This is a genomic window from Klenkia soli, from assembly GCF_900103975.1.
Classification (GTDB): Bacteria; Actinomycetota; Actinomycetes; order Mycobacteriales; family Geodermatophilaceae; genus Klenkia; species Klenkia soli.
This window is the reverse complement of record NZ_FNIR01000001.1, coordinates 332,727-389,019: the sequence shown is the minus strand read 5'-3', so window position 1 is coordinate 389,019 and position 56,293 is coordinate 332,727. Positions and strand designations below refer to the sequence as shown.

Here is a 56,293-nt window from a genome sequence, read left to right as displayed (position 1 = left end):
GGTGCGGCCGGCCGCGCTGTGGGCGGGCGCCACGGTCGTCCCGCACGCCGCCCTCGGGCTGCTGGCCGGGAAGGTCGCGGCCGACCTGGTGTTCTACGCCGTCGCCGCGTCGTCCTACCGGCTCACCGACCGGGCCGGCTGGCGCACCGGGGGTCTCGGCCGGGTGCGGGTGCTCCCGCGGCTGGGGTTCTGGGTGCGCCGCTACCTGCCCAGCGAGCTGGCGTCGGCCACGGCGCTGCTGGGCGTGGGCCTGCTGGTCCTGCACCACACGGGATCGCTGGTCGCGACCGCGCTGGCCGGCAACCTGGCCTCGGCGGTCGCGTTCTACAGCGTCTCGCTGGCCCGCATCGCCGCCGAGCAGCGCCGGGCCGGCGTCCGCCGGGGACTCCTGCGGCGCAGCCTGGGCCTGGGGCTGGTGGAGTACCTCCCCGCCGAGGTCGTGGACTCCGCGCTGGTCCGGCCGGCGCTGCTCTACTGGGGTGCGGCCCTGCTGCCGCACCCCGCCCTCGGCCTGCTGGCCGGCAAGGTGGCCGCCGACGTCGTGTTCTACCTGGTCGCCTCGTGCGGTTACCGGCTCACCGACCGGTTCGGCTGGCGCACGCCGCGCCCCGTCGTCCCCGTCGTCCCCGTCGTCCCCGTCGGACCGTCGTTCCGGCAGCAGCGTGTCGCCGAGCTCGCGGGCCGGCACGGGGCGGACGGTCTGCAGGTGCTGGCCCAGCGGTACGGCACCCCGTTGCTCCTGCTCGACCCGGCGGTCGCGGTCGGCCGGTACCGCGAGCTGGCCGAGGCGCTGCCCGGGGTGCGCCTGCACTACGCCGTGAAGGCCCTGGACCACCCCGCGGTCCTCGCCGCGCTGCACGACGCGGGTGCCTGCTTCGACGTGGCCAGCCCGGTCGAGGCGCTGGCCGTGGCCGCCCTCGGCGTGGCGCCCGACCGGTTGCTGTACAGCAACCCGGTCGCCGGCGAGGCGGAACGGGTGGTGCTGGCCGAGCTCGGCATCCGCACCGTCGTCGTCGACAACGAGGTGGAACTGCTCAAGACGACGGTCCTGCCCGCCGACACCCGCGTGCTGGTCCGGCTCGCCTACTCCAACGCCGCCGCCGGCGTCGACCTGTCCAGCAAGTTCGGGGCCGACCGGACGACGGCCGAGCGGCTGGTGGCACAGGCGGTGGAGCTCGGCAGACCGGTCGCCGGCTTCAGCTTCCACGTGGGCAGCCAGCTCGACGCGGTCGAGCCCTTCCGCGCGGCGATCACCGCCACCCTCGAGCTCGCGGCGCGGCTCGAGGCGCGGCACGGACGGCCGTTCGACGTGCTCGACATCGGCGGTGGGTTCCCGTCCGCCCAGCGGTCACCGGTGCTCGGCATCGCCGAGCTTGCGGCCGGGATCCGGCCGCTGCTGGCACCGCTGGCCGGCCGGATGACGGTCCTGGCCGAGCCCGGGCGGGTGGTCGCGGCCGAGGCGATGACCGCGGTGGGCCGGGTGGTCGGGGTGGCCGACCGACCCGACGGCCGGTGGGTGCACCTGGACGACGGCCTCTACGGCAGCTACTCGAACGTGCTCACCGAGCAGGCCGCACCGCTGGTGCTGGCGGCTGCGGAGCTGACCGGGGCCGAGCCCGCCGGGCCGGTCACCCTCGCCGGCCCGACCTGCGACAGCGTCGACGTCGTCGTCCGCGGGTACCCGATGCCGCCCCTGGCCCCCGGTGACCTGGTGGTCACCCCGGCGATGGGTGCCTACACGGCGGTGACGGCCACGAGCTTCAACGGCCGGTCTCCGGCGCGGGTGGTCGTGGTGGGCTCGAAGGTGCTGGTCGACCGGAGGACGATCGTGCTCCCCGCGCCGCACCCCGTTGCGGCCCGGCACCGGGCATCAGCATGATGCGCGCCATGACCGCGCCGCCCGCCGTACGGCCCGCGCCGGACGACGACGTCTGGGGCCGGGCCGGCGAGCTGTTCGCCGAGTGGCTGGACGGGCGCCCGGCGGCGGTGGAGGACCTGGTGCGGTTGCTCACGCCGGTCCTCTGGCAGGTCGCCCGGGGGTGCCGGCTCCCCGCCGACGACGCGGCCGACGTCGTCCAGCACGCCTGGGTCGCCCTGGTCCGCAGCGCGGTGTCGATCGCCGAGCCGCGGGCTGTGGGCGCCTGGTTGGTGACCACCGTGCGCCGCGAGGCGCTCCGCCGGGTCGCGACTGGTGGCCGCACGGTGGGTGCGGGGGACGACGTCCTGGACCGGCTGGCGGACCCGGCCCCGCCGCCCGAGGACGTCGTCGTGGCCGGCGCCGAGGCGCACCGGCTGTGGCAGGCCGTGCGCACGCTCGGTGCCCGCTGCCAGGAGCTCCTGCGGGTGGTCGCCTTCGACCGGCGGCCGGACTACGCGGCGCTGTCGGAGCGGCTGGGCATGCCCGTGGGCAGCATCGGCCCGACCCGCGGCCGGTGCCTGGCCCGGCTGCGGGCCGCCCTGGGCGAGGTGCCGGCGTGACCGACGACGAGCTCCTGGACTCCCTCGCCCGGATGTGGACCGAGGTCGACCCCGTACCCCCGGGGCTGGTCGACGACGTCCTGGCCGGGCTGGCCGCGGCGACCGGCGACGACGACGTCGAGCTGTTCGAGCTGCTCGGCGCTGTCGACACCCCGGCGGACCTGCGCGCGGGGGAGCCGGTCCCGGCGCTGCGGTTCAGCCGTTACGGGCTGGAGATGCTGGTCCGGGTCACCGCGGACGGCGACCGGCGGCGGCTGGACGGCTGGCTGGCACCCGGGGGGCCGGGCACGGCCGTGCTGCGCGGTGCCGGGGCCGAGCTGTCGGCACCGATCGGGCCCACCGGGCGGTTCGAGTTCCCGGACGCGCTCGCGGGGCCCGCCGTCCTCGAGGTCCGGCTGCCCGCCGACGCCGGCCGGTCGCGGCGCGTCGTGACGCCGTCCTTCGTCGTCTGAGGAACTGGAGCACCGATGATCCGTGAACCCGCCGGGCAGGCCGGCTGGCAGGCCCGGCTCAACACCCCGCTGGCCCGGGCCGCGGTCCTGCCGACCGGGCAGCTGGGCGACACCCCGTACTACCCGACGGGGTACCGGCCCGACCGGCTGCTGGTGTCCGGTCTCGCCCGGGGCGTGACCCGTGTGCTGAGGGACGCCGCCGAGCTGGCCGGCGGTCTGCTGGAGGACGACCCGGACCACGAACCGGTCGAGCTGGCCGAGAGCGCGGGTGATCGCCGGGCACGGGCGGGCCGGTTGGGCACCGCCCGCGGTGCGCTGGGGCTGCGGCGCCACCGGCTCCGCTCGGTCGACCCCACGGCCCCGCCCCCGGACGCCGCGGACGTGCTGCGGCGGGCGCGGGTGCTGGCCCGCGGCCCGCTGCCCGGGGTGGGCCTGGACCACGTCGTGCTGCTCAGCCCGATCGGCACCAACCCCTTCCACGGGTCCAACCCCTTCCACGGGTCCAACCCCTACGGGGTCGGCAGCCAGGCGCCGATCGAGTCCTACGCGGTGCCCGGCACCGGGGGCCTGCAGCCGGTGGCGTGGGCCGGTCCCGCGCCGGTGCGTGCGCCGGACGGCGACTTCACCGGCCGGCGACGTCCGGTGGTGGCACTGCTGGACAGCGGCTGCGGCAGGCACCCCTGGCTGGAGCGGGCGCTGCAGCGTGACGTCACCTGCGACGGCGCGCCGATCGGCCTGGTCGCCCCGGAGTTCGAGCCGCAGGCGCACCCGGACCTGATCGGACCCCTGGACGGCGGCACCGACCCGATCAGCGGGCACGGCACCTTCATCGCCGGCCTGGTCCACCAGGCCTGCCCGGACGCCGACCTGCTGGTCTGGCCGGCGGTCGCCCCCGACGGGTCGATCGACGAGAGCGACCTGGTCACCGCCCTGACCCGGATCGCGCAGCTGGTCACCTGGCACGCGGCCGGCGACCCCCGCGGCCGGCCGCTCGACGTGCTGAACCTCTCCATGGGCTACTACCACGAGACGCCGTCCGACGGCCTGTTCGACCCGACGATGTACGAGCTGCTGGCCGCGATGGGCCGCTGCGGCACGCAGGTGGTGTGCTCGGCCGGCAACGACGCGACCGACCGGCCGATGTTCCCGGCGGCGTTCGCCCCGTGGTCGACGGGGTCGGCGGCGATCGCCGACCCCGACCCCTCCGCGGAACCGCTGCTGGCCGTCGGCGCGCTCAACCCCGACCTCGGCACCGTGGCCCTGTTCAGCAACGACGGGCCGTGGGTCGGCGCCTGGGCCCCCGGGGCCGCGGTGGTGAGCACCGTGCCGCCAACCCAGGGCGGCCTGCAGCCGGCCGCCGCTGCCCGCTTCGCCGGGCGCCGCCGGGCCTCCATCGACCCCGACGGGTTCGGGGGCGGGTTCGCGGTGTGGAGCGGCACCTCGTTCGCGGCCCCGCTGGTGGCCGGCGCGCTGGCCGCCGAGCTCCTCCCGGATCTGCCGGCCCCGGACAGCCGGGAGCCGGTCGAGGTCGCCTGCGCCAGGGTGCGGGCCGCCCGCGAGCGGATCACGAGCACCACCACCGCGGCGGTCACCGAGCTGCCCGCCGGACCCGCATGACCGCTGGGCCCGCGACCGCGGCGCAGCTGTACGACCGCGCCGTCGGCCACACGAACGCCGGGCGGCTGGCGGCTGCCCGGCGGACCCTCCGGCAGGCGGCCCGACGCGGTCCCGGACCGGACCTGGCTGCGCGCATCGACGGCACGCTGGCCTACCTGGAGGCGGAGACCGGCGACCCCGCCGCCGCGCTGGCCCGCATCCGGGCCGCGGTGCGGCGGCCGGGGGTGGGGGAGCGCACCCGGGCCGTGCTGGTCGGGCAGGCCGGCCTGGTCGCCATGCGGCGGGGCGACACCGAGGACGCGCTGCGCGACCTCGGCCGGGCGGTCCGGCAGCTGCGCGGCGAGCCGGCGCTGCTGGGCCAGGTCGCCCTCAACCGGGGCAACGTCCACCTGCAACGCGGCGACCTGACCCGCGCCGGGCACGACTTCGCGGTCGCGCGCGACGCCTTCCGCGCCTGCGGGGCTGCCCTGGACGAGGCCAAGGCCCAGCACAACCTGGGCTACACCGACCTGCTGGCCGGCGACCTGGTGCCGGCCATCACCCGCATGGACGCCGCGCGCGAGGTGCTGTCCGGGGCGTCGCCGCTGCACGCGGCCACCTGCGACACCGACCGGGCCGCCGCGCTCCTCGCCGCGGGCATGCCCGCGGAGGCGGAGCCGCTGCTGGTCCAGGCCGCGGCCGCCTACGGCCGGGCGCGGGTGCGGCAGCCGCAGGCCGAGGCCGAGCTGCTGCTGGCCCGCACCCTGCTGCACCACGACCCCGCGCGGGCGGGGCAGGTCGCCCGACGGGCGGCCCGCCGGTTCCGGACCCGCGGCGCCGACCGCTGGGCACGGCAGGCGGACGGCGTCGCGCTGTCCGCCGCGGCCGCCCACCGGCCGACCCCCGGGCTGGGGGACCGCCTGGACCGGGCCGCGCGCGAGCCGGGGACCGGTGCGGACCGCACCCGGCTGCGGATGGACGCCGCCGCCGTCCGCATCGCGGTGGGGGACCACGCCGGCGCGTCCGCGGTGCTGCGCCGCGGTGTCCCGCCGTCGGCCCCGATCCCGCTGCGCCTGCTGGCCCGGACGGTGCGGGCGGACCTGGCGGCCGCCCGCGGCCGGCCCGACGAGGTGCTGCGCACCGCCGCGGCCGGCCTCGACGAGCTCACCGCGGCCCAGGCCCGGGTGGGCAGCCTGGACCTGCAGTCCAGCCTGCTGCTGCACGCCCGGCCGCTGCTGGACCGTGGGCTGCGCGCGGCGCTGGCCGGAGGGCGGCCCGACGTCCTGCTGGCCTGGACCGAACGCGCCCGCGACGTGGTCACCCGGGTGCCGGCGCTGGGGCCGCCGTCGGACCCGGTGGTGGCCGAGCAACTGGCGGAGGTGCGGCGGCTGCGGGTGTTCGGCGCGGGGCCGGTCGACGCACAGCGCGAGCGAGCGCTCCTGGAGTCCCTGCGGGGCCGGCTCTGGCACGAGCCGGGCCGCGGGCTGGTCCGGCCGCCGGTCGACCTCGCCGCGGTGCACGCGGCGGCGGCGGACCGCGGCGTGGTGGTGGTCGCGTGGTGCTGGACACCCGAGGAGGTCGCCGCCGTCGTGGTCGGCGCCGGGGACCCGGGGCGGGTGGTCCCGCTGGGGCCCGCGGCCGTGGTGTCCGCGCTGCTCGGCGGCCTCGGCCCGGACCTGGAGGTGGCCGCCGGAGCACCCCCCGGGGCGCTGGGCCGGGCGGTCACGGCCGGGCTCCGGGAGCGGCTCGCCGCCCTGGCGGATCGCCTGGTGGCTCCGCTGGACCTGCCCGCGGGGGCGCCGGCCGTGCTGTCGGTACCGGCGGTGTTCCGCGCGGTGCCCTGGGGGATGCTGCCCGGTCTGGTCGGGCGCGCGTGCACCGTGCCCACGTCGCTGGCCGCCTGGGTGCGGGCCGGTCCGTGGCCCGGTCGCCCGACCGCGGCCGCGTTCGCCGCCGGGCCGGGCGTGCCGCGGGCGGTGGCCGAGGTGGAGCAGGCGGCGGCTGCCTGGTCCGGGGCCACGGTGCGGGTGGGCGCGGCGGCGTCGGTCGGGCAGGTCGCGGCGGACGCCGCCACGACCGACGTGCTCCACGTGTCGGCGCACGGCACGCACCACGCCGAGCACCCGCTGTTCTCACGGCTGGAGCTCGCCGACGGGCCGTGGTTCGGCCACGACGCGCAGCGGTTGGCCCGGGTGCCGCAGCTGGTGGTCCTCTCCGCGTGCGAGGGCGGGCGGACGGCGGTGCGGTGGGGCGAGGAGACCGCCGGCCTCTCCCGGGCCTGGCTGCACGCCGGTGCGCACTGCGTCATCGCCTCGGCCGCCAGCCTGCGCGACGACGTCGCGTGGGCCGTGCTGCCGGAGGTGCACCGCCGGCTCGCCGCGGGTGACCCCCCGGCCACGGCGCTGGCCGCCGCCACCGGCGACCGGCCGACCACCCTGGTCTGCGCCGGCGTGGGCTGAGCCGGTCGGGGGTGCTGCCTAGGCCGCGCTGTCCTCGTTGGCGTTGGCCGGGAACTTGCCGGTCAGCGCGGTGTAGGCCTTGGCGGCGCCCTGGGCGGCCAGCAGCCGGCCCACGGCGACGAGCACGCCGGACACCGCGGCCCAGGCGATCGCGTCGCCCCAGCTGACGCCCGGCACGTCGGGGTTCTTCGGCGGCGGGGTGCCGCGGACGGCAACCCACGCCTGGTCGGCGACCTTCTTCACCACGATGCCGGTCGGGATCGCCAGGACCGGGCCCAGCATCTTGTACAGCGCCGGGGTCTTGACCTTCTGCTTCTTCGCCACCGGGGGATCATGCCGCGCGCGGCTGTGCTCTGCTGGGTGGGTGGCACGAGACGCCGACGGCTACCCCGTCACCCGCACCCCGGCCGGTGTCGCCCGCGGTGCCCGCACGGCGGTCGACCTCGCCGCCGTCGACGAGCGGGTGTCCGGCTGCCGTGCCTGCCCCCGGCTGGTGGCCTGGCGCGAGGAGGTCGCCGTGGTGAAGCGGGCCGCCTTCCGCGACCAGGTCTACTGGGGCCGACCCGTGCACGGCATGGGCCCCGCCGACGCCCGGATCGGCGTCGTCGGGCTCGCGCCGGCCGCGCACGGCGGCAACCGCACCGGGCGGATCTTCACCGGCGACCGGTCGGGCGACTGGATCTTCGCCGCGCTCTGGCGGGCCGGGCTGGCCAACCAGCCCACCTCGGTGAGCATCGACGACGGTCTCGAGCTGACCGACTGCCGGATCGTGGCCGCGGTGCGCTGCGCCCCGCCGGACAACGCGCCCACCCCGGCCGAGCGCGACACCTGCTCGCCGTGGTTGGCCCGGGAGCTCGAGCTGCTGCCCCGGCTGCGGGTGCTCGTGGTGCTGGGCGGGTTCGGCTGGTCCGCGCTGCTGCCCGTGCTGGCGCGGGCCGGTGTGGAGATCCCGCGGCCCAAGCCCAGGTTCGGGCACGGCGCCGAGGTCACCCTGGCCGGCCCCGGCGGCCCGCTGACCGTGCTGGGCAGCTACCACGTCAGCCAGCAGAACACCTTCACCGGGCGGCTCACCGAGCCCATGCTGGACGCCGTCCTCACCCGGGCGGTCGAGCTCGCGGGAGGATGACGCGCACACCGCCCTCGTAGCCCAACCGGGAGAGGCAGGCCCCTTAAAAGGGTCCCAGTGTGGGTTCGAACCCCACCGAGGGCACGCAGGCCCCCCGAGGTGGTCACGGTGTGATCACGGTGTGATCACGTCCAGCGGGCGCCCAGGAACCCCTGGGCGGGCAGGTGCGTTGTGCAGACCGAGTGGGTAGTCCGTCCGGCCCACGCACCCGACCGAGTCACCTCGAGGAGATGACGATGCCCAGCAGCAACCCGGCCTTCAGCCGGGGCTTCCCCGGCGCCCCCAACGGCCCGGGTGCCCAGAACGGCGGCGCCGGCTACGGCCAGCCCACGGCCCAGCAGCCGTGGGGCGCCCCCGCGCAGCAGCAGAGCCCGTACGCCGCGAACCCGTACGCCGCCACGGGCGCGCAGTACATGACGATGGACGACGTCGTCCAGAAGACCGGGCTGTCCTTCCTGGTCACCGTGCTCGCGGCCGCGGCCGTCTGGGCGCTGCCGGGCAACAGCGGCGCGGTGTTCGCGATCCCGGCGGTCCTGATCGCGTTCGTGCTGGGCCTGGTGATCTCGTTCAAGCAGATCGCCAACCCGGCCGCCACGCTCGGCTACGCCGTCCTCATGGGTGGTGCGCTGGGTGCCATCAGCGAGCTCTACGCCACGCAGTTCGGCGGCAACATCGTCATGCAGGCCCTGATCGGCACCTTCGGTGTCTTCTTCGGCATGCTCGTGGTCTACAAGACCGGCGCCATCCGGGTGACCCCCAAGCTCACCCGCTGGATCGTCGGCGCCATGTTCGGTGTGCTGGCCCTGGTCATCGTGAACCTGGTGGCCGGCTTCTTCACCCCCGGCGGCCTCGGCCTGCGCGACGGCGGTCCGCTGGCCATCGGGTTCAGCCTGCTCGTCATCGGTGTCGCGGCGTTCTCGCTGCTGCTGGACTTCGACATGGCCGACGAGGCCATCCGTCGCGGCGTGGCCCCCAAGGTCGCCTGGTACATCGCCTTCGGCCTGCTGGTCACGGTCATCTGGCTGTACCTGGAGATCCTGCGTCTGCTGAGCTACTTCCGCGAGTAGTCGCACCCGCACACTCACCGAGGCCCGGCCCCCCCGCGAGGGGGGACCGGGCCTCGGTCCGTCCCGGGGTCAGCTCAGGCGCTCGAGCACCATCGCCATGCCCATGCCGCCGCCCACGCACATGGTCTCCAGGCCGAACGTGCCGTCGGTCGAGCGCAGGCCGTTGAGCAGGGTGCCGGTGATCCGGGCGCCGGTCATGCCGAAGGGGTGCCCGACGGCGATGGCCCCGCCGTGCACGTTCAGCTTGTCGATGTCGATGCCCAGGTCGCGGTAGCTCGGGATGACCTGCGCGGCGAAGGCCTCGTTGATCTCCACGAGGTCCATGTCGTCGATGGTCATGCCCGCCCGGGCCAACGCCTGCTTCGAGGCCTCGACCGGGCCGTAGCCCATGATCTCCGGCGACAGGCCGGTGACGCCGGTCGAGACGATGCGGGCCAGCGGGGTGATGCCCAGCTGTGCGGCCTTGGTGTCGCTCATGACCACCAGCGCCGCGGCGCCGTCGTTGAGCGGGCAGGCGTTGCCCGCCGTCACCCGGCCGTCGGGGCGGAAGACCGGCTTGAGCTGCGAGATGCCCTCGAGGGTGGTGCCGGCTCGCGGGCCGTCGTCCGTGCTGACCACGGTGCCGTCGGGGGTGGTGACGGGGGTGATCTCGCGGTTCCAGAAGCCGTCGGCGATGGCCTTCTCGGCCAGGTTCTGCGACCGGACGGCGAACTCGTCCATCTCGGCCCGCGAGACGTCCTTCAGCAGCGCCAGGTTCTCGGCCGTCTGGCCCATGGCGATGTAGACGTCGGGGATGCCACCCTGCTCGCGCGGGTCGGTCCAGGTGTCGGCCCCGGTCTCGGCGACCTCGGCGATCTGGGCCTTGCGGTCGGCGAACACCGGGTTCTCGGTGTCGGGCAGACCGTCGGAGTTGCCCTTCGCGAACCGCGACACCATCTCGACGCCGGCGCTGATGAACACGTCGCCCTCGCCCGCCCGGATCGCGTGCATCGCCATGCGGGTGGTCTGCAGCGACGAGGAGCAGTAGCGGGTGATCGTCGTCCCGGGCAGGTGGTCCATGCCCAGCAGGACCGAGACCACCCGGCCCATGTTGAAGCCCTGCTCGCCGCCGGGCAGGCCGCAGCCCAGCATCAGGTCGGAGATGTCGCGGGGGTCGAGCGAGGGCACCTGGTCGAGCGCGGCGCGGACGATCGTGGCGGTCAGGTCGTCGGGCCGCAGGTCCTTCAGCGAGCCCTTGAAGGCCCGGCCGATCGGGGAACGGGCAACGGCGACGATGACGGCTTCGGGCACGGAGGACCTCCACGGTGAGGCGCACCCGCGGTCGCGGGCGCGGACGTGCCCCCGACGTTACCGGTCGGTAGCCCCGGCGGGCTCGGTCGCGGGGGTGGCCTCGGGCAGCTGCTGGGGACGTCGACGCCGCAGCAGCGCCCACGGACCGCGCGGGCCGGCGTCCGACCCGTCGACCGAGGCCGGTTGCACCTCGGTACCGGGCCGGCCGGCGGCGCTGGCCGCGGCCCGCGCGATGGGCCGCACGGTGTCCCGGCGCAGCCCGCGGGCTCCGCGGTCGGCGGCGGCGGGCCAGACGTCGAGGGCGTCGGCCACGGACGGGAGCAGGCACGCGGCCGCGGCGGCGTAGCCGGCGGCCGAGGGGTGGAACTCGTCGCTGGAGAACATCGTGCGGTCGCTGGCGAAGGCCGGGCCCAGCAGCGAGCCCAACGACACGGTGCGGCCGCCCTCGGCCACCACGGCCATGGTCTGCGCGGCGGCCAGCTGACGGCTCCACCGGCGGCCCAGGGTGCGCAGCGGCTGCGCGACGGGGCGGATGGTGCCCAGGTCGGGGCAGGTGCCGACCACGACCTCGCACCCGGTCTCGCGCAGCGAGCGGACCGCGGCGGCCAGGTCGCGGACGGCGAGCGCGGGCTTCGAACGGCTCGTGACGTCGTTGGCGCCGATCATGATCATCGCGACGTCGGGTCGGTGCGGCAGCACCCGCTCGACCTGGCCCGGGAGGGCGGCGGAGCGGGCACCGGACACGGCCACCTTGACCAGCCGCACCGGCCGCTCGGCCAGCTCGGCCAGCGCCGAGGCCACCAGGACACCGGGGGTCTGCTCGGCGCGGTCGACGCCCAGGCCCACGGCGCTGGAGTCACCGAGCACCGCGAGCACGATCTGCTTGCCGCGGTAGTGGCCGTAGCGACCCTCGCCCGTGGGCGGGTCGGCCTTCGCGGTGCGGGACTCGACCCGCCGCCTGGCCAGCCTGGCCTCCTGGCGCAGGAGGGTGGCCAGCCCGGCGCCGACGAGGCCGAGCCCGCCGCCCCCGTAGGCCGCCGCCGTGGCGAGCCGTCGAGCTCTGCTCGCCCGTGTCATGCGGTCACCGTCCCCGGCTCGTCGTCTGGCCTGCCCGGCGAGGCTATCGCCCCTAGGGTGACCGCGTGCCCGAGCACCCGTCGCCGCAGCCGTCCGAGCCCGAGCAGGCCCGCCGGGCCCGCATCGTCGAGGTCCTGGTGGATGCCTTCTCCGATCTCATGACCGCCGATGCCGACGCCTTCCGCGTGAAGTTCCGCAAGATGGCGGCCGACCCGTTCGCGTTCTACCGGGGGTCGGCCTGCCTGTTCTACGCCGACCTGGTGGACGTCCCGGACCCGTGGAGCGACGAGCGGACGTCCCGCACGTGGATCCACGGTGACCTGCACGCCGCCAACTTCGGCACCTACATGGACGGCTCGGGGCGGATCGTCTTCGACGTCAACGACTACGACGAGTCCTACCTGGGGCACCTGTCGTGGGACCTGCGGCGGTTCTGCGCGAGCTTCGCGCTGCTGGCCTGGCGCAAGGCGTTGTCCGACGACGTGATCGCCGCCGTGCTCCGGGTCTACCTGGAGTCCTACCTGGACCAGGTCGCGGTCTTCGCCGGCACCGACGCCGACCGCGAGTTCGCCCTCGACCGGCACAGCACGACCGGGGCGGTCCGCGACCTGGTGCTGGCCACCGCCGAGCAGACCCGGGTCTCGCTGCTCGAGGGGTTGACGGTCGTCGAGGACCACCAGCGCCGGTTCTCCGACATCCCGCGGCACCGCCGGCTCGACGAGGCCGAGCACGCCGAGGTGCTGGCGGCCGTGGAGGCCTACCGGGCGACGCTGCCGGCCGGCTCCCGCCGCCGCGAGGTCGCCTACGACGTGAAGGACGTCGTCGGCACCGGCGGGTTCGGCATCGGCAGCGCCGGCCTGCCCGCCTACACCGTGCTGCTCGAGGGCTACGACCAGGCGCTGGAGAACGACGTCGTCCTGTCGATGAAGCAGGCCGGCACCGCGGCGCCGTCGCGGATCGTCACCGACCCCGAGGTGCGGGCGATGTTCGCGCACGAGGGCGAGCGCACGGTGTCCGCGCAGCGGGCGATGCAGGCGCACGCCTCGCCCTTCCTCGGGCACACCGTGGTCCGCGGTGTCGGCTTCCTGGTCTCGGAGCTGTCGCCCTACGAGAACGACCTGGACTGGGAGGACCTCACCGAGCCCGACGAGATCGTCGAGGTGGTCGCGCAGCTCGGTCGGGCCACGGCGAAGATCCACTGCATCGGCGATGCCGACGCCGAGCACGAGGCGGTCGACGTGCAGGTCGAGGACGCCGTCCTGGCCCTGGTGGGTGACCGGCGGGAGGAGCTGGTCGCCGACCTGACCGCGTTCGCGCACACCTACGCGGCACGGGTGCGCACCGACCACCGGTTGTTCGTCGACGCGTTCCGCGCGGGGGAGATCCCCGGCATCAGCTCCTCGGGGGAGCACCCGGTCACCTGATCGGCAGGTCCAGCACCATGCCCAGGTGGGCACCCACGGGAGGCAGGTCGTAGGGCTGCGTGACGACGGTGAACCCGATCCGCTCGTAGAACCCGACGGCGGCCTCGCGGGCGTCGCACCACACGAGGTCGGCGCCGGCCCGGGAGATCTGCACCAGACCCTCGGCGACCAACGCCCGGCCGGCGCCCAGCCCGCGCACCTCGGGGTCGGTGGCCATGCCGCGCAGCTGCCAGGCGTACTCGGTGTCGCGCCACTGGCACACCTGCGGGTGGAACCGGACGACGCCGACCACCTGGCCCTCGTCGGTGAGGGCGGCCAGGTGGACGGTCGACGGGGCGTCGTCGCCGGTGATCTGGACCGGGCGGCCCTGGCGCAGGACGCGCGACCGCAGCTCGTAGGTGTCCCGCGCCGCGACCCGCTCGATCCTCACCGTGCTCACCGGGCCAGTCTCCCTCAGCGCGCCCGGCGCCCCCTCCGGGTGCGAAGATAATCGGCGACGACGTACTCGCCGAGGCGGTCGCCGTCGGGGAGGAAGACCCGGCCGCCGGCGCGCTGGGTGATGTCCTGCACGAAGTGCACCAGCGCCGGCTCCGGGTCGAGGGCGAACACGTTCATCGTCGCCCCGGACCGGGCCACCCGCTCGACCTCGGCCACCGTCTTGGCGATGGTCTCGGGCATCGGGGGCCAGCAGAAGTACGGCGAGCCGTCGTCCTCCAGGTGCGCGGTCGGCTCGCCGTCGGTGACCACCAGGACGACGGGCTCGGCGTCGTGGTGCCGGGCCAGGAACCTGCGGGCCAGCATCAGCCCGTGCTGCAGGTTCGTGCCCTGCAGGGTGTCCACGCTCAGCTCGGCCAGCGTCTCGGGCCGGAGCACCTGCGCGGTGGACGCGAACCCGATGATCTCGATCGCGTCCTGCGGGAAGCGCGTGGTCACCAACGAGTGCAGCGCCATCGCCGTCGACTTGGCCGCGCCCCACGTGCCGCGGAGGGCCATCGAGTACGACAGGTCGACCAGCAGCGCCACCGCCGCGCCGGTGCGGCGCTCGGTCTCGACCACCTCGAAGTCCTCGACGGCGATGCGCACCCGCCGCTCGCCCGGTGCGCTCGGCTCGCCCGCGGTGCGCAGCACGGCGTTGCGCACGGTGCGGACGACGTCCAGCGGCTGCTCGTCGCCGAACCGCCACTCGCGGCTGGCGCCGGTCAGCTCGCCGGTGGCACCGGCGTCGGCGACGTCGTGGTCGCCCCGGCCGGCGCTGTCGAGCTGGGCGAACACCCGGCGCAGCGCCGTGGCGCCCAGCCGGCGGACCGCCTTGGGCGAGAGCTCGAGCTTGCCCTCGGTGCGGTTCAGGTGGCCCTGGCGCTCGAGCTCGCGCTCGAGCTGACGGAGAGCGGCGAGGTCGTCGATGCCGGAGCGGCCCAGCGCGCGCTCGACCAGCTCCTCGTCGATGTCGGCGAGGCTGGCCCCGGCGTACCCCTGGGAGAGCTGGCTGGACAGCGCCTCGAGGTCGGCCAGCTCGGCCACCGCCGTCGTCGCGTCGCCCAGGCCGAGACCCTCGGCGCCGTCGGGCACCTGGCCCGGCCGACCCCACGGCAGGTCGGGGCGGGCCTGGCGCAGCGCGTCGTTGAGGTGCGCCATCTCGCTGGCCAGCCCCATGTCCTGCATGGCCTGGCCCATCAGCTCGCCCAGCTCCGCCCGCTGCTCGGGCGAGAGCCCGGCCATCATGCGTTCCTGCGCCGCGGCACGGCGGGCGAGGGAGTCGACGAGCTCGTCGACCGTCTGCGGGTCGTCGGGGAAGAACTGGCCGTGCTCGTCCATGAAGTCGGCGAACTGCTGGTCGGTGTCCTCGCCGCGGTTGTGCGCGTCGAGCAGCGCGGACAGGTCGGCGACCATGTCCTTGACCGCCTGGTTGCCGTCCTGGCCGTCGGCGTTCATCTGCTGCAGGGCCTGCTTCATGTGCTGGAACTGGCTGTCCAGCACCTCCTTCTGCAGCAGGTCCTGGATCTGCCGGTAGGCCTCGGCGGCCTCGGGGGAGCGCCACTGCCTGTCCTTGAGGGCCCGCACCGCGCCGGCGGTGTCCTGCGGCAGGGCGTCGAGCTCGGCCTCGGCGAGCCGGGCGGCGTCGTCGGGGTCCGGGAACAGCTCGCGGCGCTCGGCCTCCAGGGCCTTGTCCAGCAGCTCCCGCACCTCCTGCAGCGTGCCGTCCATCGCGCCGGCCTTGCGGGCCTCGCGCAGCCGGTCGCGCACCGACCGGCGCAGCTCGTCGAGGCCGCGTCGGCCGTCGAGACCGCGGCGCAGCAGGTCGCGCAGCGCCTCGCGGACGCTGCTGCCGGCCAGCACCTGGTCGCCGATCTCGTCGACGGCGTCGCCGAGGTCGTAGGGCGGGGCCAGCGGGTCGGCCCCGCCGCGCCACCGCCCGTACCGGTACCCGCGGTTGCCCCTGGGCACGGTCAGCTCCCGTACACGGTGCGGCCGCCGTCGGTGTCCTTGGCCAACCGCCGGGTCAGCCACAGCCCCTCGAGGGCGAACTCGACGGCGGCGGCCGCCTGCTCCGGGGACTCCTCGCCCTCGGGCACGCCCAGGCGGCCCAGCAGCTGCGCCAGGTTGGGCACGGTGCCGACCTGGCCCATCAGCGCAGGCGCGCTCACCAGATCACCGGACTCGACCACCTCGCCCGAGGTGAAGTGCTCCTGGAGCCCGGTCAGGTCCAGCCCGCCGCAGCGGGCCCGGAAGGTCTGCGCGGTGGCCTGGCGCAGCAGGTGCTCGAGGATCTCCAGCTCGCGCTCGCCGTCGTCGTCGGAGCCCGAGTCGGCGAACTCGACCTTGCCGCGGCTGGCCGGTACGACGGCCGGCAGGTCGACCACCCGCGCGACGGGACGGGTCTCGCCGGCCACCGCCGCCCGTCGTACGGCCGAGGCGGCGACGGTCTCGAGCCCGGCGATGGCGAACCGGGCGCTGACGCCGGACCGCTGGTCGACCTGGCTGGACTCGCGGACCAGGCGGGTGAACCGGGCCATGATCTCGACCAGGTGCTCGGGCACCAGCGGCTTGTCCAGCGCGCTCTCGCCCAGGCCCCATGAGGTGTGCGCCTCCTGGTGCAGCAACCGGATCTCGTCGGCGAGCTCGATCGGGTAGTGGGTGCGCACCTCGGCGCCGAACCGGTCCTTCAGCGGCGTGATGATGCGCCCGCGGTTGGTGTAGTCCTCGGGGTTGGCGCTGGCGACCAGCAGGAGGTCCAACGGCAGTCGTACCCGGTAGCCGCGGATCTGGATGTCGCGCTCCTCGAGCACGTTGAGCAGCGCGACCTGGATGCGCTCGGCCAGGTCGGGCAGCTCGTTGATGCTGAAGATGCCGCGGTTGGTGCGCGGCACCAGGCCGTAGTGCACCGTCTCGGGGTCGCCCAGGGTGCGGCCCTCGGCGACCTTGATCGGGTCGACGTCGCCGATCAGGTCGCCGACGCTGGTGTCGGGGGTGGCCAGCTTCTCGCCGAACCGGTCGCTGCGGTGCAGCCAGCCCACCGGGGTGGCGTCGCCGTGCTCGGCGATCTGCCGGTGCGCCCAGACGCTGACCGGGGCCAGCGGGTGCTCGTTGAGCTCGCTGCCGAGCAGCACCGGGGTCCACTCGTCGAGCAGGCCGACCAGGGTGCGGATCAGCCGGGTCTTGCCCTGCCCTCGTTCGCCGAGGAGGACGAGGTCGTGGCCGGCGATGAGGGCGCGCTCGACCTCGGGCAGGACGGTGTCGTCGAAGCCGACGATGCCGGGCAGGGTGGGCTCGCCGGCGGCCAGCCGGGCGAGCAGGTTGGTGCGTAGTTCGGCCTTGACGCCGACGTGGGTGGCGCCGCTGCCGCGCAGCTCGCCGAGGGTCGTGGGTGCGGGGGTCTCCGTCACCCCACTCACGGTACGACGGGGGTGCGACATCCGGGGTGCGTGCAGGTGGCGGCCCTGCCAGGGTGTGGTGGCATGACGCGGAGCATCGCGAGCGAACTGCTGCTGCTGGCCCTCGACGACGAGAAGGGCAAGCCCCTCGTCGACGGCTCGACCCTCAACGCCGCGCTGGCCGGCACCGCCGTCGTCGAGCTGGTCGCGGCGGGTGCCCTGGACCTGCAGCTCGACGACGGGGGCGAGGTCGAGCCGGGGAGGCTGCGCCGCACCGGGGTCGCCCGCCCGGCCGACGAGCTGCTGGGCGAGGTCGTGGACACCTGCCACGGGAAGAAGCCGGAGGGCGCCGTCGGTGCGCTCACCACGATGACGTTCCGCGACCGCGGGGCGAAGCTGCGCGAGCAGCTGCTGGCCGAGCTGGTGGCCGACGGCGTGCTCACCCACGAGCGCGGCAAGGTCCTCGGCCTGTTCCCGACCGATCGCTGGCCCGAGGTCGACCCGACGGTCGAGCAGGAGATCCGCAGCCGGGTCCGGGCCGTGCTCGTCGACGGCGCGCAGCCCGACCGGCGGACGGCGACGCTGGTGTCGATGCTGTCGGTGACCAAGCTGGCGCCGAAGCTCTTCCCGGACGTCGACCGCGCCCAGCTGCAGGCCCGGGCCGACGCGGTGCGGGCCGGCGACTGGGCCGGGGGAGCCGTCGCGAAGGCCCTCGACGAGCTGATTGCCGTGATGATGGTGGCGGTGTTCGTCCCGACGATCGTCAGCACGAGCTCCTGACCCCGGGTGCCAGGATCGGGGGCGTGAGCGAACCCGTCGTCCCCCTGGTCACCGGTGCCGACGTCGAGGCCGCGGCCCGGCTGCTCGACGGCGTCGTCCGGCGCACGCCGCTCGAGCACTCCCGGGCCCTCGCCGAGCGGGTGGGCGGGCCGGTGTGGCTCAAGTGCGAGAACCTGCAGCGCACCGGGTCGTTCAAGATCCGCGGCGCCTACACCCGCATCGCGCGGCTGACCGACGCCGAGCGCGCGTCGGGGGTGGTCGCGGCCAGCGCGGGCAACCACGCCCAGGGCGTCGCGCTCGCCGCGCGCGAGCTGGGCGCCGCCGCGACGGTGTTCATGCCCGAGACCGCCCCGCTGCCCAAGCTGGCCGCCACCCGCGGCTACGGCGCCACCGTCCACCAGCTCGGGGACTCCCTCACCGCGCCGCTGGTGGTCGCCCGCGAGTTCGCGGACGAGACCGGGTCGGTGTTCATCCACCCCTTCGACCACCCCGACGTGATCGCCGGGCAGGGCACCGTCGGGCTGGAGATCGTCGAGCAGTGCCCGGAGGTGGCCACCGTCGTGGTGTGCACCGGCGGGGGCGGCCTCGTCGCCGGCGTCGCGGCGGCGGTCAAGGCCGCCAAGCCCGGCGTGCGGGTCGTGGCGGTGCAGGCCGCGGCGGCCGCGGCCTTCCCCGCGTCGCTGGCCGCCGGGGTACCGGTGCCGCTGGCGTCGATGGCCACGATGGCCGACGGCATCGCCGTCGCGGCACCGGGTGACCTGACCCTGGCCCACGTCGCCGGGCTGGTCGACGAGGTGCGCACCGTCACCGAGGACCAGCTGTCCCGGGCGCTGCTGTTCTGCCTGGAGCGGGCCAAGCTCGTCGTCGAGCCCGCCGGGGTCGCCGCGGTCGCCGCCGTGCTGGCCGACCCGACGGCGTTCGCGGCGCCGGTGGTGGCCGTGGTGTCCGGCGGCAACATCGACCCGGTGCTCATGCTCAAGGTCGTGCAGCACGGCATGGCCGCCGCCGGCCGCTACCTGTCCCTGCGGGTCCGGGTGCCCGACCGGCCGGGCTCGCTGGCCGGGCTGCTGCGGGAGCTGGCCGCCGTCTCGGCCAACGTGCTGTCGGTCGAGCACGAGCGCACCACCGCGCAGCTCGACCTGGGCGAGGTCGAGATCGCCGTGGTGCTGGAGACCCGCGGGCCCGACCACGCCCGCGAGGTCCAGGCCGCGCTGGTCCGGGTGGGGTACGCGGTCAGCGAGGGCTGAACCGATGAGTCCGGGCGCCCGCACCGGTCCCCACCCCGAGCGCGCCGACCAGGGGTGCCGGGACGAGCGGGAGCAGACGTGCAGCGGTTCTGTCGGTGGGTCGACCTACGGTGCACCCCATGAGCGACGCCGTGGTGGTCGAGGGGCTGGTCAAGCGGTTCGGTGAGTTCACCGCGCTCGACGGGGTGGACCTGACGGTCGCCGAGGGCACCGTGCTGGGCCTGCTCGGGCCCAACGGGGCCGGCAAGACCACGGTCGTGCGCATCCTGTCCACCCTGCTGCGCCCCGACGGCGGTCGGGCGGAGGTCACGGGCCTGGACGTCGTCGCCCAGGCCGCGCAGGTGCGCGGCGTGATCGGGCTGACCGGGCAGTACGCGGCGGTCGACGAGTACCTGACCGGCGAGGAGAACCTCGAGATGGTCGGCCGGCTCTACCGGTTGAGCGGCAAGGAGGCCCGCAGCCGGGCCGGCCAGCTGCTCGAGCGGTTCGACCTGACCGACGCCGCCCGCCGGCCGGCGAAGACCTACTCGGGCGGCATGCGCCGCCGGCTGGACATCGCCGCGTCGCTGATCGCCCGACCACGGGTGCTCTTCCTCGACGAGCCGACCACGGGCCTCGACCCGCGCAGCCGGCTGGGCATGTGGGAGTTCATCGCCGACCTCGTCAGCGACGGCACCACCATCCTGCTGACCACCCAGTACCTGGAGGAGGCCGACCGGCTGGCCGACCGCATGGTGGTCATCGACCGGGGCAAGGTCATCGCCCGCGGCACCGCCGACCAGCTCAAGGCGCAGGTCGGCGGTGAGCGGCTCGAGCTCACCGTCGGTTCGGTCGAGGGGCTCACCCGGGCGGCCGAGCTGCTGCGCCCGCTGGCCCTGGACGACCCGCGACGCGACGAGCAGACCCGTCGGCTGACCCTCCCGGTCACCGGCGGCGCGGCCACCCTGGCCGAGGCGCTCCGGCTGCTCGAGGGCAGCGGGGTCGAGCTGCTCGACGTCGGCCTCCGGCGGCCCGACCTGGACGACGTCTTCCTGACCCTCACCGGCCATGCCGCAGACGGGGCCGCCGACGAGGCCGCCGAGAACGCCGAGACCACCCCCGCGGAGGCCACCCGATGAGCGCCCTGTCGCACACGCTGTCCGACAGCCTGGTCATCACCCGGCGCAACCTGATCAAGGTCAAGCGGGTGCCCGACCTGATCGTCTTCGCGACGCTGTCGCCGATCATGTTCGTGCTGCTGTTCCGCTACGTCTTCGGCGGGGCGATCACGCTGCCCGACGGCATCACCTACGCCGAGTTCCTGCTCCCGGGGATCTTCGCCCAGACCGTGGTGTTCGGCTCCACCACCACCGGCGCCAGCATCGCCGACGACCTGCAGAAAGGGCTGGTCGACCGGTTCCGGTCGCTGCCCATGTCCAGGTCGGCGGTGCTCATCGGCCGCACGGTCGCCGACCTCGGGCTCAACGCCATCTCCATCGTGGTCATGGCGCTCACCGGCCTGCTGGTCGGGTGGCGGATCAACAGCTCGGTGCCCGAGGCGATCGGCGGGTTCCTCATCCTGCTGGTGTTCGCCTTCGCCGTCAGCTGGATGATGGCGCTGGTCGGGCTGCTGGTGCGCACGCCCGAGGTGGTCAACAACGCCAGCTTCATCGTGATCTTCCCGCTGACGTTCGTGGCCAACACCTTCGTGCCGCTGGAGAGCTTCCCGTCGGTGCTGCGCACCTTCGCCGAGTGGAACCCGGTCTCCACGGTGGTGCAGGCCGCCCGCGACCTGTTCGGCAACCAGCCCGACAGCGTGCCGGTGGCCGACGCGTGGTCGCTGCAGAACCCGGTCCTCTACACGCTGATCTGGGCGGCGGTCATCCTCGCCGTCTTCGTGCCGCTGGCGGTCCGGGCCTACCTGCGCACCTCCACCCGCTGAGCACACCCGTCGAGCCCGGCGACGGCCGCGGGCGGAGACTGACGACGATGTCCACGCCCGCGGCCGCGTCCGCCACCCCGAGTGCCCTGCCCGTCGACAACCCGCTGGCCGCGCCCTCGCCGCTGCCCTTCGGGTTGCCCCCGTTCGCCGACCTGACCCTCGAGCACTGCCGCGAGGCGCTGCTCGCCGGGATGGCCGCGCAGCGCGCCGAGGTCACCGCGATCACCGGGTCCGCCGACCCGGCGACGTTCGAGAACACGATCGTCGCGCTGGAGCGGTCGGGGGAGCTGCTGCACCGCGCGCAGGCGGTCTTCTACGCGCTGGCCTCGTCGAACTCCTCGGACCGGCTGCGCGAGATCGAGCGCGAGGTGGCACCGCTGTCGGCGGCGCACTCCGATGCCCTGCGACTGGACCCGGAGCTGTTCGCCCGAATCGACGCCGTGCACACCTCGGTGCACACCTCGACGCACACCGCGGTGCAGGCCGGGGGGCAGCAGGAGCCGCACGGCCTCGACGCCGAGGCCGTCCGGCTGGTCGAGCGGTACCACCTGGACTTCGTGCTCTCGGGCGCCCAGCTCGACGAGGCAGGACGCGACGAGCTGCGCGAGCTGAACCAGCAGCTGTCGGCGCTGTCCACCACGTTCGGGCAGAACCTCGTGGTGGCCACCGAGGCAGCCGCCGTCCTCGTCACCGACCCGGCCCAGCTGGCGGGGCTCAGCGAGGCCGAGGTCGAGGCCGCGGGCACGGCGGCCACCGAGCGCGGTCGCGAGGGCTACCTGCTCACCCTGGTGCTGCCCTCGGGCCAGCCGGCGATGGCCAAGCTCCGCGACCGCGAACTGCGCCGCCGGCTGCACGAGGCGTCGGTGGGCCGTGCCTCGGGTGGCGAGCACGACAACGGCCCGGTGGCCGCCCGGATCGCCCACCTGCGGGCGGTGCGGGCCCGGCTGCTGGGCTTCGACACCCACGCCGACCTGGTGGCGGCCGACCAGACGGCGAAGACCTCCGCCGCGGTCGACGAGCTGCTGGGCACCCTGGTCCCGCCGTCGGTGACCAACGCCCGCGCCGAGGGCGAGGTGCTGGCCGAGCTGGCCGCCGCCGACGGCGTCGAGCTGGCCGCCTGGGACTGGGCGTTCTACAGCGAGCAGGTCCGCCGCGACCGGTACGCCGTCGACACCGCTGCGCTGCGGCCGTGGTTCGAGCTGGACCGGGTGCTGGTCGACGGCGTCTTCCACGCCGCCCGGCTGCTCTACGGCTACACCTTCACCCCGCGCCCCGACCTCCCCGGCTACCACCCCGACGTCCGCGTCTGGGAGGTCGCCGACGCCGCCGGTGAGCCGGTCGGGCTCTACCTCGGCGACTTCTACGCCCGCGACGGCAAGCGGGGCGGGGCGTGGATGAGCTCGTTCGTCTCGCAGTCGCGCCTGCTCGGCACCCGCCCCGTGGTCTTCAACGTCCTCAACGTCACCCGGGCTGCCGGTGACCAGCCGACGCTGCTGACCCTCGACGAGGTCACCACGCTGTTCCACGAGTTCGGCCACACCCTGCACGGGCTGTCCTCGGCGGTGACCTACCCGCGGTTCTCCGGAACCAGCGTGCCGCGCGACTTCGTCGAGTTCCCCAGCCAGGTCAACGAGATGTGGGCGCTGTGGCCCGAGGTCCTGGACCACTACGCCCGGCACACGCAGACCGACGAGCCGCTGGGGCGCGAGGTCGTCGCCGCCATCGAGGCCGCGTCGCTGTGGGGCGAGGGCCACGGCACGCTGGAGTACCTCGCCGCCACCCTGCTGGACCAGGCCTGGCACCGGATCACCCCCGACACCGTCGTCGACGACCCGCAGGCCTTCGAGGCCGCCGCGCTCGAGGCGGCCGGGGTGGCCTCCGACCTGGTGCCGCCCCGGTACCGCACGACGTACTTCCAGCACGTCTTCGCCGGGGGCTACGCGGCCGGCTACTACTCCTACATCTGGTCCGAGGTGCTCGACGCCGACACCGTCGAGTGGTTCAGGGCCAACGGCGGCCTCACCCGTGCCAACGGCGACCGGTTCCGCGACGAACTGCTGGCCCGCGGCGGGTCGGTGGACCCCATGGATGCCTTCCGCGCGGTCGTCGGCCACGACCCCGACCCGGCACCCCTGCTCGCCCGCCGCGGCCTGGGGTGATCCACCTGGGCTGATCCACCTGAGCTGGTCCTGGTCCACGACACGCGGCGGATGAGGACCAGCTCAGTCGGGTGGACCCAGCCGGGCGGCCAGCACGGGCAGGCCCGGCCCGGCGAGCCCGGACAACGCGTCGGCCCGCCCGCAGGCAGCCAGCAGGAGCGCCTCGCCCGGCCCGGTGACCTCGGGCCCGCGGCCCCATGACCAGTCCACGTCGGTGGCGGCCAGCCGCAGTCCGCGGGTCCGCCACCCACCACGGGTCGGCGGGGCCACCATCGCGAACGGCAGGACGGCGGCCAGCCGGTCCACCGGCACCCGCCGCGGCAGGTCGAGCGGCCGACGGATGTCCTGCTGGTGCACCACCGTGTCGGTGAGCGCCACCCGGCTGCCGAACAGGGCGGTCACCCCGCGCGGCCGCAGCGACCGGGCCAGCACCTCCAGGACGCCGTCCGGGCCGCCGACGGCGTACTCGCGCACCCCGACCGCGTTCATGGCGTCCGGCCACGCCCTCCCGCCCAGAGCGCGGCGGCCGAGCTGGACGGCGGAGAGCTCGTCGAAGCTGACCACGTGCGCGACGACGTCCAGCACGGTCCAGCCGCGGCACAGCGACGGGGCGGACCACTGCTCGCTGCTCAGCGACCGGCCCAGCTCCAGCAGGTCGGTGCGCTCGGCGACGGCCAACTCCACGACGTCCACCCCGGCATCCTCACAACCAGGGCAGCGAGAGCACCAGGTCGAGGTCGTCGGGGGAGTCGCCGTCGCGGACCAGGCGGTTGGGCTGGCGGTGGCCGCACGCCGTGCAGCGGTGCACCACCTGCCAGCCCTTGCCCGACTTCTCCACCAGCCTGATCGGCTGCATCGCCTGCCGGCACGTGCTGGCCCGGTCGCCGGGCTTCTCGTCGACGTGCAGGGACCACAGGCAGTACGGGCAGTGGTTGCGGTAGTGGCCGTCGGTGTTCGCCGGCACGGTGCGGGCGCAGTGCACGCAGGCGAAGGTCGTGTTCTCCCGCGCGCGCGAACGAGCCCGGGGACCGTGGTCCCCGGGCTCGCCGGTGTCGTGCTCGGTCAGGGCTGCCTCAGGGGACGAAGGGCTCGACCGCGAGCACCTTGACGGTGATGTCCTTGCCGTTGGGCGCCTGGTAGGTCACCGAGCTGCCCGGCTTCGCGCCCAGGATCGAGGCACCGAGCGCGGACTCGGGGGAGTACACCGAGAGCTCGGTGGTGCCGGCGATCTCGCGCGAGCCCAGCAGGAACTTCTCGGTGTCGTCCTCGTCGCCGTCGAAGGCGATGGTGATGACCGTGCCCAGCGCGGCGTCGGTGGCGGTCGTCGGCGGCTCGCCGACGCGGGCCTTGCGCAGCAGGTCGACCAGCTGGCGGATCCGGCCCTCCTGCTTGCCCTGCTCGTCCTTGGCCGCGTGGTAGCCGCCGTTCTCCTTGAGGTCGCCCTCCTCGCGGCGCGCGTTGATCTCCGCGGCCATGGCGGTGCGGCCGGCGACCAGTTCGTCGTGCTCGGCCTTCAGCCGGTCGTAGGCCTCCTGGGTCAGCCAGACGCCCTGGTCCTGCTCGTCGATGGTGGCCATGGTGGCTGCTCCTACAACTCAAGAGCCGCCCCCCGGACGGGGAGCGGCTGCGGACGAACGACCAAGCTAACACCCCGGTGTGCTGCAGCGCACCCGCAGTGACGGGATGCGAGACCGCCGGGACCGGTCCGGGGCGAGCGCCGTCCACGGCGCGGGGGTGGGACCATGGAGCGCGTGACCCAACCGGACCAGCTGCGACTGCTCGCGGTGCACGCCCATCCCGACGACGAGTCCAGCAAGGGCGCGGCCACGATGGCCAAGTACGTCGCCGAGGGCGTCGACGTCCTGGTGGCCACCTGCACCGGGGGCGAGCGCGGTTCCGTGCTCAACCCGGCGATGGACCGCCCCGAGGTCTGGGAGCGGCTGCCGCAGGTCCGCTCGGAGGAGATGGCCGCGGCCCGCGAGATCCTCGGCGTCGGCCAGGAGTGGCTGGGCTTCGTCGACTCGGGCCTGCCCGAGGGTGACCCGCTGCCCCCGCTCCCCGAGGGCTGCTTCGCCCTGGTGCCGCTCGAGGAGGCCGCGGCCCCGCTGGTCGCGCTGATCCGCCGGTTCCGCCCGCAGGTGATGACCACCTACGACGAGCGCGGCGGCTACCCCCACCCCGACCACATCAAGACCCACGAGATCTCGGTGCACGCGTTCGAGGCGGCCGGCGACCCCGACAGCTACCCCGAGCTGGGTGAGCCGTGGCAGGTCAGCAAGCTGTACTACAACATGAGCTTCACGCTGCCCCGCACGAAGGCGATCCACGAGGCCATGCTGGGCGCGGGCCTCGAGTCCCCCTACGCCGAGATGCTGGAGCGGTGGGATCCGGCCAAGGACATCTCGCACCGGGTCACCACCCGGGTGCCGTGCGGTGAGTACTTCGGCATCCGCGACCGCGCGCTGATCGCGCACGCCACCCAGATCGACCCCACGGGCCGGTGGTTCTCCACCCCGATGGACATGCAGCAGCGGGTCTGGCCGACCGAGGACTTCGAGCTGGCCCGGTCGCTGGTCGACAGCCCGACCCCCGAGGACGACCTCTTCGCGGGCATCCGCAGCCGGGCCGACGAAGAGGTGGGTGCCCGATGACCGTCGGCACGGCCGTGCTGGCCGCCAGCGAGCAGCTCCCCGAGGACGTCGGCAAGTCCGGTCCGCTCGGCCTGCTGCTCACCGTCGTCCTGCTGGTCGCCGTCCTCCTCCTCGGCCGGTCCATGGGCAAGCACCTGAAGCGGCTCCCGGCCAGCTTCGACCCCGCCGACGCACCCATCGACGTCCCGGACGACGCCTCCGAGCTGTTCGAGCCCCGTCCGGGCGAGGAGCTGCTCGACGTCCTGCGCCGGCAGCCGCTGGCGATCGAGGGCCCGCGCGACCCCGACGAAGGGTCCACCGCCGCTCCCTGAGGCGCAGCTGTGAGCTGTGCCGCATGATCGCGGCGTGGCCGACCAGCGACGCGAGGACGACGAGCAGCACCCGCCCGGTTTCGGCCGCCTGGGCACGAAGGTGCTCGAGCTGGCCGAGAACGTCGTGTACGCCGGCATCGCGCTCTTCCTCGTGGTCACGGCGCTGGTCCTGCTGGTGCTCGCCGGGAAGACCACCTGGGCCCTCGTCACGGACCTCTCCGAGACCCCGGTGCTGGAGCTGCTCGACGTCCTGCTGCTGGTCTTCATCGTGGTCGAGCTGCTGTTCGCCGTCCGGACGACGGTCGAGAAGCGCGAGCTGATCGCCGAGCCGTTCCTGCTGGTCGGCATCATCGCCTCCATCAAGGAGATCGTCGTGCTCAGCGTCGAGGCGGCCGGCACGGTCGGCACCGCGGGGTTCGCCGACCGGATCGTCGAGATCGGCGTCCTCGGCGTCCTGGTGCTGCTGCTGGGCATCACCTCGCTGCTGCTGCGGCGCAAGGAGCGCGAGCCCGACGAGGGCGAGAACGCCCCGGCCGACCCGGAGACCCGCGACCGCTCCTGACCCGTCCGGGTCCGGCGGCCATCCGTCGTGCGGCGACGCTTGCATTACTTGATTACACGCTTACAGTGATGCACAGCAGGACCCGATCCGCGGGCCCTCCGATCCGAGGAGAGCGCCATGCGTCCCCCCTTCCCCCCTCAGGGCCCCCACCGGCACGGCCGCGACCGCGGCGAGCACGGCGGCGGCCCCTTCCCCGGCGGCCCGTTCGCGGCCGCCTTCGCCGGCGCCGGCCGCGGCTTCCCCGGTCGCGGCGGTGGCCGCGGCCGTGGCCCCGGCGGCCCCGGTGGTCGCGGTCGCGGGGCCGATGCCCCGCCGCCGGTCGACCGCGCCGAGGTCGCCGGCTGGTTCACCGGCCGGCTGCCCGACGACTGGACGACGGTCGCGCCCGAGCTGATCGTCGACCGGGACGAGATCACCGTGGTGGTCACCGTCCCCGAACCCCCCACCGAGGCCGACGAGACGCCGGCCGCGGCCGAGGCGGCCCGCTCGGGCCGCATCGCCCGGTTCCGCGAGGACACCCGGGCCCGCCGCGTCGAGATCGCCGAGGCGGCCCAGGAGCGCTTCGGGCGCACGGTGTCCTGGGGAGCCCGCTGCGGCGAGGTGACCGAGCTGTTCACCACGGTCTCCGCGCCGGTGATGACCCGGCTGCGGCAGTCCGAGCGGCTGGTGCTCGACACCCTCGTCGACGCCGGCGTGGCCCGCTCCCGCTCCGACGCCCTGGTCTGGTCGGTGCGGCTGGTCGGCCAGCACGCCGACGAGTGGCTGACCCAGCTGCGCGAGGCCATGCAGTCGGTCGAGGAGGTCCGCGCCCAGGGCCCGAAGCTGGGCTGACCGGGCACGCCACCCCCTCGGTCGCCCCGCCGGGGAGACTGAGGGGGTGAGCACCCCCGAGAGCACCGACGTCCTGGTCGTGGGCGCCGGTCCCGCCGGTTCCGCGGCGGCCGCCTGGGCCGCCCGGGCCGGCCGCGACGTCGTCCTCGCCGACGCCGCGGTCTTCCCCCGCGACAAGACCTGCGGCGACGGCCTGACCCCCCGGGCGGTGGCCGAGCTGGACCACCTCGGCCTGGGGGAGTGGGTGCGCTCGCACGGCACCAACCGGGGCCTGCGGGCCGCCGGGTTCGGCCAGGAGCTGCTGCTGCCGTGGCCGGGTGGCTCGCTGCCCGACCACGGCAGCGCCGTGCCGCGCACCGAGCTCGACGCCCGCATCCGCCAGGTCGCGCTGGACGACGGCGCCGTCCCGGCGGAGGGTGCCCGGGCCGTCGACGTGCAGCGCGACGGCGACCGGGTGTCGGCCGTCGTGTTCGAGGACGGCCGCACCGTCGCCTGCCGCAAGCTCGTGGTCGCCGACGGCGTGCGCTCGCCGCTGGGCCGCGTGCTGGGCCGTGAGTGGCACCGCGAGACCGCCTACGGCGTGGCCGCCCGCGGCTACGTGACCAGCGGCCGCAGCGACGACCCGTGGATCTCCAGCCACCTCGAGCTGCGCGGCACGCAGGGCGAGCTGCTGTCCGGATACGGCTGGGTCTTCCCGCTCTCGGACGGCGAGGTCAACATCGGTGTCGGCACCCTGGCCACGGCCAAGCGCCCCGCCGGCGTGCAGCTCAAGCCGCTGCTGGACTTCTACGCCGACAGCCGGCGCGACGAGTGGCAGCTGACCGGCGACGTGCGGGCCAAGGCGTCGGCGCTGCTGCCGATGGGCGGGGCGGTGTCGGGCGTGGCCGGCCGCAACTGGGCGCTGGTCGGCGACGCCGCCGGCTGCGTCAACCCGCTCAACGGCGAGGGCATCGACTACGGCATGGAGACCGGCCGCACGCTGGCCGGCCTGCTCGACGAGGACGACTGGTCGCTGGCCTGGCCGGCCACCCTCCGCCGGCACTACGGCGAGGCGTTCTCCATCGCCCGCCGGCTGGCGGGCCTGCTCACCCTGCCGCGGCTGCTGCCCGCGGCCGGCCCGGTGGGCATGCGGTCGCGCGCGCTGATGACCGTGGCGCTGCGGGTGATGGGCAACCTGGTCACCGACGAGGACCGCGACCTGACCGCCCGCGCCTGGCGCACCGCCGGCCGGCTGTCGGTCCGGCTCGACGACCGGCCGCCCTTCCCCGCCGCGGACCTGCGCGCCGGCTGAGCCGGCGCGCAGGTCGGGGCGCTCAGCCGGCCCGCACGTCGTAGCGGTCGGCCATCATCACCTTGTCCCACGCGGCGACGAAGTCCCGCACGAACCGGGCCTCCCCGCCCCGGCTGGCGTACACCTCGGCCACCGCGCGCAGCTGCGCGTTGGCGCCGAACACCAGGTCGTGCCGGGTGGCCGCGTGCACCTGCTCGCCGCTGTCGCGGTCGTCGAGGGCGAACCGCGTGCCGGCCTCGTCGAGCTTCCGCCACTGCAGGTCGGGGCTGAGCACGGTGGTGAAGAAGTCCGTGCTCAGCACGCCCACCCGGTCGGTGAGCGTGGGCGACCCGTCGTGGTTGCCGCCCAGCGCCCGCAGGCCGCCGGTCAGCGCCACCCACTCGGGCGCGGTGAGCCCGAGGAGGTCGGCCTTGTCCAGGAACAGCTGCTCGGGCGACACCGGGGTCACCTCGGTGAGGTCGGGCTGGGTGTAGTTGCGGAACCCGTCGGCCAGCGGGGCCAGCCACTCGAAGGTCGGGACGTCGGTCTGCTCCTGCGTGGCGTCCACCCGCCCGGGCGTGAACGGCACCTGGACCTCGTGGCCGGCCGCACGGGCGGCGTCCTCGACGGCGACGCACCCGGCCAGCACGATCGTGTCGGCCAGGCTCGCCCCGGCCTGCTCGGCCACGGCCCGCAGCGCGGCCACCACGGGCACGGTGCGCCGGTTGACCACCCAGTCCTTCTGCGGGGCCAGGGCCAGCCGGGCCCCGTTGGCCCCGCCGCGCTTGTCGCTGTCGCGGTAGGTGACCGCGGAGGAGAAGGCGGTGTAGGCCAGGTCGGAGGTGCTCAGGCCGGTGTCGCGGATGGCCTGCGCGAGCCGGGTGACGGCGTCGGCGCCGAGGGGTGCGGCGGTCGGCGCGGGCAGCGGGTCCTGCCAGGGCAGGTCGTCGGCCGGCACCTCGGGGCCCAGGTAGCGGGCCTTGGGGCCCATGTCGCGGTGGGTGAGCTTGTACCAGGCCTTGGAGAAGGCCAGCGTGAACGCGTCGAAGTCGGCCAGGAACCGCTGGCAGATCTCCCGGTACACCGGGTCGACCTTGAGCGCGATGTCGCTGGTCATCATCATCAGCGGGTGCTCGACCCCGGGCAGGTGCGCGTCGGGGGTCCTCGGGGCGCCGGGGTCGACCGGGGTCCACTGCAGGGCGCCGGCGGGGCTGCGGGTCTGCTCCCACTCGTGGCCGAACAGGTTCTCCAGGTAGGTGTTGTCCCAGGTCGTGGGGGTCTGCGTCCACGAGCCCTCGATGCCGTTGGTCATGGTGTCCGCGCCGTTGCCCGCGCCCTGCGGGTTGTGCCAGCCCAGGCCCATGGCCTCCATCGGGGCGTTCTCCGGCGGGGCGCCGATGCGGTCGGCAGCGACCTGACCGTGGCTCTTGCCGAAGGCGTGCCCACCGGCGATGAGGGCGACGGTCTCCTCGTCGTCCATGGCCATGCGGCCGAAGGTGATGCGGATGTCGACGGCGGAGGCCGCCGGGTCACCGTTGGCCTCCGGGCCCTCGGGGTTGACGTAGATCAGCGCCTGGTGGGAGGCGGCCAGCGGCTGCTGCAGCTCGTAGTCGGCGTCCCCGGGCTTGCCGGTCCACCGCTGGTCGCGGTTCACCATGTCGTCGTAGGAGCTGGGCGCGGTCATGTCGATGTGCTCGGGGCCCCAGTACGTGGCGTCGTCGGCCTCCCAGGCGTCGCGCCGTCCTCCGGCGAAGCCGTAGGTCGGGAAGCCCATGATCTCCAGCGCGCAGTTGCCGGTGAGCACCATCAGGTCGGCCCACGAGATCGCGGCGCCGTACCGCTGCTTGATCGGCCAGAGCAGTCGGCGGGACTTGTCGGTGTTGCCGTTGTCCCACCAGCTGCTGATCGGGGCGAAGCGCTGCATGGCCTGGCCGGCGCCGCCGCGGCCGTCGGCGATGCGGTAGGTGCCGGCCGAGTGCCAGGCCATGCGGATCATCTGCGGGCCGTAGTTGCCGTAGTCGGAGGGCCACCACGGCACCGAGGTGGTGAGGAACTGCTTGATCTCGGCCTTGAGCGCAGGCAGGTCGATCGTCGCGAACGCCGCGGCGTAGTCCTCGTCCGACAGCGGGTTCGCGGCGGCGCCGTCGCGGTGCAGCTGCTCGACCCGCAGCCGCTGGGGGTACCAGTCCGACAGCGTGGGGGCGGAGGTCTGGGCGCCGCCGAGGGTGTTCCCGCCGAACGGGCACTTCCCCTCGAGGACGTCGTCGTACTCGGCGTACTGGGTCATGGTGGGTGCCCTCTCCTCGAGCGTCCGTTGCGTGGGGTCGTGCGAGGACCCCTCCGGCATCGTCAGGGTTGACCGGCCGGTCCGCGACGGGACGGTCGCGTCTCGACACGCCGCTACCGGCGTGTGCGGGCTAGTGCGCGATGCGCGGTACCGTGCGGTCCACCAACGAGGTCGGAGGACGCATGGACACCACGCAGCTGCTCAAGGGGGTGCTGGACCTCGCCGTGCTCGCGGTGCTGCAGGCCGAGGACGGCTACGGCTACGACGTCGTCCGCCGGTTGCGCGCCGGCGGGCTGGAGGACGTCGGCGACGCCTCGGTCTACGGCACCCTGCGCCGGCTCTACGCCGCCGGGCACCTGACCTCCTACGTGGTGCCCTCGGTCGAGGGGCCGCACCGCAAGTACTACGGCCTGAACGCCTCGGGCCGGGCGCAGCTGGAGACGTCGGCCAAGACGTGGTCGGGGTTCGCGGACACGATGGCGGCGCTGGTCGCCGGGGAGCAGGTGGCGGCATGAGCACGCCGACGAGCACGCCGACGAGCACCGACCCCGAGGTGGCGGCCTACGCGCGGCAGGTCCGCGAGGCCCTCGCCGACGTCCCGGCGGCCCGGCTGGAGGAGCTGCTGGAGGACCTCGAGGAGCACCTCGTCGAGGTCGCCTCGGAGACCCCCGGTCCGCTGGCCGAGCGCCTGGGGTCCCCGGCCGACTACGCCGCCGAGCTGCGCCGCGCCGCAGGCCTGCCCGACGTCGTGGCGGCCGCCGAGGACACCGGGCGGCCCAGCACCCTGTCGCGGTGGGTCGCCCAGGTGCGGGCCAGCGAGCCCTACGGCCACGTCGTGGCCTTCCTGCCCGAGCTGCGGCCGGCGTGGTGGGTGGCCCGCGCGTGGGCCGCCGTCGCGACGGTGGACTACCTGTTCCGCGGCGAGGTCACCATGCCGTTGCCCTCGCTCGGGCTCGGGGTGCTCGGGTGGGCGCTGACCGTGGCCGCCGTCGTCTGGTCCGTCCGGCTCGGGCTGCGTGCGCGGGCCGCCGGTCGGCCGCTCACGCACCCCGCCGCGTTCGCGAACCTGGCGCTCGCGGTCTGCGCGCTGGTCGCGGTCATCGGCGTGGCCGACCGGACCAGCTACGGCAGCTACCCGGAGACGGTCTCCTACGACTCCGGGCCGACCACGCTGACCCACGAGGACGGGACGCCGATCACGAACATCGTCCCGTACGGCCCCGACGGCGAACCGCTCACCGGCGTCCTGCTCTACGACCAGGACGGCCGCCCGATCGACAACCTGTCCACCTACACGGCCGGCGGCGGTTCCGTGGAACCGCAGCGGGGGATCCCGGCGCAGCCGGACAACGCCTACCCGCAGTCGCAGGTGGTGACCAGCTACGACGAGTACGGCAGCCCGGTCGAGGAGGAGTTCCCCGCACCCACCACGGCGTCGACGACCGCCGCACCGACGACGGCCGGGGCCACCCCGACGCCGTAGGGCGCTACACGAAGGGGGAGTTGTAGATCGCGAAGTAGACGGCGATGTAGTGGCAGGCGGCGGCCACGATCGTCATCGCGTGGAACACCTCGTGGTAGCCGAAGACGCCGGGCCACGGGTTGGGCTTCTTGATCGCGTAGGTGACCGCACCGACCGTGTACAGCAGCCCGCCCGCGGCCAGCAGCACCATGGCGGTGACCCCGGCGAGGGTGAGGATGTCGTTGAGCACGAAGACCGCGACCCAGCCCAGCGCGATGTAGATGGGCACGCCCAGCCAGCGGGGCGCGGTCGGCCACACGAGCTTGAGCGACATGCCGGCCAGCGCCCCGGTCCAGACGATGCCGAAGATCCACCAGTTGGTCGGGTAGGGCACCGCCAGCGCCGCGAACGGGGTGTAGGTGCCGGCGATGAACAGGAAGATCATCGAGTGGTCGAGCCGCTTCATGAGCTTCCACCCGCGCGGTGACCAGCGGCGGCGGTGGTAGGCGGCGCTGATGCCGAACAGGCCGAGGATGGTCAGGCAGTAGATCGACACCGGCAGCCCGGCCCGCACCCCGCCGTGCACCCAGGCGAGGGGGATCAGCACCCCGCCGGCGATGATCGACCCGAACGCGGCGAACAGGTGCAACCACCCGCGCAGCCGGGGCCGGGTGTCGGGGTGGTCGAAGTCGCTGTCGCCGTAGTCGCTGTCCAGCCACTCGCCCTCGACGCGGACGGCCTCGACCTGCTCGCCCTCGTCCAGGACGGTGGTGACCGCCTGCCCGGCGGGTGCCTCGAGCTCGGTGCCGTCGGAGGTCCGGACGGTCTCCGTCGGTCGGCTGGGCACGCTCATGCGCCGAGGCTACGGCCGCACCGGGGTCCGCGACAGGGACCCCGGCTGTGAGGCTGCTGGGGGTGCTGTGAGGTCGGTCGCCGTCCGACCTCCCTGTGCGCCGCCCGTGGTCCTAGGGTGACCATCCGTGGGGGCCCGCGAGCAGGTGCGTGAGGCGCTGACGGCGGTGTACGAGCGCCGGCTGGTGCGCCGTCTCGACCGGAGCGCGGCCCCGCGGCACGTGGGCGTCATCGTCGACGGCAACCGGCGGTGGGCGCGGGCCACCGGGTTGGACGACGTCAACGACGGCCACCGCCGCGGCGCGGACAAGATCGTCGACTTCCTCGGCTGGTGCGACGAGACCGGCGTCGAGCTGGTCACGCTGTTCCTGCTGTCCACCGACAACCTCGCGCGCCCCGAGCCCGAGCTGACCCCGCTGCTGCGGATCATCGAGGGCGTGGCCTGCGACCTGTCCGGGCCCGACCGGCGCTGGCAGCTCAACGCGGTCGGCGCGCTGGGCCTGCTGCCGGCCGAGACCGCCGCGGTCCTCAAGCAGGCCGAGGAGGACACCCGGGGCCGGTCGGGTGCCTTCGTGAACCTCGCGGTCGGCTACGGCGGGCGGCGCGAGATCGCCGACGCCGTCCGGTCGCTGCTGGCCGAGCACGTCGAGCGCGGGACGACGCTCCCCGAGCTGGTCGAGACCCTCGACGTCGAGCACATCGCCGGCCACCTCTACACCCGCGGTCAGCCCGACCCCGACCTGGTGATCCGGACCAGCGGCGAGCAGCGGTTGAGCGGCTTCCTGCTCTGGCAGACCGCGCACTCCGAGTTCTACTTCACCGACGTCTACTGGCCCGAGTTCCGGCGGGTGGACTTCCTCCGGGCGCTGCGCGACTACGCGGCCCGGCAGCGCCGCTTCGGCGGCTGAGACACCGGCTGGGAGACTGCAGGGCATGGTCAGCGGCGCGGTCGACATCCCCCTGGAGTACGTCCGGCTGGGGCTGCGGTTCGACCGGCTCGAGGAGGGCTTCGTCGACGCCTACACCGGTGACCGGCGGCTGCGGGCCGCCGTGGCCGACGAGCCGGCGCCGACCCCGCTGGGGCTGCGCGACCAGGCCCGCGGGCTGCTGCACGAGCTGGACTCGACCGACCTGGCGGCCGACCGGGTCGCGCACCTGCGCGGCCAGCTCACCGCGCTGGAGTGCACCGCCCGCACGATGGCCGGGGAGCCCGTCGGCTACCGCGAGGAGGTGCGCGCGTACTTCCAGGTCGACGTCGAGCTCGGCGACCCGGCCGGGTACGCCGCCGCGCACGCGGAGCTCGAGGAGCTGCTGCCCGGGTCCGGCACGCTGGCCGAGCGGTACGCGGTCCACCGGCGCCGCGAGGAGTGCCCGCCGGCGTCCCTGGAGTCGGCCGTGCACGCGCTGTCCAGCGCGCTGCGCGACCGGGTGCGCACCTCGTACGGCCTGCCCGAGGCCGAGACGGTCGCCTACGAGGTGGTCACCGACAAGCCCTGGTCGGGCTTCAACTACTACGAGGGCGCCTTCCGCTCGAGGGTGGCGATCAACGCCGACCTGCCGCACCGGATGAGCCAGCTGCCGCACCTGGTCGCCCACGAGTCCTACCCCGGGCACCACACCGAGCACTGCCGCAAGGAGCTGGGCCTGGTGCGGCGCGAGGACCACGTCGAGCACACGGTGTTCCTGGTCAACACCCCCGAGTGCCTGATGGCCGAGGGGTTGGCCGACCTCGGGCTCGAGGCCGCGGTCGGCGCCGGCTGGGGTCCGTGGGCGGCGGAGGTGCTGGCCGACCTGGGGCTGCGGTTCGACGGCGAGCTGGCCGAGCGGGTCGCCGCCGCCGCGGCCCCGCTGAACCGGGTGCGCCAGGACGCCGCGATCATGCTGCACGACCAGGGTGCCGGCAGCGACGCGGTGACCGCCCACCTGCAGCGCTGGTCGTTGGTCAGCCACGACCGCGCCGTGCAGCAGCTGCGCTTCCTCACCCACCCGCTGTGGCGGGCCTACATCACCACCTACGTCGAGGGCTACGACCTGCTGGCCCGCTGGCTGGGTGCCCGGCCCGCCGACCAGCCGGTCGCCGACCGCTTCCTCCGGTTGCTCGACGAGCCGCTCACCCCGGGCCGCATCACCGCCGAGCTGGCCGGGTGAGGCGCACCGCACGCGAGCGGCGCCTGCTGGGGCTGTGGACCGCGGCCTGCCTGCTGGTGTTCCTGGTCATCGGTCTGCTGTGGGTCGGGGACATCGGGCGGCAGTGGCCGGTGCTCGCCGTCCCGGTGCTGTGGGCGGCCGTGGCGCTGCGCCCCCGCAGGGCGGAAACCCCTCGACCGCGGTGAGCCGCGGGGAGGAGACTCCCGGCGTGATCCACGCCCGCGGGTTGTCCCGCACGTTCGCCAAGAAGCGCGGCAGGCAGAGCAGCGAGGTGAAGGCCGTCGCCGGGGTCGACCTGGACGTCGAGGCCGGCGAGATCGTCGGCTTCCTGGGGCCCAACGGCGCCGGCAAGACCACCACGATGCGCATGCTCACCACGCTGCTGGCCCCCACGGCAGGCACGGCCACGGTCGCCGGCTGCGACCTGCTCACCGACCCGGTCGGCGTCCGGCGCCGCATCGGCTACGTCTCGCAGGCCGGCTCGACCGCGCCGGAGAACCGGGCGGGGGAGGAACTGGTCAGCCACGCCCGGCTCTACGGCGTCAGCACCGCCGACGCCACGGCCCGCGGCAAGCAGCTGTTCGCCGAGCTGGACCTCGACGGGCTGTGGGAGCGCCAGCCCAAGGCGATGTCCGGTGGCCAGCGCCGCCGGCTGGACATCGCGATGGGTCTCGTGCACGTGCCGGGCCTGGTCTTCCTCGACGAACCCACCACGGGCCTGGACCCGCAGGCGCGGGCCAACCTCTGGGAGCACATCGAGGCGCTGCGCCGGGACCGGGGGACGACGGTCTTCCTCACCACGCACTACCTGGACGAGGCCGACGCGCTCTGCGACCGGGTGCTGGTCATCGACAAGGGCTCGATCGTCGCCTCGGGCACACCGGACGAGCTGAAGAGCTCCGTCGGCGGCGACCTGCTCACCGTCACCTCCACGCGGGCGGCCGAGGTCGCCGGGCGCATGGCCGGGCTCCCCGGCGCCGAGACGGCGCGGGTGGACGGCGACCGGGTCACCTGCCGGGTGCCCGCCGGCGGCGCCGCGCTGGTCGCCCTGCTGCGCGACCTGGACGCCGCCGGCATCGAGGTCACCGGCGTCGAGAGCCGCCGCCCCAGCCTGGACGACGTCTTCCTCACCGTCACCGGCCGCTCGCTGCGCGACGGCGAGCACCCGGCCGTCCCCGAGCCCGCCGCGGAGGCGACCCGATGAGCACCATGGTCCGCGACACCGGCACGGTCTTCGTCCGGGCGCTGCGCACCTCGTTGCGCAACCCGGCGTGGCTGGTCATCAGCCTCATGCAGCCGGTGCTCTACATCGTGCTCTTCGGCCCGCTGCTCGAGCCGATCGCCGGCCAGCTCGGCGGCGCCAACGCCTACCAGGTCTTCGTGCCCGGGATCCTCGTGCAGCTGGGCCTGTTCGGCTCCGCGTTCGTCGGGTTCAGCCTGATCGCCGAGTACCGCGCCGGGGTCATCGAGAGCCAGCGGGTGTCGCCGGCCCCGCGCGCGGCGTTGCTGCTGGGCCGGGTGCTGCGCGACGTGCTGGTGCTCGCCGTGCAGGGCGTGGTGCTCGTGCTGGTCGCCGTCCCGTTCGGGCTGGACGCCTCGGTGGGCGGCGTCGTCCTCACGATCCTGCTGGTCGCCGTCCTCGGCGGATCGCTGGCCGCGGTGTCCTACGCGCTGGCGCTGACGCTCAAGAGCGAGGACGCCTTCGCCCCGCTGCTCAACACCGTGCTGTTCCCCGTCGTGCTGCTGTCGGGGATCCTGCTGCCGATGACGCTGGCCCCGGGCTGGTTGCAGGCGGTGTCGGACGTGGTGCCCTTCAGCCACATCGTGGACGGCGCCCGGTCGCTGTTCGCCGGCGACTTCGGGGCACCCGACGTCGGGTGGGGCGCGCTGTTCACCGTGCTGCTGGCCGGCCTCGGCGCCTGGTACGGGACCTCCCAGTTCCGCAAGGAGAGTGGCTGAACAACTCCACCGGGTGAGACGGGGTGTCCTGTCACGCGCAGGACACCTCGGGCGCCTACCGTCGTCGGTGTCAGGGGAGCCCGCCTCCCCGGACACGGGAGGCCCGGTTGGTCCGATGCGAGCTGTCGACCAGGGGGGCCGGACCACGGCCCCTGCGCCGGGTCCCGGCCACCTTCGAGCAGGGGTGCGCCAGCACCCCATCGGGAGTCGACTCGTGAGTTCTCGCCGCACGTACGTCCTCGACACCTCCGTCCTGCTCTCCGACCCGGGCGCCCTGGCCCGCTTCGGTGCGCACGACGTCGTCGTCCCCCTCGTCGTCATCGGCGAACTGGAGGAGAAGCGGCACCACCCCGAGCTGGGCTGGTTCGCCCGGCAGACCCTGCGCATGCTCGACGACCTCCGCGTGCAGCACGGCCGGCTCGACGCCCCGATCCCGGTGGGCGAGGAGGGCGGCACCCTGCACGTCGAGCTCAACCACTCCGACTCCTCGGTGCTGCCCGCGGGCTTCCGCAACGACAGCAACGACAGCCGGATCATGGTGGTGGCGCTGAACCTGCGCGGCGAGGGCCGCGACGTGTGCCTGGTGACCAAGGACGTCCCCCTGCGGGTCAAGGCCGCCGCCGTGGGTCTGGAGACCGACGAGTACCGGGGTCTGGGCGCGGTCGACGCCGGCTGGACCGGCATGGCCGAGCTGTCGCTCTCCGACGACGAGATCTCCGCGCTCTACGACGGCGGCGCGCTGTTCCTGCCCGGCGCTGCCGAGCTGCCCACGCACACCGGCCTGGTGCTGCTCTCCTCGCGCGGCTCGGCGCTGGGCCGGGTGACCGCCGACAAGCACGTCAAGCTGGTCCGCGGCGACCGCGAGGCGTTCGGCCTGCACGGCCGCTCGGCCGAGCAGCGGATCGCCCTGGACCTGCTGCTGGACCCCGAGGTCGGCATCGTCTCCATGGGCGGCCGGGCCGGCACCGGCAAGTCGGCCCTGGCGCTGTGCGCCGGCCTGGAGTCGGTGATGGAGCGCCGCGCGCACAAGAAGGTGGTCATCTTCCGGCCGCTCTACGCCGTCGGGGGCCAGGAGCTGGGCTACCTGCCCGGGTCCGAGGGCGAGAAGATGGCGCCCTGGGCGCAGGCGGTCTTCGACACCCTGGGCGCGCTGGTCAGCAGCGAGGTGGTCACCGAGATCCTCGCCCGGGGCCTGATCGAGGTGCTGCCGCTGACCCACATCCGCGGCCGCTCGCTGCACGACTCGTTCGTGATCGTCGACGAGGCGCAGTCCCTCGAGCGCGGGGTGCTGCTCACCGTGCTGTCGCGGCTGGGCACCAACTCGCGGGTGGTGCTCACCCACGACGTGGCGCAGCGGGACAACCTGCGGGTCGGCCGGCACGACGGCGTCACCGCGGTCATCGAGGCGCTCAAGGGCCACCCGCTGTTCGCGCACGTGACGCTGACCCGGTCCGAGCGGTCGCCGATCGCCGCGCTGGTCACCGAGATGCTGGAGGACATCCCCCTCTGACGGGGGCGCCCCAGCAGCGACGATCAGGGGGGTGCACGACGTGCTGTCCTCCTCCACCAGGGTCGGTGGAGGAGGACGGACGACCGTGCACCCCCCTGATCAACGCTGGGCGGCGGTCAGTCCTCGGGGGGTGGCCGGCGGGGACGGCGGCGGGGTGGCTCCGGCTTCGGCGCGGGGAGCACCAGGCGCAGCACCGTGCTCGCGACGTAGCCGGCCAGCAGGCACCACGGCAGCCGGTCGACCATCTCGTCGGTGCTCAACGCGTCCGTCACACCCAGCAGCAGGACCGGCAGCGAGAAGAGCAGGGCTGCGCCGAGGACGTCCCAGCGCAGCGGGCTCATTGCCGCCCGGCCAGCCGCTCGCAGAGCAGCGCGGCCCACCGGTGCGGGGTGGCCCGGGCGCCGTCGACGACGGCCACCGGCACCGGCAGGCCCTCGAGGAGCGCGGCCGGGTCAGGAGCGGCGTCGGTGTCGGTGACCACGACCGCGTCCACCCGCGGCAGACCGGCCAACCAGCTGCGCAGGGCGGCCGGCTTGCGGGTGGAGTCCAGGACGCCCCAGACGGCGGTCGCGTCCCACGCCTGCACCATCTGCGCGGCCCAGGCGCCGCCGGCGTCCCCGAGGGGGACGTCGACCGCGATCACCGTGGGGACGTCGGCACCGGCGAGCAGCGCCCGGACGTCCGCGGCCGCGGCGGCCCCGGACACCTGGACGTCGGCACCGGCGAGACCGGCCAGCGGACCCCGCGTGCACCACAGCACCCGGGAGGGGTCCAGCCGCAGCGCGACGGCCAGGGCGCGGGCCGCACCCAGCGCCTCGGCCCCGGGGCCGACCACGACGAGGACGTCGCCGGGCTCGGACGGGATCGCCGGTGCGGGCGGGAGGGCGCGCCCGAGGGCCGAGGCCAGCGCGGCGAAGGTGCCGCGGCGCGAAGCCTCGGCGGCGAAGCCGGCGCCCAGCACCGACGGCGGCACGCCCAGGGCGGCCAGCCCGGCGGGCCCGCCCTCGGCCGGGCCGGGGCCGTCGGTCACGGGGGTCAGGTGGGTGATGGTCGCCCAGCCGTCACCGGAGTCGCCGCGGGTGCCGCGCATCCGGGTGGAGGGGTGCGGCGGCAGCGCCCGTGCACCACCGGTCGGCCCGGTCGGGACCGACGGGCGGGGTCCCCGCACGACGGGCGGGGCGGAGGCCACGGAGGAGAGGACGGCGCCGGGGGACGGGTCGCTGGCCGTGCGGGCCAGCTCCTCGGCCATCCCGGCGGCCATCTCGTGGGCCATCTCCTGCACCAGCACGTCCGAGACCTCCGGTGCCAGTGCGGGGGCGGTCACGAAGTCGCTGTCGGCCACGGCCTGCAGCGCCTCGATGAAGCCCGAGGTCGCCTCGGCCGGGTCGTCCAGCGCGGTCAGCCGTCCCGCGCCGACCACGGGCAGGTCGACCTGGGTGGGCAGCGTGCGGTGCCGGCCGGCGGCCTCCGCGCGCCGGCGGCGCGGGGACACCGCACCACCGGCGAGGGCCGCTGCGCGCAGGGCCTCCAGGGGGTCCGGCTGCGCACCGCGGGACGCCGAGCGCGAGCCGAAGAGCACCTCGTCGTACCGGGAGCCGGCCGAGTAGCTCGGCCGGGGGGCGTCCACCACGACGCCGACGACCGGCTCCGCGTCGGCGGGGACGTCGGCGCCGGTCCCGGGGGCGGCCGCGGCCGCACCGCGGTGCCGTCCGCCGTCGATCCCGGCCACCTCCACCGACCGGCGCACCGGGGTGCCCCAGAGCGGGTCGACCTCGGCGGCGACGGGGGTGGCTGCCGGAGCGACGGAGAGGGGCGCGACGCCGATCGGCGCGGGGGTGGCGTGCCGGGCCTGCTCGGCGGCTTCCCGGCGCTCGGCCCGGGTGCGGCGACGTCCGGCCTCGACGAGGGTCGGGCCGGCCTGCTCCGCGGCGGCCCGGACCTCGGCCTCCCGCTCGGCCTCGGCGTCGACGCGAGCGGCGTGCGCCGCAGCACGCTCCGCTGCGGCGACCCGCTCCGCCTCGGCCGCGGCGCGCTGGGCCTCGGCCCGGGCGGTGGCGATCTGCTCGGCGGCAACCCGCTCGGCAGCGATGCGCTGGGCCTCTGCGACAGCGGTCCGCTCGGCCTCGGCGGCGATCCGCTCGGCCTCCGCGACGGCACGGCGCTGGGCCTCGACCCGCTGGGCGGCGGCCCGCTCGGCGGCGACGCGCAGGGCGGCGGCCCGCTCGGTGGCGGCCTGCTCGGCGGCGAGGCGCTGCGCCTCGGCCGCCGCGGTGCGCTGGGCCTCCGCCCGCTGGGCCTCGGCAGCGGCCTCGGCGGCGGCCGCGCGGCGCGCCTCGGCCAGCTCGGTCTCGATGCGACGGGCCTCGACGCGGGCCGCCTCGGCGGCGGCCTGCCGAGCCGCGGCCCGGCGGGCCTCGGCCTGCTCGGCCGCCATGCGCTCGGCCGCGATGCGCTCGGCCTCCGCCTGCTCGGCGGCTGCCCGCTGGGCCTCCGCCTGCTCGGCGGCGACCCGCTGGGCCTCGGCCTGCTCGGCTGCGAGACGCGCAGCTTCCACGGCGGCGCGCTCGGCCTGCTCGGCGGCGGCCTGCTCGGCGGCGGGGGTCGTGCCCGACGGCGGGAGGGCGGGCAGGCTGCGCCGGGCCGGGGCGGCACCCGTACCGGCGGCGGGCAGCTCGGCCGGCGGGGTGGCCGCAGCCAGCACCGAGCGCAGCCGGGCCGCGCGGTCACCGAGGGAGGGCTCGGCCGGACGTGCGGTGCCGGCGAGCTCCGGGTCGACGAAGTCGTCGAGCAGGTCCGGCGCGGTCCGCTGCTCGCCGACCTGCCGTTCGGCCAGCTCACCGGCGGCGCGGATGGCCGCCTCACGCAGCTGCGCCGCGCCGGCCCGCGCGGCGGTCACCCGGGTGGCCACCGGCGCCGGCGGGCGCTGGGCGGCGGCGGGACGGCCGGCGCGGGGGGCGAGCTCGATGATGCTGGTCGCGTCCCAGGTGGGGGCCGCCGCGGCGGGAGCGACCGGGGTCGCGTCGGCGGCGGGGGCCGGACCGGCGTCCGCCACGGCGGAGCGGGCACTGCGCCGGGCCTCGGCCCGGGCGCGGGCGGCCTCCCGGCGCTGCTCCACGGTGCGGGTGGGGGCGCCCTGCGGGGTCACCGCGGCGGGCCGGGCCGAGACGGCGACCTCGGCCGCTGCCTCGGCGCGGTCGATGTCGGCGCGGGCGGCGGCCACGGCCTCCGCCTCGGCGCGCAGGGCGGCGGCGCGCACCGCGGCGGCGCGGTCCCCCGGGGGCGGGGGCGCCGCGGTCGGCGCCGACCCCGTGGTCGTCGCGACGTCGTCCTGCTCGGCGGCCACCCGCTGCTCCTCGTGCTCCTCGGCGTCGGCCACGGCGGCCTGCACCTCGTCGTCCTGGGTCACCACGCGCATCAGGGCCGCCGCGAACGGCGAGGGCGGGGTGTCGCCGTCCGCGTCGTCCGGGGTCGGTGCCGACGTCGCCGCGGCCGCGGGGCGCTCGGACCGCGAGGTCCGCTCCCACGCCGGTGCCGCCGGCGGGACCGGGTCGGTCTCGCGACGGGTGGCGAGGGTGCGCGGGGCCGAGGGGGTCGCCGGCGCCTGCGGTGCGAGGGCCGGTGCGCGCTCGGCGACCGGGGCCGCGACGGGCCGCGGGACAGGTGCGGCGGCCGGGCGCGCGACGGACGCGGGGGAGTAGACGGCGACGTCGGAGCTGCCCGGGCCCAGCAGCTCGGCCAGCTCGTCGACCGGGTCCACCACGGGCAGCACGCTGGTCGGGGCGTCGTCGGCGGCCCGCTGCGCGCCGCGGACCTGGAGGGCGACCTCCAGCAGGTCGTCGACCGACAGGCCGGAGGACGGCCAGCGGTCGGCCGGCTCGTCGGCGGCCGGGGCGGCGGTCCGGGGCAGCTCGGCGACCACGGTGGGCGTGGCGGCGCGGGCGGGACCGACCTTGCCCTTGCCGGTGGCCTTCGGGCGGGTCGCCGCAGGTGCCTTCGAGGAGGTCGTCGTGGGCGCCTTGGAGGGGGCGGCCGGGACGTCGGCGTCGCCGAGCCCGGGCACCACGACGTCGGCGACGAACCGCTCCTGGCTGAAGAAGCCGGCCACCCCACCGCTGCGGATGCGTCGCACGCCCCGGATGCGGACGTCCGAGCCGTACTCCTCGCGGGCAGCCGCGATGGCTTCGTCACGGGTGTTCCCGGACGGCGGTTCAGGCGAGTGCGACGGCACCGTTCACCACTCCGATCGTCTCGATCTGGGCCGTACGGGAGACCTCCGAGTAGGAGATGACCGTGCAGCGGGCCACGACCTGGCGCATGAGCCGGGACAGGGCAGGGCGGACCTGGGGGGAGCAGACGAGCAGTGCGGTGATGCCCAGCTTCTCGGCGTCGTCGAGGAGGTCGCTGGCCCCGCGGGCGAGGGCGTCGACCATCCCGGCGTCCAGGGCCAGGACCGCGCCCTGCTCGCCCTGCCGGACGGCGGACAGCAGGCGCTGCTCGAAGCCCGGGTCGAGGGTCATCACGTAGAGCTTCTCGTCGGCGGTGACGTAGGGCTGGCTGATCGCCGGGCCCAGGGCGCCGCGGGCGGCCTCGACCAGGCTGTCCAGGTCGGTGGCGCTCTTGGCGCGCAGCGACAGGGCCTCGAAGATCCGGACCAGGTCGCGGATCGAGACGCCCTCCTCCAGCAGGGCCTGCAGCACCTGCTGCACCTGGCCGAGGGTCAGGGAGGCGCCGGTCAGCTCCTCGACGACCACCGGGTGCGAGCGGCGCACCATCTCCAGCAACAACTTGACGTCCTCCCGGCCCAGGAGCTGGGCGGCGTTCTGGCGCACGACCTCGGCCAGGTGCGTGGTGATGACCGACGAGCGGTCGACGACGGTTGCCCCGGCCATCTCGGCCTGGCGCTGCAGCTCGACGGGCACCCACTTGGCGGCCAGGCCGAAGACCGGCTCACGCGTGGGCTTCCCCGGCAGCCCGTCCAGGGAGTCGCCGATGGCCAGCACGGTGCCGGCCGGCGACGTCCCCTTGGCGACCGGGACGCCGTTGAGCCACACCACGTACTGGGAGGCCGGCAGGTCCAGGTTGTCCCGGGTGCGCACCAGCGGGATGACCAGGCCGGTGTCCATGGCGACCTTGCGGCGCAGGGCCTTCACCCGGTCCAGCAGGTCGCCGCCGCGGGCGGTGTCGACCAGCTCGACCAGGTCGAAGGCGACCTCCAGCTCGAGGGGGTCCACCCGCATCTTCTCGGCGATCGCCTCGGGGGAGTCCGGCGAGGGCTCGTCCGCGGCGGCGACCGGCTCCTCCTCGACCGGGGGGTTCTCGTCGACCCGCGACGCGAGGAGCAGGAAGAGCCCACCGGCGAGCAGGAACGGCAGCTTCGGCAGACCCGGGATGAGGCCCAGCGCGACCAGCGCCCCGCCGGCGATCCGCAACGGCTGCTTGGTGCGGCCGAGCTGGGCCATCATGTCGCTGCCCAGGTCGCCGTCGGCGGCCGAGCGGGTGACCACGATGCCGGTGGCGGTCGAGAGCAGCAGCGCCGGCACCATCGAGACCAGGCCGTCGCCGACGGCCAGCAGCGAGTAGGTGCTGACCGCCTCGCCGATCGGCATCCCGTTCTGCACCATGCCGATGGTCAGGCCGCCGACGAGGTTGACCAGCACGATGATGATCGCCGCGATCGCGTCGCCCTTGACGAACTTGCTGGCACCGTCCATCGAGCCGTAGAAGTCGGCCTCGGCGGTGACGTCGGCCCGGCGCTTGCGGGCCTGGGCCTCGGTGATCAACCCGGCGTTCAGGTCGGCGTCGATGGCCATCTGCTTGCCGGGCATCGCGTCCAGGGTGAAGCGGGCGCCGACCTCGGCCACGCGCTCGGCACCCTTGGTGATGACGACGAACTGGATGACCACGAGGATCAGGAAGACCACCAGGCCGACGACCAGCGAGCCACCGATGACGAAGTGGCCGAACGCCTCGATCACCGCACCGGCGTAGCCGTCGGAGAGCACGAGCCGGGTGGAGGAGACGTTCAGCGCCAGGCGCAGCAGCGTCGCGATGAGGATCGCGGAGGGGAAGACGGCGAAGTCCAGCGGGCGCTTGATGGACATCGCCACCAGCAGGATCAGCAGCGACGCCGCGATGTTCATCCCGATGAGCAGGTCCAGCACCACCGCCGGCATCGGCACGACGAGCATCAGCACGATCGACACCACGCCGATCGGCACGGCTGCCTTCGTCCACTTCACGCAGATCTACATCGGCAGGCGCGCCGACCCACGTGACCGGACGGTCACGACGTGCTCCTGGAACGGCCGCGTCCCAGGGGCCCGCGGCGTGCGGAGCGCGTCGTGGGGAGGGACGTGGTCCTTCTAGGCTCCGGTGCCGCCGCCGGCGACGGGGGTGGCGCGGCGCCGGCCGGCGACCGGGAGGCCCTCGGTGTCCGGCGGGGTGAAGCCGGGCTGGTGCACGCCGCCCTTGATGCCCTTGGCCCCCAGCTGCATGACGAAGGCCAGCACCCGGGCGACCGCGGTGAACAGCTGCGGCGGGATCTCCTGGCCGATGTCGCAGCTGCCGTGCAGGGCACGGGCCAGCGGGATGTCGCGGACCTGGGGCACGCCGTGCTCGGCGGCCAGCTCGCGCAGGCGGCGCGCCACCTCCCCCGAGCCCTTGGCGACCACCCGGGGCGCCCCGAACGAGCTGGAGTACTTCAGGGCGACGGCGACGTGGGTGGGGTTGGTGAGCAGCACGTCGGCGGTCGTGACGTCGGTCATCATGCGGTTGCGGGCCTGGGCCATCATCACCGCGCGGCGGTGGCCCTTCACGTGCGGGTCGCCCTCCTGCTGCTTGTGCTCCTGCTTGATCTCGTAGTGGCTCATCTTCAGCTTCTTCATGCTCTGCATGCGCACGACCATGTAGTCCGCGACGGCCAGGACCAGGCCGGTGAGCGCGGCCACCCGCAGCATCATCAGCGCCGAGTCGGTGAACACCGAGGCGACCGTGCCCAGCGGCATCGACCCCGAGGAGGCGACCAGCATCTTCGCGTCGTCGACGGTGAAACCGATGGCCACGCCGATGGCGATCGTCTTGATCAGCGCCTTCGCGGTCTCCCACAGACCGTGGCCGCCGAACATGCGCTTGAGGCCGGGGAAGGGGTTGAGCTTGCCGAGGCTGGGCTTGAGCGGCTTGCTGGCGAACACGATGCCGCCCTGGGCGGCGGAGGAGAGCACCCCCACCACCAGGACCCCGGCCGCGAGCGGGAGCGCCGCGGCCAGGAACGTCGACAGCGCCTGGCCCAGCAGCACCTGGATCGCCGCCACGTCGGGCCGCTCGGCGACCTCGCCGATCTGCCGGAACAGCGCCTGGGCGCCGTCGTAGGACCGCCCCACCATGGCCGGCAGCAGGAAGCTGGCGGCCACGGCACCGAGCCAGGTGCCCAGCTCCTGCGTGCGGGGGACCTGGCCGTCCTTGCGCGCCTTCTTGAGGCGCTGCGGTGTCGGCTTCTCGGTCTTCTCACCCCCGGGACCGTCCTTGGCCACGGCGCTACCCGGCCTTCAGCGCGAGCACCGCACGGGTCGCCGTCTCCATCAGGGAGTCCAGCGCGGTGGGCAGCAGCGGGAAGGTGAGACCGAGCATGACCAGGGTCAGCATGATCTTGACCGGGAAGCCCATCGAGAAGATGTTCATCTGCGGCGAGGCCCGCGAGACCAGGCCCAGGGCGACGTCGGCCAGCAGCAGCACCGCGACCAGCGGGCCGGCGATCTGGATGGCGGCCAGGAACATCGTGGACATCGCGTGCACCACGGTCTGCCCGATCTGGTCCGGCGGCAGCACGGCCCCCAGCGGCAGTCCCTGGTAGGAGGTGAACAGCCCGCGGACGAGCATGAGGTGCCCGCCGCTGGTGAACAGCAGCGCGGTGGCCAGCAGGTTCTGCAACCGGCCGATCGTCGAGGCGGTGCTCATCGACAGCGGGTCGTAGGCCGGCTGCAGCGAGAACCCGCCGGTGACGTCGAGGATGTCCCCGGCCAGCTGGATCGCGCTGAAGAACAGCTGCACGATGAACCCCAGGGCTGCCCCGATGACCACCTCGGTGAGCGCGGTGAGCACCAGGTAGCCCACGGACAGCGTGCCGAGCTGGCCCTCGACCTGCCGGAAGACCACCAGGGCGAGGGCGACGGACAGGGCGCCCTTGACCGTCGCCGGGATGGCCTTGGAGTTGAACGGCGGGGCCAGGACGACGAACCCCGCGGTGCGCGCGGTGGCCAGCAGCAGGGCCGCGAGCGTGGCCTCGGGGACGTCGAGGTCCACGTGGTCAGCTCCGGCCGAGCAGCGCAGGCAGCGAGTCGAAGAGCTGGTGGGTGAACGCGACCAGCTCCGACAGCACCCAGTTGCCGGTGACGACCAGGGCGACGGCCACGGCGATCAGCTTCGGGACGAAGGAGAGCGTCTGCTCCTGGATCTGGGTGGCCGCCTGGAACAGCGAGATGGCGAAGCCGACGAGCAGCGCCGTCAGCAGGATCGGGGCGGAGACCTTCGCCGCCACGATCATCGTCTGCACCGCGAGGTCGGTGATCTGGGCGTCGTCCACTAGCCGCTGCCCGAGTACGAGCCGACCAGCGCCGTGGTGATCAGCGCCCAGCCGTCGACGACGACGAACAGCAGCAGCTTGAACGGCAGCGAGACGATCACCGGCGGCACCATCATCATGCCCATCGCCATCAGCGCGGCGCTGACCAGCATGTCCAGCACCAGGAACGGGATGAAGACGACCAGCCCGATGATGAAGGCGCTCTTGAGCTCGCTGAGCACGAACGCCGGCACCAGGGTGAGCATGCTGACCGCGTCCTGGTCGGCGGGCATCTGCTCGCCGCTGAGCCCGACCATGAGCTTGAGCTCGTCGCCGCGGGTGTTGGCCAGCAGGAAGTGCTTGAGCGGTTCGACCCCGGCGTCGTAGGCCTGGCCGATCGACATCTGGCCGTCCAGGTAGGGCTGGATGGCCAGGTGGTTGATGTCGGCGATCACCGGCCCCATGACGAACAGGGTCAGGAAGAACGCCAGCCCGGTGAGCACCTGGTTGGGCGGGGAGTTCTGCAGCCCCAGCGCGTTGCGGGTCAGCGACAGCACCACGACGATCTTGGTGAACGAGGTGACCAGCAGCAGCAGGGACGGCGCGATCGACAGCACCGTGATCGCCAGGATCAGGGTGATCGCGCTGGACGGGCTGTTGCCGCCGATGTTGATGTCCAGCCCGCCGGTGGGGGCGGTCGGGTCGACCGGCGCCGTGGGGGCGGTCGGGTCGTCGGCGGCCAGGGCCGCCGTGGCCAGCAGGGTCAGGAGGGCCGCGCCCGCGACGACGACCACCCCCGCTCGGGTGGCCCACCGGCCGGCGCGCTCCGGGCGGAGCGCAGGCATCAGCGGCGCACCGTCCTCTCGCGCAGGCCCTCGACGACCTGGGTCCAGGCCGCGCGGTCGAACACCGAGCCGGCGACGAGCCCGCCACCGGTGCCGCCGCCGTGCCGGGTGGCCGGGGGCGCCTTGCGCGGCCGGCGCGCCCCGGGCACGCCGGGCAGCTGGGGGAGCGCGATCTGGGTGGTGGGCGAGTCGTCGTCGTCCGGCCCCTCGAGCACGGCGACCGGACGGCGGGCGGCCAGCGCCGCGCGGCGGGCGTCCTGCTGCGCGACCCGCTCCTCCTCGGCCTCGGCCAGCATCTCCTCGACGATCTCGCCGTCCATCTCGGCCAGCAGCGTCACGTGCTCCTCGGTGGTGCCGACGACGAGCACGCGGTCGGCCACCCGGAGGACGGCGACCGTGCTGCTGCGGCCCATCCGCTGCCGGGCGACGACCTCGATGATCGAGCTGCCCCCGCCCAGACCGCGCTTCTTCGCCACGCGGGCGGCGAACCACAGGACGCCGGCGACGAAGGCCAGCGTCAGGATCAGCCGGATGACCATCCAGGTCATGCCGACGCCTGCCCGAGCTCGGCGGCCGCGGCGTCGGTGACCACCTCGGTGATCCGCAGCCCGAACTCCTCGTCGACCACGACCACCTCGCCGCGGGCGATGAGCGTGCCGTTGACCAGCAGGTCGGCGGGGGCGCTGGCGGCCCGGTCGAGCTCGACGATCTCACCGGGGTAGAGCGACAGCAGCTCCTGCACCGTCATCCGGGTGCGGCCGATCTCGACGGTGACCTCCATGGCCACGTTGCGCAGCAGCTCGAGGCTGCCGCGCTGGGTCTGCGAGCTGGGGCGGGGCAGGGTCACCTGCAGGGCGAGGGTGGCCTGGTGCTCGCCGCCGGCCAGCAGCGGGACGGCCAGGAAGACGCCCTTGTCGCGCAGCCCGTCGAGGGCCGCCTCGGGCTCCTCCATCCGCTCGCTGGTGACCGTGACGCGACCGAGGACGGCGGCCGCGGCCTCCAGGGCGGGGCGCATGGCGGCGGCGACGTCGAGCTTGCCGACCGGCGAGTTGGCCAGCGCCTCGACGACCGAGCCGGCCACGACCAGGACGACGTCGCCGCTGACCTCGCCGGAGAGCCGGGCGGTGATCGCCGCGGGGGAGTCGCCGGGCAACGGGGCGATGTCCGGGTCGTCGACCGGGGACCCGCAGGTCAGCTCCGAGGTCGCGGGCAGCAGCGCACCCGCGGCCTGGGCGGCCGAGACCACGGCGGTGGAGATGGTGGCGGCGTCGTCGGTGCTCACTGGGGGTCCCTCGCAGTGCTGGTGTGTCCGGCTGGGGTGGCGACGATCTCGGCGGCCAGCCGACGGCGGTGGTTGCTGGCCACGGCGTGGGCGAACACGACGTCGTTGGTGGTGACCTCCAGCGGGCTGTCCCGCGGGTGGCGGAGGAGGAGCACGTCGCCGACGGCGAGGCTCAGGAGGTCGGCGCTGGGCACCTTGATCGGCCTGAAGCGGGCGTTGACCTCGACCGGCACGGCGCCCAGCCGCTCGGACAGCGCCTGGGTGGCCTGCTTGCGCTCCCGCAGCGCCTGGGCGGACAGCTGGGGCGACGTCGCGTCGTGCAGCGCGGTGGCGAACGGGGCGAACGGCAGCATGATCGTCGCCTCGGTCTCGCGGTCGCCGAGGGTGAGGGTGAAGGAGCTGACGACGACGGTCTCGCTGCCGACGGCGAGCTGGACCAGCTGCGGCTGGTATTCGAAGCCCTCGAGCCCGAAGTCGACCCGGATCACCGGGCGCAGGGCGAGGGCGAGCTCGTGCAGCACCCGCTCGACGGGGTACTGGGTCAGCCGCGTCTCCATGCCCGTCATGGGGCGCTGGGGCTGGTCGGCCGCGCCGGAGCCGCCGAGCAGCTGGTCGATCATGGCCATGGCGACGTCCAGCGACCAGGTCATCAGACCGCGGCCCTGCAGCGGCTCGAAGCTGAGCACCGACATGAACACAGGGTTGTCCAGGTGCGCGATGTAGTCGTCGTAGGCGAACTGGTCGATGCCGCCGAGCTCGACCTTCACCTCGGTGCGCAGCACCTGGGTGAGGTTGTTCGCGGTCTGCCGGGCGAAGGACTCCAGCAGGTTCTGCAGCACCCGCACGTGGTCCCGGGACAGCTTCGTGGGCCGCCGGAAGTCGTAGCTGCGGGGCTCGCCGCGCCGCCGCCGGGAAGCCAGCAACGCCGCACCCCGGGGTGCGGGTGCGGCGTCGGCGAGGGTCACGACTCCCTCATCGGCGGGCTGGGCGCCGAGGGTGACCGTCCCGTCCCCTACTGGGTGACGTACTCCGTGTAGTAGATGCCCATCACCAGGTCGCCGGCCTCCTCGGTGTTGTAGGCGTCCTCGATGCGCTGCTGGAGCTCGGCCTTGAGGGCGTCGCGGTTGCCGGTGACGTCCGTGGGCTGGGCCTCGGAGAACATGTCGATGATGATGTCGGTGGCCTTGGCGCCGTCCGGGGCCTCCTCGCCGGCGTCCTCGGTCAGCTGCAGGGTGACCCCGACCTTGAGGTAGCCACCACCGGCCAGGTTGACCGTGACGGAGTCCAGCGGCAGCACGATGCCGGCCACCGGGGCGGGCTCGGCGTCGTCCCCCGAGCCGGAGAAGACGAAGTAGTACAGCCCGGCGCCGATCGCGAGCAGGGCGACGACGGCGATGATGATCAGCTTGAGCTTGCCGCCCTTCTTCGCCTCGCCGTCCTCGGCGTCGTCGGTGCCCTTCTTGCCCTTGGCGTCGGCGGCCGCGACCGGCCGCTCCTTCGTGGGTGCGCTCACGGCGTGCTCTCCTGGGTGGTGGTGGTGCCGGCGGCCTGCGCGGCGAGGCCGGGCAGCAGGGAGTTGGCCTCCGCGGAGGCGTCCGAGAGGACGACGATGTCCACCCGGCGGTTGACGGTCACGTAGTCCGGGTCGGTGTCGGGCACGAGCGGTCGGGTGTCGGCGAAGCCCGAGGCCTGCATCCGGGTCGGGGCCAGACCATCGGTGAGGAGGTACCGCAGCACGGTGGCGGCCCGGTCGGTCGACAGCTCCCAGTTCGAGGGGTAGCGGCCGCCCGGGGTGACCGGCAGCGAGTTGGTGTGCCCCTCGATGTCGAGCTGGTTGGGCAGCCCGGCCAGCGTGGGGGCGATCGCGTCGAGCACGGTCTTGCCCTCGCCGCGCAGGTCGGCCTGCTCGGGGCCGAACAGCACCTGGTCGGCCACGATGTGCACGACCAACCCGTCCTCCGTGATCTCGTAGGTCGCGGCGTCGGCGTCGCCGGCCGCGGTGAGGGCTGCGGTGATGGCGGCCTGCGCGGCGGCGAGCGAGTCGAACTGGGCCTGCGCCTCGGCCTTCGTCTGCGCCGACTGCTGCGCGGCGGCGGCGGCCTGCGCGGCGGCCTGCGCGGAGGCGTCGGGCTTGACCGTGGGGTCGGAGGAGTTGTCGATCTGCATCGGCGAGTTGAGCTCGTCCAGAACGCTGGTCTGCGCCGTCACCGAGCCGTCGTCGATGATCGAGGTCGGTGCGCCGAAGCTCTCCGAGAGGCCCTCGGCGAACGCGGCGAACTTCAGCTGGTCGACCTGGCTGATGGAGTACAGGACGATGAAGACCGCGGTGAGCAGGGTCATCATGTCGGCGAAGGAGACCAGCCACCGTTCGTGGTTCTCGTGCTCCTCCTCCTCGTGCTCCTCGTGCCGCCGGCGGCTCTTCCCGCCGGTCTCGTGCTTGCTCATGCGGCGGCCTTGGCCATGGCGGCCGCCTCGCTGGGCGGCACCAGGGAGGTGAGCTTCTGCCGCACGGTGCGGGGGCTGGTGCCGGCCTGGATCTCGGAGATGCCCTCGACGAGCAGCTTCATCTGGGCGGCCTGCAGGTCGCTGGTGCGGGTGATCTTGGCCCCGGCCGGCAGCCAGAAGATGTTGGCCGAGAGCACACCCCACAGGGTGGCGACGAAGGCGCCGGCGATCAGGTGGCCGAGCTTGTCGGGCTGGTTGAGGTTCTCCAGCACGTGGATGAGCCCGATGACCGTGCCGATGATGCCGATGGTCGGCGCGTAGCCGCCCATCGCGGTGAAGAACTTCGCGGCGGTCTTGTCCTCGCCCTTCTTGGCGGAGATCTCGGCCTCGAGCACCGTGCGCAGGTCCTCGGGGTCGGTGCCGTCGACGGCCATCTGCAGGCCGCGCTGCAGGAAGGGGTCGTCGATCTCCTTGATCGCGCCCTCCAGGGCCAGCAGGCCCTCCTTGCGGGCCTTCTCGGCGAGGGTGACCAGGGTCTGGATCTTCTCGGCGGCGGGCGGGACGGCGGCGGGCATGAAGCCCTGCTTCATCCAGCCGCCGACCTTCTTGACGTCGGCCATGGTCGAGCCGGCGACGGCGGCACCGAAGGTGCCGACGAAGACCAGGATGATCGGCGGGATCAGGATGATGGCCATGGGGGACGAGCCCTCGAGGATCATCGAGACCAGGATCGCGACCAGCGCGACGCCGACGCCGATCAGGGTTGCCGGGTCCATGTCAGCGCTCCTCGCGGTGGGGGAAGGGCAGGACGGCGTGGTCGCCGTCCCCGGTGGGGTCGCAGTCGTGCTCGTCGTCGACGGTGACGCTCATCAGCGGGCGGGCGTGGGTGCCGCGGTCCATGGCGTAGGCGGTGGCCAGCACGTCGGCGCGGCAGTCGCGGATGGCGACCAGCACCTCGTGCAGGCTCTCGCGGACCAGGAAGCGGACGTTGTCGTTGAGCGAGATGACGGTGTCGGGGTGTGCCTCGACCCGCTCGATCAGATCGGGGTTGAGCGCGAACGGCTCCCCGTTCAGGCGGGTCAGGCAGATCACCGGTGTCTCCAGGTCGTCGTCGTGGGTGGCGCACACATGTCTTCGGCGCGCCGGACCGCTCTCTGAAGGGCAAGGGCCCGGTCATCCCCTCGGGATGACCGGGCCGCCTACCGGCCGGCCGTCGGTCAGCGCTTGAGGTTGACCAGGTCCTGCAGCAGCTCGTCGGAGGCGCTGATGACGCGGCTGTTCGCCTGGAACCCGCGCTGGGCGATGATCAGGCCGGTGAACTCCTCGGAGAGGTCCACGTTGCTCATCTCCAGCGCGCCCGAGGACAGCGACCCCAGCGAGCCGGTGCCGGCGGTGCCGATCAGCGCGTTGCCCGAGTTGTCGCCGATGGCGTAGCTGGTGTTGCCCATGTTGACCAGGCCGCTGGGGTTGTTGAACGTGGCCAGCGCCAGCTGGCCGATCGCCTGCCGCTGACCGTTGGAGTAGACGCCGATGATCGTGCCGTCGTTGGCCAGCGCGAAGCTGTTCAGGCTGCCCGAGGCGTAGCCGGTCTGCACCGTGGCGTTGACCTCGGCGCCGGTGGCGAACTGGCTCAGGTTGGACAGGTCGGCGACGACGGGGTCGGCGCCGACCCAGGTCGGGTTGAAGGTGGCGGAGGTGGCGGCCGCGCCGCCCACCGTGGACACCTTGCCGTCGGCGCCGAAGACCACCCGCTGGGTGCCGTAGTTCGTGGCACCCTCGCTCATCGCCATGTCCCACGCGTTGTCCGGGACGGCGGGAGCCGGCGGCGCAGCAGCCGCGGCGGCGACCTTGGTGTAGGTGAAGGTGACCGTGTGCTTGGTGCCCTGGGCGTCGTACATGTCCTGCTGGAAGGACTTGGTGCCGCCGGTCGCGGTGCCCGAGGCCAGGTTGCCGGCGATCGTGGTGCCGTCGGTGGCCTTCGGCTGCTTGGTCGCGCCGTAGGCGACCTGCAGGTCGCGCAGCGGGCCGCCGGTGTTGACCTGGCCCTGGGCGTCGGCCATCCAGCCCTGCAGCACCGCCCCGTCGGCGGTGGTCAGGTTGCCGGTGCCGTCGAAGGAGAACGAGCCGGCCCGGGTGTAGAGCTGCTGGTTGCCGTCCTTGGTCACGAAGAACCCGTCGCCCTGGATCATGAAGTCCAGCGCGCGGTCGGTGTTCTGCGTCTTGCCCTGGCCGAAGTTCGTGGTGATCGCCGCGAGCTTGACGCCCAGGCCGATCTGGGCCGGGTTGGCACCGCCGGTGATGCTGTCGGGGCTCTTGCCGTCGCGCAGCACCTGGGTGAGCGTGGTCTCGAACACCGTGTTGGTGCTCTTGTAGCCGACGGTGTTCACGTTCGCGATGTTGTTCGCGACGGTGTCCATCTTCGTCTGGTGGGCACGCAGGCCGGAGATGGCCGAGAACATCGAACGCAGCACGGGTGGCTCCTGGGGTCGGGGGAGAGCTGGGTCAGGCGGAGATGGCGGTGAGCCGGCTGACGGGGATGGACGTCCCGCCGACGGTGGCCTGGGCCTCGGTGGAGTCGGTCGCGATGGTGACCGAGCTGACCGTGCCCTTGACGGTGGTGCCGTCGGTGGCCAGGTAGCTCACCGACTTGCCGACCAGGGCGCCCGCGGTCGTGGCCCGCTGCATGGCGAGCATCGAGGCGTTCTGGTCCGACAGCGCCTGCAGGGCCTCGACCTGGGAGTAGGCGGCCGTCTGGGTGATGAAGGCGCTGGAGTCGGTCGGGCTCTGGGGGTCCTGGTACTTCATCTGCGCGACCAGCAGCTTGAGGAACGTGTCCTTGTCCATGCCGGTGGTGCCGGCGGTGGTCGTGGCGGAGCTCTGCGCTGCGGCCAGGATGGACGCGTCGGCGCTGACCTTGAGGGTCATGTGTTCCTCTCAGACGCGGACGTCGACGCCGGGGGACGTCGAGCCGGTGCTGGTGTGACGGACGAGCAGGGTGGTGTCACCGTCCTCATCGGCAGTCCCGCGCACGGTCGGTACCTGCGACCAGGCCCCGGGTGGGGCCGGGCGGGCGCCCGAGCCCTGCTGCTGGGCCCACGCCGTCCCCGGCTGGCTCCCGGGGGAGCCGCTGCCGGTGGTGTCGGCGGACACGTCGGCGGACACGTCGGCGCCGGTGAGCGTGAGCCCGGAGGCCGCGAGCTCGCGGCGCAGCTCGGGGAGCGCCTCGGCCAGGGCGTGCCGGCTGTGCTCGTGGGCCGAGGCCAGCGTCAGGGTGACCTGGTCACCGGTCACGGTCAGCTGGACGTGCACCTCGCCGAGGGACTCGGGCGCCAGCACCACGGTCACCGAGTGGCTGCCGTCGGTGCTGGTGAGCGTGGTGATCTGGGGGGCGAGCTGGGCGGCCACCGGGGGATCGGCCGGACCGGTGGGCGCGGGGGCGGCGGACTGGGGTGCGGCGGGGACCGACGGTGCGGGGGGCGCGGCGGGCAGCGGCTGGCCGCCGTCGACGGACAGGTCCTCGACCGGGGCGGCCGCTGGCTCGGCCGTGGCCGGGGCAGCGGGTGCATCGGCCGCGGCCGAGCCGGTGACCGCGCCCGGCGCCGGGAGGGGGCTCGGGGCCGGCCGGCCGTCGGCGGGCCCGGACCTGGTCCCGGCCCCCTGCTGGGACGTGGTGGCACCCGGTGCGGGCACCGCCGCGGCGCTGACGCCGTCGGCGGTGACCGGGCCGGCCGGGTCCACCGCGGGGACGTCGCCGGTGGTCGTCGGGCCGGCCGGCAGGACGAGGGTGGGGTCGACCTGCGCGGGGGCCCCACCGGTGGGCTGCGCCGCGGGCGCTGCGGTCCCCGGCGGTGCGGCCGGGGAGAGGGTCGGGACCGGCAGGGCCACCGGCGCGGTGCCGGGGCCCGGGGGTCGATCCGCCGCCGCCGGGGCGGTCGGGTCGGCGACGGGGTCGGCGGCCGGCCCGGACATCGGTGCGGTGGTGGGCGCGGGGCCCACGGTGGAGGGTCCCGCCGTCGGGACCGCCGCGCCCAGGGGCCCGGGGAGCACCTCGACCGCGGGGGCGGGGGTGGCGCCGACGACGCCGGCGGCCACGGGCGCGGTGGACGCGAGCCCGTCGACCGCCACCGCGGTGGGGGCTCCGGCCGCCGGCCCGACGGCCGAGGCACGCAGGGCGAGCTGCAGCCAGGGCGGCACACCGGACCCGGTGAGGCCGGCCGTGGCGGTCGTCGCGTCCGCCTGGACGGGTTGGTCGTCGGCGGGGTCGCCGGCCTCGTCGTCCGCGGGGCCGGACACGGGGTCCCTCCGCCCGGTGGCGTCCTGCCGGTCGGCGTCGTCCTGCCCTGCGGTGACCTGGTGCAGCACCCCCGCGAACC

Annotated in this window: 54 protein-coding genes and 1 tRNA gene (2 of these 55 only partly in view); 27 read left to right on the top strand and 28 right to left on the bottom strand. The window is 74.6% G+C overall.

Features of this window, described 5'->3' with window-relative positions:
* The 5 genes in view from BLS67_RS24010 to BLS67_RS24675 are tightly spaced (at most 15 nt apart) and all read left to right on the top strand, a layout consistent with a single transcriptional unit that may run on beyond the window.
* A protein-coding gene (locus BLS67_RS24010) for a type III PLP-dependent enzyme domain-containing protein (RefSeq protein WP_207500175.1) crosses the window boundary here: on the top strand, nucleotides 1–1,879 show its 3' portion. It extends 308 nt beyond the left edge of the window; only the last 1,879 of its 2,187 coding nucleotides appear in the window; its start codon lies beyond the left edge, outside the window; it ends in the stop codon at nucleotides 1,877–1,879.
* A gap of 8 nt (nucleotides 1,880–1,887) precedes the next feature.
* Entirely contained in the window at nucleotides 1,888–2,478 is a 591-nt protein-coding gene (locus BLS67_RS02000) for an RNA polymerase sigma factor (RefSeq protein ID WP_091238624.1), read from the top strand.
* Nucleotides 2,475–2,930: a hypothetical protein gene (locus BLS67_RS01995; RefSeq protein WP_091238620.1), complete on the top strand. Its 456-nt coding sequence runs from the start codon at nucleotides 2,475–2,477 to the stop codon at nucleotides 2,928–2,930. The genes BLS67_RS02000 and BLS67_RS01995 overlap by 4 nt, the downstream gene beginning before the upstream one ends.
* Before the next feature lie 15 nt (nucleotides 2,931–2,945).
* Nucleotides 2,946–4,547 (top strand): S8 family peptidase, encoded by a 1,602-nt coding sequence (locus BLS67_RS01990; RefSeq protein WP_091238617.1) that lies wholly within the window; start codon nucleotides 2,946–2,948, stop codon nucleotides 4,545–4,547.
* The gene (locus BLS67_RS24675) at nucleotides 4,544–6,985 is read left to right on the top strand and encodes a CHAT domain-containing protein (RefSeq protein ID WP_091238613.1); all 2,442 of its coding nucleotides are present in this window, start codon (nucleotides 4,544–4,546) and stop codon (nucleotides 6,983–6,985) included. Before BLS67_RS01990 ends, BLS67_RS24675 begins: the two co-directional genes overlap by 4 nt.
* Before the next feature lie 18 nt (nucleotides 6,986–7,003).
* Here the strand turns inward: BLS67_RS24675 and BLS67_RS01980 are convergent, their stop codons facing one another.
* Entirely contained in the window at nucleotides 7,004–7,309 is a 306-nt protein-coding gene (locus BLS67_RS01980; protein WP_091238610.1) for a DUF4235 domain-containing protein, read from the bottom strand.
* 40 nt (nucleotides 7,310–7,349) lie between these two features.
* On the opposite strand from BLS67_RS01980, the gene BLS67_RS01975 reads away from it, so the two are divergent.
* From BLS67_RS01975 to BLS67_RS01965, 3 genes are all read left to right on the top strand, one after another.
* Nucleotides 7,350–8,111: a uracil-DNA glycosylase gene (locus BLS67_RS01975; protein WP_091238607.1), complete on the top strand. Its 762-nt coding sequence runs from the start codon at nucleotides 7,350–7,352 to the stop codon at nucleotides 8,109–8,111.
* Nucleotides 8,112–8,121: 10 nt separating this feature from the next.
* Nucleotides 8,122–8,195 (top strand) — tRNA-Leu (locus BLS67_RS01970).
* A 152-nt stretch (nucleotides 8,196–8,347) separates the two neighbouring features.
* On the top strand, nucleotides 8,348–9,178 hold the full coding sequence (locus BLS67_RS01965) for a Bax inhibitor-1/YccA family protein (RefSeq protein WP_091238604.1): 831 nt from the start codon (nucleotides 8,348–8,350) through the stop codon (nucleotides 9,176–9,178).
* Nucleotides 9,179–9,247: 69 nt separating this feature from the next.
* Here the strand turns inward: BLS67_RS01965 and BLS67_RS01960 are convergent, their stop codons facing one another.
* Entirely contained in the window at nucleotides 9,248–10,468 is a 1,221-nt protein-coding gene (locus BLS67_RS01960; RefSeq protein ID WP_091238602.1) for an acetyl-CoA C-acetyltransferase, read from the bottom strand.
* A gap of 57 nt (nucleotides 10,469–10,525) precedes the next feature.
* Entirely contained in the window at nucleotides 10,526–11,545 is a 1,020-nt protein-coding gene (locus BLS67_RS01955; protein ID WP_091238599.1) for an SGNH/GDSL hydrolase family protein, read from the bottom strand.
* 65 nt (nucleotides 11,546–11,610) lie between these two features.
* On the opposite strand from BLS67_RS01955, the gene BLS67_RS01950 reads away from it, so the two are divergent.
* A complete protein-coding gene (locus BLS67_RS01950) occupies nucleotides 11,611–12,969 on the top strand; it encodes a DUF2252 domain-containing protein (protein ID WP_242653720.1) in 1,359 nt (452 codons plus the stop codon).
* Here BLS67_RS01950 and BLS67_RS01945 read toward each other — a convergent pair.
* The 3 genes from BLS67_RS01945 to BLS67_RS01935 are packed head-to-tail and all read right to left on the bottom strand — an operon-like array spanning nucleotide 12,962 to nucleotide 16,853.
* Nucleotides 12,962–13,408: a GNAT family N-acetyltransferase gene (locus BLS67_RS01945; RefSeq protein WP_242653718.1), complete on the bottom strand. Its 447-nt coding sequence runs from the start codon at nucleotides 13,406–13,408 to the stop codon at nucleotides 12,962–12,964. The two genes, BLS67_RS01950 and BLS67_RS01945, sit on opposite strands and share 8 nt — an antisense overlap.
* A 14-nt stretch (nucleotides 13,409–13,422) precedes the next feature.
* A complete protein-coding gene (locus tag BLS67_RS01940; RefSeq protein ID WP_091238596.1) occupies nucleotides 13,423–15,414 on the bottom strand; it encodes a VWA domain-containing protein in 1,992 nt (663 codons plus the stop codon).
* A gap of 2 nt (nucleotides 15,415–15,416) precedes the next feature.
* Entirely contained in the window at nucleotides 15,417–16,853 is a 1,437-nt protein-coding gene (locus BLS67_RS01935) for a sigma 54-interacting transcriptional regulator (RefSeq protein WP_242653717.1), read from the bottom strand.
* A gap of 72 nt (nucleotides 16,854–16,925) precedes the next feature.
* Here BLS67_RS01935 and BLS67_RS01930 point away from each other — a divergent pair, with 72 nt between their 5' ends.
* From BLS67_RS01930 to BLS67_RS01910, 5 genes are all read left to right on the top strand, one after another.
* Entirely contained in the window at nucleotides 16,926–17,621 is a 696-nt protein-coding gene (locus tag BLS67_RS01930) for a GOLPH3/VPS74 family protein (protein ID WP_091238590.1), read from the top strand.
* Nucleotides 17,622–17,644: 23 nt separating this feature from the next.
* On the top strand, nucleotides 17,645–18,868 hold the full coding sequence (gene ilvA / locus BLS67_RS01925) for a threonine ammonia-lyase (protein ID WP_207500174.1): 1,224 nt from the start codon (nucleotides 17,645–17,647) through the stop codon (nucleotides 18,866–18,868).
* A 119-nt stretch (nucleotides 18,869–18,987) separates the two neighbouring features.
* Nucleotides 18,988–19,986, top strand: a complete 999-nt coding sequence (locus tag BLS67_RS01920; protein WP_091239224.1) for an ATP-binding cassette domain-containing protein — start codon at nucleotides 18,988–18,990, stop codon at nucleotides 19,984–19,986.
* Nucleotides 19,983–20,789, top strand: a complete 807-nt coding sequence (locus BLS67_RS01915; protein WP_091238587.1) for an ABC transporter permease — start codon at nucleotides 19,983–19,985, stop codon at nucleotides 20,787–20,789. The genes BLS67_RS01920 and BLS67_RS01915 overlap by 4 nt, the downstream gene beginning before the upstream one ends.
* Nucleotides 20,790–20,836: 47 nt before the next feature.
* Entirely contained in the window at nucleotides 20,837–22,948 is a 2,112-nt protein-coding gene (locus BLS67_RS01910) for a M3 family metallopeptidase (protein WP_091238583.1), read from the top strand.
* A gap of 63 nt (nucleotides 22,949–23,011) precedes the next feature.
* Here BLS67_RS01910 and BLS67_RS01905 read toward each other — a convergent pair whose 3' ends face one another.
* Genes BLS67_RS01905 through greA form a run of 3 tightly spaced genes read right to left on the bottom strand, consistent with a single transcriptional unit; the run spans nucleotide 23,012 to nucleotide 24,525 of the window.
* On the bottom strand, nucleotides 23,012–23,641 hold the full coding sequence (locus BLS67_RS01905; protein WP_091238580.1) for a maleylpyruvate isomerase family mycothiol-dependent enzyme: 630 nt from the start codon (nucleotides 23,639–23,641) through the stop codon (nucleotides 23,012–23,014).
* A gap of 10 nt (nucleotides 23,642–23,651) precedes the next feature.
* Complete coding sequence (locus BLS67_RS01900; protein ID WP_091238577.1) at nucleotides 23,652–24,014, bottom strand: RNHCP domain-containing protein; 363 nt, start codon at nucleotides 24,012–24,014, stop codon at nucleotides 23,652–23,654.
* A gap of 7 nt (nucleotides 24,015–24,021) precedes the next feature.
* A complete protein-coding gene (greA, locus tag BLS67_RS01895) occupies nucleotides 24,022–24,525 on the bottom strand; it encodes a transcription elongation factor GreA (protein ID WP_091238575.1) in 504 nt (167 codons plus the stop codon).
* Nucleotides 24,526–24,699: 174 nt separating this feature from the next.
* On the opposite strand from greA, the gene mca reads away from it, so the two are divergent.
* From mca to BLS67_RS01870, 5 genes are all read left to right on the top strand, one after another.
* Nucleotides 24,700–25,599: a mycothiol conjugate amidase Mca gene (gene mca, locus BLS67_RS01890; RefSeq protein WP_207500173.1), complete on the top strand. Its 900-nt coding sequence runs from the start codon at nucleotides 24,700–24,702 to the stop codon at nucleotides 25,597–25,599.
* Complete coding sequence (locus BLS67_RS01885) at nucleotides 25,596–25,910, top strand: hypothetical protein (RefSeq protein ID WP_091238569.1); 315 nt, start codon at nucleotides 25,596–25,598, stop codon at nucleotides 25,908–25,910. The genes mca and BLS67_RS01885 overlap by 4 nt, the downstream gene beginning before the upstream one ends.
* Before the next feature lie 34 nt (nucleotides 25,911–25,944).
* Nucleotides 25,945–26,472: a phosphate-starvation-inducible PsiE family protein gene (locus BLS67_RS01880; protein ID WP_091238566.1), complete on the top strand. Its 528-nt coding sequence runs from the start codon at nucleotides 25,945–25,947 to the stop codon at nucleotides 26,470–26,472.
* A gap of 117 nt (nucleotides 26,473–26,589) precedes the next feature.
* The gene (locus BLS67_RS01875; protein ID WP_242653713.1) at nucleotides 26,590–27,303 is read left to right on the top strand and encodes a hypothetical protein; all 714 of its coding nucleotides are present in this window, start codon (nucleotides 26,590–26,592) and stop codon (nucleotides 27,301–27,303) included.
* A gap of 46 nt (nucleotides 27,304–27,349) precedes the next feature.
* On the top strand, nucleotides 27,350–28,594 hold the full coding sequence (locus BLS67_RS01870; protein ID WP_091238564.1) for a geranylgeranyl reductase family protein: 1,245 nt from the start codon (nucleotides 27,350–27,352) through the stop codon (nucleotides 28,592–28,594).
* A gap of 22 nt (nucleotides 28,595–28,616) precedes the next feature.
* On the opposite strand, the gene katG is transcribed toward BLS67_RS01870, so the two are convergent.
* Complete coding sequence (gene katG / locus BLS67_RS01865) at nucleotides 28,617–30,860, bottom strand: catalase/peroxidase HPI (RefSeq protein WP_091238561.1); 2,244 nt, start codon at nucleotides 30,858–30,860, stop codon at nucleotides 28,617–28,619.
* Between the two features lie 182 nt (nucleotides 30,861–31,042).
* On the opposite strand from katG, the gene BLS67_RS01860 reads away from it, so the two are divergent.
* Both BLS67_RS01860 and BLS67_RS01855 read left to right on the top strand, forming a co-directional pair.
* Nucleotides 31,043–31,375, top strand: coding sequence for a PadR family transcriptional regulator (locus tag BLS67_RS01860; RefSeq protein WP_091238558.1), 333 nt, complete (start codon nucleotides 31,043–31,045; stop codon nucleotides 31,373–31,375).
* On the top strand, nucleotides 31,372–32,343 hold the full coding sequence (locus BLS67_RS01855) for an HAAS signaling domain-containing protein (protein WP_091238556.1): 972 nt from the start codon (nucleotides 31,372–31,374) through the stop codon (nucleotides 32,341–32,343). The genes BLS67_RS01860 and BLS67_RS01855 overlap by 4 nt, the downstream gene beginning before the upstream one ends.
* A 4-nt stretch (nucleotides 32,344–32,347) precedes the next feature.
* On the opposite strand, the gene trhA is transcribed toward BLS67_RS01855, so the two are convergent.
* Entirely contained in the window at nucleotides 32,348–33,175 is an 828-nt protein-coding gene (trhA, locus tag BLS67_RS01850; protein ID WP_091238554.1) for a PAQR family membrane homeostasis protein TrhA, read from the bottom strand.
* Nucleotides 33,176–33,302: 127 nt separating this feature from the next.
* Here trhA and BLS67_RS01845 point away from each other — a divergent pair, with 127 nt between their 5' ends.
* From BLS67_RS01845 to BLS67_RS01820, 6 genes are all read left to right on the top strand, one after another.
* A complete protein-coding gene (locus BLS67_RS01845; protein WP_091238551.1) occupies nucleotides 33,303–34,082 on the top strand; it encodes an isoprenyl transferase in 780 nt (259 codons plus the stop codon).
* 25 nt (nucleotides 34,083–34,107) lie between these two features.
* Nucleotides 34,108–35,322, top strand: a complete 1,215-nt coding sequence (locus BLS67_RS01840; protein WP_091238548.1) for a DUF885 domain-containing protein — start codon at nucleotides 34,108–34,110, stop codon at nucleotides 35,320–35,322.
* Nucleotides 35,319–35,507, top strand: a complete 189-nt coding sequence (locus tag BLS67_RS01835; RefSeq protein ID WP_091238545.1) for a hypothetical protein — start codon at nucleotides 35,319–35,321, stop codon at nucleotides 35,505–35,507. Before BLS67_RS01840 ends, BLS67_RS01835 begins: the two co-directional genes overlap by 4 nt.
* A 23-nt stretch (nucleotides 35,508–35,530) precedes the next feature.
* Nucleotides 35,531–36,526, top strand: coding sequence for an ATP-binding cassette domain-containing protein (locus tag BLS67_RS01830; RefSeq protein ID WP_091238543.1), 996 nt, complete (start codon nucleotides 35,531–35,533; stop codon nucleotides 36,524–36,526).
* Nucleotides 36,523–37,281 (top strand): ABC transporter permease, encoded by a 759-nt coding sequence (locus BLS67_RS01825; protein WP_091238540.1) that lies wholly within the window; start codon nucleotides 36,523–36,525, stop codon nucleotides 37,279–37,281. The genes BLS67_RS01830 and BLS67_RS01825 overlap by 4 nt, the downstream gene beginning before the upstream one ends.
* A gap of 214 nt (nucleotides 37,282–37,495) precedes the next feature.
* Nucleotides 37,496–38,791 carry an RNA 5'-3' helicase PhoH2 gene (locus tag BLS67_RS01820; protein ID WP_091238536.1) on the top strand — a complete coding sequence of 432 codons (1,296 nt, stop codon included), beginning with the start codon at nucleotides 37,496–37,498 and terminating at the stop codon, nucleotides 38,789–38,791.
* A gap of 116 nt (nucleotides 38,792–38,907) precedes the next feature.
* Here BLS67_RS01820 and BLS67_RS01815 read toward each other — a convergent pair whose 3' ends face one another.
* From BLS67_RS01815 to BLS67_RS01735, 17 genes are all read right to left on the bottom strand, one after another.
* Nucleotides 38,908–39,132 carry a hypothetical protein gene (locus BLS67_RS01815; RefSeq protein ID WP_091238531.1) on the bottom strand — a complete coding sequence of 75 codons (225 nt, stop codon included), beginning with the start codon at nucleotides 39,130–39,132 and terminating at the stop codon, nucleotides 38,908–38,910.
* Nucleotides 39,129–43,019: a hypothetical protein gene (locus tag BLS67_RS24670; protein ID WP_091238527.1), complete on the bottom strand. Its 3,891-nt coding sequence runs from the start codon at nucleotides 43,017–43,019 to the stop codon at nucleotides 39,129–39,131. Before BLS67_RS24670 ends, BLS67_RS01815 begins: the two co-directional genes overlap by 4 nt.
* Entirely contained in the window at nucleotides 43,000–45,030 is a 2,031-nt protein-coding gene (gene flhA, locus BLS67_RS01805; protein WP_207500171.1) for a flagellar biosynthesis protein FlhA, read from the bottom strand. Before flhA ends, BLS67_RS24670 begins: the two co-directional genes overlap by 20 nt.
* 123 nt (nucleotides 45,031–45,153) lie before the next feature.
* On the bottom strand, nucleotides 45,154–46,320 hold the full coding sequence (locus BLS67_RS01800) for an EscU/YscU/HrcU family type III secretion system export apparatus switch protein (RefSeq protein WP_091238519.1): 1,167 nt from the start codon (nucleotides 46,318–46,320) through the stop codon (nucleotides 45,154–45,156).
* Between the two features lie 4 nt (nucleotides 46,321–46,324).
* The gene (fliR, locus tag BLS67_RS01795) at nucleotides 46,325–47,089 is read right to left on the bottom strand and encodes a flagellar biosynthetic protein FliR (RefSeq protein ID WP_091238516.1); all 765 of its coding nucleotides are present in this window, start codon (nucleotides 47,087–47,089) and stop codon (nucleotides 46,325–46,327) included.
* Between the two features lie 4 nt (nucleotides 47,090–47,093).
* Nucleotides 47,094–47,369 carry a flagellar biosynthesis protein FliQ gene (gene fliQ / locus BLS67_RS01790; protein ID WP_091238512.1) on the bottom strand — a complete coding sequence of 92 codons (276 nt, stop codon included), beginning with the start codon at nucleotides 47,367–47,369 and terminating at the stop codon, nucleotides 47,094–47,096.
* Nucleotides 47,369–48,193, bottom strand: coding sequence for a flagellar type III secretion system pore protein FliP (fliP, locus tag BLS67_RS01785; protein WP_091238508.1), 825 nt, complete (start codon nucleotides 48,191–48,193; stop codon nucleotides 47,369–47,371). The genes fliQ and fliP overlap by 1 nt, the downstream gene beginning before the upstream one ends.
* Entirely contained in the window at nucleotides 48,193–48,741 is a 549-nt protein-coding gene (locus tag BLS67_RS01780; RefSeq protein ID WP_091238504.1) for a FliO/MopB family protein, read from the bottom strand. Before BLS67_RS01780 ends, fliP begins: the two co-directional genes overlap by 1 nt.
* Complete coding sequence (fliN, locus tag BLS67_RS01775; RefSeq protein ID WP_091238498.1) at nucleotides 48,738–49,475, bottom strand: flagellar motor switch protein FliN; 738 nt, start codon at nucleotides 49,473–49,475, stop codon at nucleotides 48,738–48,740. The genes BLS67_RS01780 and fliN overlap by 4 nt, the downstream gene beginning before the upstream one ends.
* The gene (locus BLS67_RS01770; RefSeq protein ID WP_091238495.1) at nucleotides 49,472–50,440 is read right to left on the bottom strand and encodes a flagellar motor switch protein FliM; all 969 of its coding nucleotides are present in this window, start codon (nucleotides 50,438–50,440) and stop codon (nucleotides 49,472–49,474) included. The genes fliN and BLS67_RS01770 overlap by 4 nt, the downstream gene beginning before the upstream one ends.
* Before the next feature lie 47 nt (nucleotides 50,441–50,487).
* On the bottom strand, nucleotides 50,488–50,988 hold the full coding sequence (locus BLS67_RS01765) for a flagellar basal body-associated FliL family protein (RefSeq protein ID WP_091238491.1): 501 nt from the start codon (nucleotides 50,986–50,988) through the stop codon (nucleotides 50,488–50,490).
* Entirely contained in the window at nucleotides 50,985–51,920 is a 936-nt protein-coding gene (locus BLS67_RS01760) for an OmpA/MotB family protein (protein WP_091238488.1), read from the bottom strand. Before BLS67_RS01760 ends, BLS67_RS01765 begins: the two co-directional genes overlap by 4 nt.
* Entirely contained in the window at nucleotides 51,917–52,696 is a 780-nt protein-coding gene (locus BLS67_RS01755) for a motility protein A (protein ID WP_091238483.1), read from the bottom strand. The genes BLS67_RS01760 and BLS67_RS01755 overlap by 4 nt, the downstream gene beginning before the upstream one ends.
* A 1-nt stretch (nucleotide 52,697) precedes the next feature.
* A complete protein-coding gene (locus BLS67_RS01750; protein ID WP_242653710.1) occupies nucleotides 52,698–53,048 on the bottom strand; it encodes a flagellar FlbD family protein in 351 nt (116 codons plus the stop codon).
* Between the two features lie 89 nt (nucleotides 53,049–53,137).
* The gene (locus BLS67_RS01745) at nucleotides 53,138–54,391 is read right to left on the bottom strand and encodes a flagellar hook protein FlgE (RefSeq protein ID WP_091238480.1); all 1,254 of its coding nucleotides are present in this window, start codon (nucleotides 54,389–54,391) and stop codon (nucleotides 53,138–53,140) included.
* 31 nt (nucleotides 54,392–54,422) lie between these two features.
* Nucleotides 54,423–54,845 (bottom strand): flagellar hook assembly protein FlgD, encoded by a 423-nt coding sequence (locus BLS67_RS01740; RefSeq protein ID WP_091238476.1) that lies wholly within the window; start codon nucleotides 54,843–54,845, stop codon nucleotides 54,423–54,425.
* A gap of 9 nt (nucleotides 54,846–54,854) precedes the next feature.
* Nucleotides 54,855–56,293 carry the 3' portion of a flagellar hook-length control protein FliK gene (locus tag BLS67_RS01735; RefSeq protein ID WP_091238473.1) on the bottom strand. The gene runs 85 nt beyond the window's last position, so only the last 1,439 of its 1,524 coding nucleotides appear in the window; its start codon lies beyond the right edge, outside the window; its stop codon occupies nucleotides 54,855–54,857.

Coding starts and splice junctions, on each gene's coding strand:
- BLS67_RS01930 (WP_091238590.1), top strand. CDS start 16,926: ATGACGCGGAGCATCGCGAGCGAACTGCTGCTGCTGGCCCTCGACGAC.
- BLS67_RS01910 (WP_091238583.1), top strand. CDS start 20,837: ATGTCCACGCCCGCGGCCGCGTCCGCCACCCCGAGTGCCCTGCCCGTC.
- trhA (WP_091238554.1), bottom strand. CDS start 33,175: ATGAGCGTGCCCAGCCGACCGACGGAGACCGTCCGGACCTCCGACGGC.
- BLS67_RS01780 (WP_091238504.1), bottom strand. CDS start 48,741: ATGACCTGGATGGTCATCCGGCTGATCCTGACGCTGGCCTTCGTCGCC.
- BLS67_RS01915 (WP_091238587.1), top strand. CDS start 19,983: ATGAGCGCCCTGTCGCACACGCTGTCCGACAGCCTGGTCATCACCCGG.
- BLS67_RS01760 (WP_091238488.1), bottom strand. CDS start 51,920: ATGAGCAAGCACGAGACCGGCGGGAAGAGCCGCCGGCGGCACGAGGAG.
- greA (WP_091238575.1), bottom strand. CDS start 24,525: ATGGCCACCATCGACGAGCAGGACCAGGGCGTCTGGCTGACCCAGGAG.
- BLS67_RS01855 (WP_091238556.1), top strand. CDS start 31,372: ATGAGCACGCCGACGAGCACGCCGACGAGCACCGACCCCGAGGTGGCG.
- BLS67_RS01875 (WP_242653713.1), top strand. CDS start 26,590: ATGCGTCCCCCCTTCCCCCCTCAGGGCCCCCACCGGCACGGCCGCGAC.
- BLS67_RS01885 (WP_091238569.1), top strand. CDS start 25,596: ATGACCGTCGGCACGGCCGTGCTGGCCGCCAGCGAGCAGCTCCCCGAG.
- BLS67_RS01740 (WP_091238476.1), bottom strand. CDS start 54,845: ATGACCCTCAAGGTCAGCGCCGACGCGTCCATCCTGGCCGCAGCGCAG.
- katG (WP_091238561.1), bottom strand. CDS start 30,860: ATGACCCAGTACGCCGAGTACGACGACGTCCTCGAGGGGAAGTGCCCG.
- BLS67_RS01755 (WP_091238483.1), bottom strand. CDS start 52,696: ATGGACCCGGCAACCCTGATCGGCGTCGGCGTCGCGCTGGTCGCGATC.
- BLS67_RS01955 (WP_091238599.1), bottom strand. CDS start 11,545: ATGACACGGGCGAGCAGAGCTCGACGGCTCGCCACGGCGGCGGCCTAC.
- BLS67_RS01840 (WP_091238548.1), top strand. CDS start 34,108: ATGGTCAGCGGCGCGGTCGACATCCCCCTGGAGTACGTCCGGCTGGGG.
- BLS67_RS01965 (WP_091238604.1), top strand. CDS start 8,348: ATGCCCAGCAGCAACCCGGCCTTCAGCCGGGGCTTCCCCGGCGCCCCC.
- BLS67_RS02000 (WP_091238624.1), top strand. CDS start 1,888: ATGACCGCGCCGCCCGCCGTACGGCCCGCGCCGGACGACGACGTCTGG.
- BLS67_RS01825 (WP_091238540.1), top strand. CDS start 36,523: ATGAGCACCATGGTCCGCGACACCGGCACGGTCTTCGTCCGGGCGCTG.
- BLS67_RS01815 (WP_091238531.1), bottom strand. CDS start 39,132: ATGAGCCCGCTGCGCTGGGACGTCCTCGGCGCAGCCCTGCTCTTCTCG.
- BLS67_RS01920 (WP_091239224.1), top strand. CDS start 18,988: ATGAGCGACGCCGTGGTGGTCGAGGGGCTGGTCAAGCGGTTCGGTGAG.
- BLS67_RS01860 (WP_091238558.1), top strand. CDS start 31,043: ATGGACACCACGCAGCTGCTCAAGGGGGTGCTGGACCTCGCCGTGCTC.
- BLS67_RS01990 (WP_091238617.1), top strand. CDS start 2,946: ATGATCCGTGAACCCGCCGGGCAGGCCGGCTGGCAGGCCCGGCTCAAC.
- fliP (WP_091238508.1), bottom strand. CDS start 48,193: ATGCCTGCGCTCCGCCCGGAGCGCGCCGGCCGGTGGGCCACCCGAGCG.
- BLS67_RS24675 (WP_091238613.1), top strand. CDS start 4,544: ATGACCGCTGGGCCCGCGACCGCGGCGCAGCTGTACGACCGCGCCGTC.